Source organism: Curvibacter lanceolatus ATCC 14669 (assembly GCF_000381265.1).
Taxonomy (GTDB): Bacteria; Pseudomonadota; Gammaproteobacteria; order Burkholderiales; family Burkholderiaceae_C; genus Curvibacter; species Curvibacter lanceolatus.
Map to the genome: position 1 here is coordinate 115,344 of NZ_KB906256.1, position 55,220 is coordinate 170,563.

A 55,220-nucleotide genomic window follows, 5' to 3' on the forward strand; every position below is an offset into this window, starting at 1 on the left:
CGGGTCCAGCGGCTGGGGACGCAGAATGCCCACGGTGAGCTGGTCATCGCCGAAATAGCGCGCCGCCACCGACTGCACCTGGGCCGCGGTGACGCCGCGCAGGCGCTGGATCAGGCGCTCGCCCGCATCCAGGGGCTGGCCCTGCACCCAGTAACGGCCCAGTTCGTTGGCCTGGTTGAACACCGAGTCGAGCTTGTAGACCTCGCTGGCCACCCATTGGGCCTTGACGCGGCGCAGCTCGGCCTCGCTGACGCCCTGCTCGGCCACCAGGCGCACCTGGGCCCGCAAGGCGGCCTCCACGGCCTCGGGGGTCTGGCCGGCGGCTGGCACGCCATCAAGCACGAACATCTGCGGGCCCCGGCCCATGAGGCCGTTGTAGGCCCCTGCGCTGTCGGCCACGCGGCGTTCGCCCTGGGTCAGGCCGCGCTCCAGGCGGGCGCCGGGGTAACCGTCGAGCACGGCGGCCAGCACGGTCAGGGCCAGCACGTCGTCGTCAGTGGGAGAGGTTTGATCGGGGGATTCGAGCTTGGGCACCTTGAAGGCCAGGGTCACGTAGGCCTGCTCGGCCGGGGCCTTGAAGTCGAAACGGCGCAGGCCCAGTTGTTCGGGCTCGGTGCGTGGCTTGCGCAAGGGCAAGGCGTGGGCGGCCATCGGCTCGTAATGGCGCTTGGCCAACGCCAGCGCCTGCTCGGGCTCGATGTCGCCGGCAATCACCACCGCGGCATTGGTGGGGGTGTACCAGGTGCGCCAGAAGCTGCGGGCGTCGTCGGGCGTCATGGCGTCCAGATCGCTCATCCAGCCCACCACGGGCCGGTGGTAGGGCGAGGCCACAAAAGCCGCTGCGTTCAAGGCTTCGTAGAGGCGGGCCCGAGGGTTGTCGTCGGTGCGCATGCGGCGCTCTTCCTTGATGACCTCGATTTCGCGCTTGAACTCGTCGTCGACCCACTGGTTGTGGGCAAAGCGGTCGGCTTCGAGCTTCATCACGTCTTCCAGGCGGGCGGCCGGAATCTGCTGGTAGTAGCCCGTGTAGTCGCGCGTGGTGAAGGCGTTCTCACGCCCGCCCAAGGCAGCCACACGCCGTGAGAACTCACCCGGGGGCAGGCTGGGCGTGCCCTTGAACATCATGTGCTCGAGGGCATGGGCCACGCCGCTGGTGCCGTCGACCTCGTCCATGGACCCCACCCGCACCCACACCATGTGGGCCACCGTGGGGGCACGGTGATCGGGCTTGACGATCAGCGTCATGCCGTTGGCCAGGGTGTATTGGTGCACCCCGTTGGCCCATCGTGCCGGTGCTTGGGCCGGTGCTGGTGCCGATGCTGGGGCAGACGCGGAAAGCGGCGTCTGAGACGGGGCAGAGGGCTGTGTGGACTGCGCCAGAACAGGGGCCGCCAAGGCGCAGATCAATGCGGCCAGAAGGGTGGGTGTGCGTTTCATAGAATGATGGGATTCTAAGAACCCTGCAATGTTCAGCTTTTTCAAGAAAAAATCCCCTGCTCCTGCCCCGGCAGAACCTGCCAGCGCACCTGCCGCTTCGGTGCCTGCGCCCGCAGCCGCCCCTGAAACCCCTGCGCCGGCGGCTTCAGCCTCCCCGGCCCCGGCCAACACGGGCGGCGGTGGCCTGAGCTGGCTGCGCAACGCTTTTGGCGGCAAGCCGGCCGCACCGGCCGAACCCTCTGCCGAGCCACCGGCCGTCGCTGCGCCCGCTGCACCTGCCGCATCCGCTCCCATCACAGCGCCCGTCTCTACTCCCGTCACAGCGCCAGCCCCTGCCGCCCCAGCCCCGATCGCGGCAGCACCGCAGGTCGAAGCACCTGCACCCGTTCTTGCACCTGCACCTGCACCTGCACCTGCACCGACGCCGGTACCCGTTCCAGCCCCGGCACCGATCCCGGCTGTGAAGACGCCGGCACCCGCCCCTGCTCCCGTCGCGGTGGCCCCTGAGCCCGTACCAGCCCCGGTACCAGCGCCAGCGCCTGCGCGCCAAGGCTGGCTGGACAAGCTGAAGGCCGGCCTGCGCAAGACCGGCTCGACCCTGGCCACGGTGTTCACCGGCACCCAGATCGACGATGCGCTCTACGAAGAGCTCGAAACCGCCCTGCTGATGGCCGACACCGGGGTGAAAGCCACCGAGCACCTGCTGAACGACCTCAAGCGCCGCGTGAAGGAAAGCAAGACCACCGACCCGGCGGCGGTGAAGGCCTTGCTGGCCGATGCGATCACCGATCTGCTGCGTCCGCTCGAAAAGCAACTGGTGATCGGCGAATTCACGCCCACCGTGATCATGGTGGCCGGCGTCAACGGCGCGGGCAAGACCACCTCGATCGGCAAGCTGACCAAGCACCTGGCCAACGAAGGCGCGGCCGTGCTGCTGGCCGCGGCCGACACCTTCCGCGCCGCCGCCCGCGAGCAACTGGGCGTGTGGGCCGACCGCAACACGGTCGAGATCGTCAGCCAGGAAGGCGGCGACCCGGCGGCCGTGAGCTTCGACGCGGTGACCGCCGGCAAGGCCCGTGGCAAGGACGTGGTGCTGGTGGACACGGCCGGGCGCCTGCCCACCCAGTTGCACCTCATGGAAGAGCTCAAGAAGATCCGCCGCGTGGTGAACAAGGCCGACGCCACGGCGCCGCACGAGGTGCTGCTGGTGATCGACGGCAACACCGGCCAGAACGCCCTGGCCCAGGTGCGCTCGTTTGACGACGCGCTGAAACTGACCGGCCTGATCGTGACCAAGCTCGACGGCACCGCCAAGGGCGGGGTGCTGGCCGCCATCGCCCAGGAGCGCCCGGTGCCGGTGTACTTCATCGGCGTGGGCGAGAAGCTGGAAGACCTCGAGACCTTCAACGCCCGCGAGTTTGCCCAGGCCCTGTTGTCCTGAAGCCCAGGCACCGCCGCCAAGCCCCAAGGCCCGCCCGTCAGCGGGCCTTTTGCATTTCAGGTGGGCTTGCAGGGCGAGCCGCCCTGTTCTCTCAGGGGTTCACGTTCTCATGCACCCATTGGGCGTAATCGGCCGAAGCCTGCCAGGGGGACCAGCACAGCTGGGGCAATTCATAGGGATGGTGCTGCTTCAGCCAGGCCAGCAAGGCCGGCCCGGCCGCGGCGGACGTCTTGAGGGTGAGGCGCCATTCCGGCTCGGCCAGGGTCTGGCCCTGCCAGCGGTAGTGCGACTGCACGGCCTCGACCTGCACGCAGGCAGCCAGGCGCTGGTCCAGCACCTGGCTGGCCAGTTGACCTGCGTCCAATTGGTGGGACACCGTGGTGGTCACACACCACAAAGGCTCAGAAAACGCTGGGACGACGGAAGACGGGGGGTTCGGAAGGAGGGTGGACATCGGCAGACTCCGGGACAGCCCTGGGATTGTGGCTCGGCAGAGTCGTGCAGACACACACATCCCCACGACATCAAAGAGGGCCTTGTCATGTCACCATGCGGCTTCTTTCAGTAGACTGGCGGGCATGTTTTTGTCCAAACGCCTACATCGTCATGCTGTCCGTCTGATTGCCGTTGCGGCCATCGCCTTCGTTGCCGGTTGCGGCGGTGGAGGTGGCGGGGGCTCGTCCAGCACCAGCAGCGGGTCGGGTAGCTCGGGCAGTTCAGGTAGTTCAGGCAGCGGGAGCAGCAGCGGATCGGGCAGCTCGACCCCCACCGATGGTCACACCCTGATCCAGCAAGCCACCCTGGCTCAACGGCCTGGGGTGCTGGCCAAGGCCCTGGGGCGCAGCCAGCGTTTGCTGGTGGGGCTGGGATCGACCGACGTCGCGCCCATCCAGGCCCAGAGCCTCACCCCCGACATCTACGACCAATACCTGGTGGGGGCAGGCGCCAGCGCCTGGCCGAGCTGGAACAGCCCCTCGGGCGCCTACGTGCAACTGGTCGCGCAGCGCGCCGACCAATTGGGGGCCGTGCCCATGTTCACGCTCTACCAGATGGCCACCCGCGGTGACGGGGTGCTGACCGGACTGACCGACACCAGCTTCATGAAGGACTACTGGGACAACACCCGCCTGCTGTTTCAGCAACTGGCCACCTATGGCAAGCCCGCGCTGGTCAATTTCGAGCCCGACTTCTGGGGTTACACGCACCGAGTGAACGCCGACCCGACGCAGATGTTCGTCTACGTCAACACCAACCCCGACTGCGCCACGCTGCCCAATACCGTGGCCGGGATGGCCGCCTGCCTGATGCAGACCGCCCGGTTATATGCACCCCAAGCTTACGTGGGCTTCCCACCCTCGTTGTTCGGCGACCTGTTGTCCACCGAAGTGAGTTACATGCAGAAGCTCGGGGCCGGCCAAGCCGACTTCGTGGTCATGCAGACATTGGACCGCGACGCCGGCTGTTTCGAGGCTCAGTCGAGCCTGGGCAGCTGCGTGCGCAGCGGCAACAATTGGTATTGGGACGAGAGCAACACCACCTCCCCCACCTTCACCGAACATTTCGCCATCGCCAATGGCTTCTTTCAGGGCCTGGGTCGGCCCCTGCTGTGGTGGCAAACCCCGATGGGGGTGCCGGCTGCGACGGCCAGCAAGCAAAGCCCTTGGCGCGACAACAGGGTGCGTTACTTTCTGAGCCATCCCAATGAACTGGTGGCAGCCGGGGGGGTTGGCGTGGTGTTCAGCCCAGGCGAGTCCACTCAGACCAACATCACCACCGATGGTGGCCAGTTCAAGACCTACTCCAAGGCCTACTTCGCCAATCCTTCAGCGCTGCCCTGAGCCTCCACGCCATGACCATGCCTAAGCCCCGCGCATGCCTGAATGCACCGGTTGGACTGTCGGTGGCGCTGTTTCTGAGCCTGGGGGTGCATGGGGCCCATGCGGAATCGGGCAAGCTGCTGCTGACCGGCGGGGTCTCGACCGTGGAGGGTGCGGCCGGTGGCGGCATCGTGCCCTGGGCCGTGATCGGCACCCAGGCCACCGACGGTGAAATCGGGCTGAGCGCCAACTTCAACCACCTGGCCACCCACGACTATGGCCTGAAGACCTATGCCCTGACGTTGAACCTGCGCAACCAGCTGGAGTTGTCGGTGGGGCAGCAAGACCTGTCGGCCGGGCCGGCCACCGCCCTCAATGCGCTGGGCTTTGACGTGCAGCCCGGCCCGCACCTCAAGATGGACGTGCTGGGCGCCAAGCTGCGGCTGGCCGGTGATGCCATCCTGGACAGCGACACCCTGATGCCCCAGGTGGCGGTGGGCCTGCAGCACAAACACACCCAGGCTGCCTCGCTGCAGCCGGTGTTCAACTTCCTGGGCGTGCGCAATTCGGGCACCGATGTGTATGTCTCGGCCACCAAGCTGTGGCTGGCCCAGGGCCTGCTGCTCAACGCCACGCTGCGCTACACCCAGGCCAACCAGGGCGGGCTGCTGGGCTTCGGCTCGGCCGCCCCGGGGCGCCACAGCGCCAGCCTGAACCCCGAACTGAGCGTGGCCTACCTGCTGCGCAAGGACCTGGCCGTGGGCGCGGAATACCGCTTCATGCCCAACAACCTGGAAGCCGTGGGGCGCGCTGCCGGCCTGGGCAATGCCTTGCGCCAGGACGACTGGAAAGACCTGTTTGTGGCCTGGGCACCGCAACGCAACGTCTCGCTGACCGCCGCCTATGTGGACCTGGGCCGCATCGTGCCCGGCGTGACCGAGCAACGCCGGCAACGGGGCTGGTACCTGTCGGGCCAGGTCAGTTTCTGAGCGCCTCCAGCAGCCTCCTCCAGCACACCCCCATGCCAACCCGATTTCTGCACCTTGCCCTGGCCAGCTTGATGCTGCTGGCCGCCTCCGCCACCAGCGCCGAACCCGACCGCTACGTGCCCGCCCGGCCCGCCGATGCCGGGCTGTACCAGGCCTTGGGGGAGCGCGCCGGCATCGACGCCGTGGTGGCCGGCATGCTCAAGCGCTCGGCAGCCAACCCGCGCATCGCCGACAAGTTCAAGGGCATCAAACTCAAGGGTCTGCAGGGCCAGATCACGGATCAGCTGTGTGAACTCACGGGTGGGCCCTGCCACTACGAAGGCAACTCCATGAAAGATGCCCACGAGGACCTGGCCCTCACCATGGCGCACTTCAACGCCCTGGTCGAAGACCTGCAACAGGCCCTGGACGAGCAAGGCGTGCCTTTTCGCACCCAGAACCGCCTGCTGGCCCTGCTGGCGCCCATGTACCGCGACGTGCTGAAATCACCGCGCTGAAGCCCGTCTCTCTCGCGCTGCCCAAAAAACAGGCAGCGCAAGGACATCTCTTTCAAATCAAGCACTTAGGCACTGATTCAACGCACAGGGCACGGCTTGTCCACAAGCTTGTCCAAGCCTGACGGGGACAGAACCGGGGGTGGCCAACGCAGTAATCCAGCAGGCTGCAGGCCACCAAGCGGCCTGCCTCGCGCCTTGAAGCTGCCTTTTTTCACCCCATTTACCTCGGATGCCCTGGCGCAAAAAAGGGCGGGAACTTTCGATTTAGCACTCGGTCACAGAGAGTGCTAATATTCCGCCATGGAAAGGATTTCTGGTATGAAAATCCAAACTTCAATGACCGCTGCAGCCACTGCCATCACCCCGGCCAACCCGTGGTCCATGGTGCCTGCCCTGGGCAACCTTGACGCCTACATCTCGGCCGTCAACCGCCTGCCCATGCTCACCCTCGAAGAAGAACAAAAGTACGCCCGCCAGCTGCGCGACGACAACAACGTCGAGGCCGCCGGCCGGCTGGTGTTGTCGCACCTGCGCCTGGTGGTGTCGGTGTCGCGCCAGTACCTGGGCTATGGCCTGCCGCAAGGCGACCTGATCCAGGAAGGCAACGTGGGCCTGATGAAGGCCGTCAAGCGCTTCGACCCGGATCAGGGCGTGCGCCTGGTCAGCTACGCGCTGCACTGGATCAAGGCCGAAATCCACGAGTACATCCTGAAAAACTGGCGCATGGTCAAGGTGGCCACCACCAAGGCCCAGCGCAAGCTGTTCTTCAACCTGCGCTCCATGAAGCAAGGCTTCAAGGCCGACGCCATGGACGAAGGCAGCACGCACCGCGACACGCTGAGCGAGCACGAGATTGACGTGGTGGCCCAACAGCTCAACGTGAAGCGCGAAGAGGTCATGGAGATGGAAACCCGCATGGCGGGTGGCGACGTGCTGCTGGACCCGAGCCCGTCCGAAGACTCCGACCAGGCCTTTGGCCCGATCGCCTACCTGGCCGACGCGGCCCATGAGCCCACCGCCATGATCGAATCGCGCCAGCGCGACGTGCTGGCCAGCGACGGCATTGCCAGCGCACTCAATGGCCTGGACGAACGCAGCCGCCGCATCGTGGAAGAGCGCTGGCTCAAGGTCAATGACGACGGCTCGGGCGGCATGACCCTGCACGAGCTGGCTGCCGAGTACAAGGTGAGCGCCGAGCGCATCCGCCAGATCGAAGTGGCGGCGATGAAGAAAATGAAGAAGACGCTGGCCGAATTCGCCTGACGCGCCTCTGCTGCCCATCCCACAAGAGCCGGATCCGTCCGGCTTTTTGCTGTCTGGTCTTTTCTGAGGTGGGCGACGCCCCGTCATGGGGCACACTGTTGGCCCTTGTACTGATTTGCAATGCGCGGAGCCGCTGCCATGCCAACTTCCATTTCACGCCGCCAGGCCCTGGGCCTGACTTTGGGCGGCCTGACCCTGCCCGCCCTGGCCCAGACACCCGCCAACTGGCCCAACAAGACGCTGCGCATCGTGGTGGGCTTTCCTGGCGGATCGTCGCCCGACCTGATGGCCCGCACCCTGGCCGAGCCCCTGTCCAAGGCGCTGGGGCAGCCGGTGATCGTGGAGAACCGGGTGGGGGCCGGTGGCAACATTGCCGCCGAGACCGTGGCCCATGCCACCGACAACCACACCCTGGGCCTGATGATCAACGGCAATATGACGATTGCCCGTCTACTCAACCCGAAGATCCATTACGACCCGCTCAAGGACTTGGCCCCGGTGAGCCTGATCGCCACGGCCCCGCTGATCCTGGCCGGCCCCGCCAGCCTGCCCGGCACCACCCCACAAGCGGTGTTGGAGGCCGCACGCAAAGCCGGTGAGCAATGGAGCTATGGCTCACCCGGGGTGGGCACGGTGGCCCATCTGGGCATGGAAATGTTGAAGGCACGCGCCCACCTGGGGGCGGTGCACGTGCCCTACCCGGGCAACCCGCAGGTGATCACGGCCATGCTGGGCGCCCAGGTTCAGCTCGCGCTGTTGCCACCGGGCCTGGCGCTGGCCCAGGTGAAGGCGGGCAAACTGCGCGCCATCGGCGTGACGTCGTCCACCCGCAGCTCGCTGGCCCCCGAGGTGCCCAGCCTGGCCGAGTCGGGTGTGACAGGCTTCAACCTGGAGATCTGGAACGCCGTGGCTGCCCCGGCCAGCCTGCCGGCGCCGATCGTGGCCCGGCTTTCAGACCTGCTGAGCGGGATTGCGCGAACCCCCGAGGTGCGCGACAAGCTGTTCCAGATGGGCTGGCAGGTGGCCGGCACCTCGGCCGAAGGCCTGGCCAACCGGGTCAAGGCGGACACCCGCAGCATGGGCGAGGTGATCCAGAAGCAGCGCATCCAGGCCGATTGAGGCCCGCGCCGCGGCATCAAACCGCCTGATCCAGCCGATCAGGAGGCGCGCAACAAGGCCTGCAGATCGGACAACAGGGCCTGCGGGCCCGATCCATAGCGCGCAAACAGGCGCAGCCGCCCTTGCGGGTCGTAGATGTAGCTGCCGGCCGAGTGGTCCATGGTGTAGCTGGACTCGGTCTTGCCCTCGACCTTCTTGTAGTAGATCTTGAAGTCTTTGGCGAGCGCGGCCAGTTGCTCTGGCGTTTCGGGCCGCAGCGCGATGAAGGTGGGGTCGAAATTGCCCATGTAGGCCTTGAGCAGTTCGGCGGTGTCGCGTGCCGGGTCCACCGTCACGAAGATGGCCTGCAGGCGCTCCCCATCGGCGCCCAGTTGACGCTTGACCTCGGCCATCTCCGACATGGTGGTCGGGCAGACATCCGGGCATTGGGTGTAGCCAAAAAAGACCACCACCGCCTTGCCCTTGAAGTCGGCCAGGGTGCGCACCTGCCCGTTCTGGTCGGGCAGCTTGAAGTCGCGCGCGTATTCAGCGCCGGTGATGTCCACCGACTTGAACTCGGTCTTGGCCGGGGCACAGGCCGTCATCAGGCTGGCGGCCAGGGCCGCCCCCAGCACAGTGAAGCCCCATTGGAGCGCTTGTCGTTTCTTCATGGCATCAGAACAGGTAGTGGTCGATCAACAGGGCTGCAAACAGCAGGCTCAGGTGGATCAGCGAAAAACGGAAGGTGCGGCGCGCCAGATCATCCGAATAGGAGCGCCACAGGCGGAAGGCATAGGCGATGAAGCCGCCACTGAGCAGCACGGCCGCGACCAGGTAGAACCAGGAACTCATGCCGTAGACAAAAGGCATCAGACAACCCGCAAACAGCACAAAGGTGTACAGCAGCACCTGCAGGCGGGTGAACTCATTGCCATGGGTGACGGGCAGCATGGGCAGGCCGGCCTTGCGGTAGTCCTCGACCCGGTAGAGGGCCAGGGCCCAGAAGTGGGGCGGCGTCCAGAGGAAGATGATCAGGAACAGGATCAGCGCCTCGGGGCTCACATCGCCCGTCATGGCGGCCCAGCCGAGCACCGGGGGCATGGCGCCCGAGGCCCCGCCGATGACGATGTTCTGCGGCGTCAACGGCTTCAGGATCACGGTGTAGACCACCGCATAGCCCACAAACGTGGCAAAGGTCAGCCACATGGTGATCGGGTTGACCCACACATACAGCACCACCGAGCCGGCCGTGCACAGCAGGGCCGAGAACACCAGCGACTGGCGGTCGCTCAACTCCCCCTTGGCGGTGGGGCGCCAGGCGGTGCGCTTCATCTTGGCGTCGATGCCTTTTTCAACCAGGCAATTGAAAGCCGCCGCCGCGCCCGCCACCAGCCAGATGCCCAGCGAGGCCACCGCGGCCAGGCCCACATCCGACAGACTGGGCACACCCGGCACGGCCAGGACCATGCCGATCAAGGCACAGAACACGATCAGTTGAACCACCCGGGGTTTGGTCAGCGCATAGAACTGCCGCGCCAGGGAGGGGTAGGAAACAGAAGGGGCGACACTCATGCAGACAGTCTCGATGCGCTCAGGGATACAGAAGAGGAATAGGCACCACGGGGGCTGCTGAGGGTCAGCACCCGCGTCAACACCAGGGCCAGGGCGGCGGCACCGCCGGTGTGGGCCACGGCAGCCACCAACGGCCAGCCCAGCACCACGTTGCTCAAACCCGTCAGGGCCTGCAACAGCAACAGCGCGGCCAACCAGCGTGCCTGCCCCCGCAAGGCGGGAACCTGCCACAGACGCCAGCTCAGTGCACCCAGGCAGAGCAGCACCACGCCCGCGGCCAGCCGGTGGGCAACATGGATCGCCGTGAGGGCCGCAAAGGTGAGTTGCTCGCCATTGGCCAACTGCCCCAGCGGGCGCCATAGTTCAAAGCCGCCCGTCCAGTCCATCTCGGGCCACCATTGGCCCTGGCACTGGGGGAAACTGCTGCAGGCCAGCACCGCGTAATTGGTGCTGACCCAGCCGCCCAACAGCACCTGGGCCGTCAGCAGCAGGGCCGCAGCCGCTGTGAGCAGGTACAGACCTGACGACACCGACACGGGCCGCAGAGTGCCTTCGGCCAGGCCGTTGCGCGCCACCTGCACGGCCAGCAGCACCAACAAGATCAGACCACCCGCCAGGTGCAGGGTGACGATGGCCGGGAACAGCTTCATGGTCACGGTCAGGGCCCCGAAAGCGCCTTGCAGACAGACCCAGAGCAGGGTCAGCACAGGCCAACCCAGACCCGGGCCACGCCGCCCCTGGCGGCGCATCTCGCGCCGGCGGCGCCAGGCCAGGGCCAACTGGACCACGATCAAGGCGCCCACGCCAGTGGCGAGGTAGCGGTGCACCATCTCCACCCAGGCCTTGCCGTGGGTGACGGGGCCGGTAGGCATGGCCTGCTGGGCCTGGGCAATCGGCGCCTGCGCCCCCAGGGGGCTGGCGTGCCCATAGCAGCCCGGCCAATCGGGGCAGCCCAGGCCTGAATCGGTGAGGCGGGTGAAGGCGCCAAACAAGACCAGATCGAAGGTGAGAAACAGGGTGACCAGGGTCAGGGCCTGCAAACGCCCCTGCGGGTTGCTGCCGCGGTGGCGCAGCCACCACCACAGCAAGGGGCCGGACGCGACCAGCGCGCCCATCAGCATCACCTGCAGCAGGGGCGACAGGTCGTAAGCGGGCTGAAGCGTGTTCATGGTCTCAGCGCCCTGCCTCATCCCAGCCGGCCGAGGCGCGCATCAGGCGCTCCAGATCACGCTTGGCCTTGCCGGCACCGGCCAGGTCGAGCCGGGCCGGGAACCGCATCATCCAGTGGCCCATCGGGTCGACCAGGTACAGGTGGTCGGCCAGGGCCTGGCCGGCCGCGGGGCTGAGCCAAGCGTTCAGGCCCTCGGGGGGCACGCGCAACACGGTGGCCTGGCCCAAGGCGGGCAACAGCGCCGGGCGCACCGGGGCCTGGTCAGGCACCAGCCAGACCCAGTCCAGCCGGTCCTTGTCCTTGCCCAGGCTTTCGCGCAACTGGCGCTGCAGGTACAGGTGCTTTTCGCAGGCCTCGTCACAGGCACCGCCCGCCACGCTGATCAACAGCCACTGCCCCTTGAGCGATGGCAGAGCCACCGGCTGAGCATCGAGGGCCTGAGCCGTGAAGGCGGGCAGCTCACGCTGGGGCTCGATCAACTCGCCATAGCTCTTGTGGGCGCTGGGGCGGATCACGTAGTAAGTGAGGTAGGAGGCCAGCACGGGCGCCGCACAGACCAGCAGCACGGCCAGCATCTTCAGGCGGCCCAGGCGCGTGCGCGCACCGTCGGTGCCCACCATCTGCTCGGGCGTGGGCATCGAATGCACCGTCATGCCCAGCGGCGAGTCGGGCAGGTGCTGCAGGTGCGACTGAGGCGGCAGATCAGGACGAGCGGGATTTGCGTCGGACAATTTGAAACCAGACATAAAGAGTGGCCATCAGCGCGCTGAGGCCGAACCATTGGAATGCATAACCGTAATGTTTCTCGGTGCCGGCACCGGGTTCAAACCAGTCGCGCTGCAAGCCGTCCGAACTGGCATCGATCTGAACCATGGAGCCCGCCTGCAAGCGCAGCCCGATCTCTTCGCTGAAAGCATTCAGGTCGAGATTTTGCCGGATGCGGGAAGACCCCTCGGTGGCAGCGGCCGTCCCCAGCTCCAGCAGGCGGGCCGGGGGGGGCGCCACACGCCCCAGCAGGCTGACCTCGCCCGAAGGCGTTTGCACCTCGGGGACGCGGGCCCGGTCCTGGAAGTTGCGCGGCACCCAGCCCCGCTGAACCAGCACCACGCCGGCCTTGCCAGGCAAGGCCAGGGGCGTCACCACAAAAAAGCCGGGGTGTCCGTTCATCTGGCGGTTGTCGAGGTAGAGGGTGTGCTGCGCCAGCCACTGACCGCGCAGCATCACGCGACGGTAGTTCAGGTCTTGCCCGGCACGACTGGCCTGCAGCCAGTCCTGCCAGCTCAGGGGTGCCAAGGCCGCCTGGCTCACCATGGCCTGGTGCAGCTGTTCTTTTTCTGCGGCGCGGCCCAGTTGCCAGCGGCCCAGGGCCAGCGTCAGCAGCACGCCCAACAGCGCCGCGGCCGTGATCAGGACGAAGCGCTTGTCGAGCTGGGTTTTGCCGAAACTGTGGGGCCACGCGCCGGAACGCTTCACGGGATAATCGCCTTCATGAAATACCTCGTCATTCTGGCTTTTGCCGCCATTTTGCTCAGCCTGGGAACGGCCTTGTTCTTCATGCTCAAAGGCAAGCGCCAGCCGGGCGAGAAACCGAACATGGCACGGGCGCTGGCGTTTCGCGTCGGCTTTTCCGTGCTGCTGTTCGCATGCATTCTGATCAGTTGGAAACTGGGCTGGATTCAGCCGACCGGCATCCCTGCCGGCCGTTGAGCATCATAGGCGCAGCGCGCCCTGCGCCTGGCCGGGCCAGCCCGGTCACCCCCCCCAGCACGTGCCCGGTGCTCATTGCCCAAACGGCGACAAAAAAGCGCCTTGCGGCGCTTCTTTGTCAGCTTGACGGCTTGTCACATCCAGTAGACCAGCACATACAGGCCCAGCCAGACCACGTCCACAAAGTGCCAGTACCAGGCAGCGCCCTCAAAGCCGAAGTGGCGCTCGGGCGTGAAGTGGCCTTTTTGCAGGCGCAGGGTGATGAAGAACAGCATCAAGGCACCCACGAACACGTGGAAACCGTGGAAACCGGTCAGCATGTAGAAGGTGGAGCCGTAGACGCCCGAGCTGAGCTTGAGGTTCATCTCGCTGTAGGCGTGCATGTATTCATAGCCCTGAACGAACAGGAAGACCACGCCCAGCAGCACGGTGGCCCACATGAACAGAATCGTCTTGCTGCGCTGGCCGGCCTGCATGGCGTGGTGAGCGATGGTCAGCGTGACACCCGAGGTGAGCAGCAGCGCGGTGTTGATCGTGGGCAGCCAGAACGGGGTCATGGTCTGGAAGGCATCGATGGTGCCGGCCGGCGACGCAGTGGCCCCGGGCACGGTGCCCGGCCAGGCGGCCTGGAAACCGGGCCACAGCAGAGCGTTCTCGAGGTTGCCCAGCGCCGGCACCGAGTGGGCGCGCGCCCACCACAGGGCCGAGAAGAAAGCGCCGAACAGCATCACCTCGGAGAAGATGAACCAGGTCATGCTCCAGCGGTAGGACAGGTCGATCTTGTGACCGTACTGGCCGCCCTCGCTCTCGGCAATGGCGTCACGGAACCACTGATACAGCACCACAAACCACCACAACAAGCCAAAGGCCAGAGAGTATTGACCCCAATCGCCGCCATTGATCCAGTTGGACGCGCCAAGGATCACAAAGAACAGGCCGATCGCCCCCAGCACGGGATGCCGTGACTCGTGAGGAACGAAGTAATAAGGGGCTCCACCATGCGTTGTCGAACTCATTTTTGCTCCTGTCTCTCTCTAACTCTGATTGAATTTCTGGAACAAGCCATGTCGGTCACTGAACCACCCAGTGCACCAGGGCAATCAAGCCCAGCACAAACAGGACAGCCCCAGCCAGACCGACGGCAAGGATGTGGAAGATGTTGAGCTTGGCGGTGTCTTCCTGGTAGTCGCTGTTCTTGCGAATGCCCACGAAAGACCACGCCACCGCCTTGACGGTGCGCAGCCAGGACCCTTTGCGTTGCCGCGGTGACGGTGTACCGAGGGGCTGGTTCATGACCCGGCCCCCACAGCAGGAACAGCCGCTACAGGCATCAAAGAAACCTGGGCCGCCTGGCCCTCGGGTGCCGGCGGCGTCTTGCCCCCCACCTCGAAGAAGGTGTAGGACAAGGTGATGGTGTTCACGTCCTTGGACAGCTTGGGATCGATCACGAAAGCCACCGGCCACTGCTTCTTTTCACCGGGCTCCAGGGTGTACTGGTTGAAGCAGAAACACTCCACCTTGTTGAAGTAGGGTGCCGCCTGCCGCGGTGCATAGCTGGGGATGGCCTGGGCCGACATGCGGCGGTCCTGTACGTTCTGAAACTCGTACATGACCGTGGTCAACTCACCCGGGTGAACCTGCAGCGAACTCTGGGCCGGCTTGAACTGCCAGGGCCCGCGCGAGTTGGCATCGAACTCGACCGTGATGGTGCGGCTGGTATCGATCTGGGTATTGGCCGGCAGCTTGACGTTGCGCCCGGTGGGCCCGCCACCCGGCACCTCGCGCTCGACCAGGGCCAGGATGTTGATGCCCGTGGCCTCGCAGATGGCCTTGTACATGGGCACCAGGGCATAGCCGAAGGCGAACATGCCTGCCACCACGACGGCCAGCTTGCCAACCATGCGGGTGTTTTCAAGGCGGCTCATGCGAGTCCGTTCAGTGCGAGAGCAAGACCATCTTGGCCATGAACCCGATGAAGAACACCGCGGCCACAGAGGCCAGGATCAGGCCCAGGCGCAGGTTGCTCTTCTTTTGTTCGGGGGTCATGGTGCGGATCAGGTCAATGGATGGGCTCAACCGATCACGCGCGATGCGGTGGCATCGAGCTTGGGCGGGTTCTCAAAGGTGTGGAAAGGTGCCGGCGAGGGCACTTCCCACTCCAGGCCTTCTGCGGCTTCCCAGGGTTTTTGCGAGGCCTTGTCGCCCTTGCCCATCATCACCGGCAGCACGATGAACACAAAGAAGTACACCTGGGCCAGACCGAAGGCAAAGGCACCGACCGAGGCCACGGCATTGAAGTCGGCGAACTGCATCGGGTAGTCGGCGTAGCGACGGGGCATGCCGGCCAAGCCCAGGAAGTGCATCGGGAAGAAGGTGACGTTGAACGCGATCAGCGACCACCAGAAGTGGATCTTGCCGCGGGTTTCGTTGTACATGAAGCCGGTCCACTTGGGCGACCAGTAGTAAAAGCCTGCAAACAGCGCGAACAGCGAACCGGCCACCAGCACGTAGTGGAAGTGGGCCACCACGTAGTAGGTGTCTTGCAGCTGGATGTCGATCGGCGCCATGGCCAGCATCAGGCCCGTGAAACCGCCCATGGTGAACACGAAGATGAAGCCCACCGAGAACAGCATCGGGGTTTCGAAGGTCATCGAACCCTGCCACATCGTCGCGATCCAGTTGAAGATCTTCACAGCGGTGGGCACGGCGATCAGCATGGTGGCGTACATGAAGAACAGCTGGCCGGTCACCGGCATGCCGGTGGTGAACATGTGGTGGGCCCACACGATGAAGGACAGGATGGCAATCGACGAGGTGGCATACACCATCGAGGCGTAGCCGAACAGCTTCTTGCGGGCGAAGGCCGGCACGATCTGGCTGATGATGCCGAAGGCCGGCAAGATCATGATGTACACCTCGGGGTGGCCGAAGAACCAGAAGATGTGCTGGTACATCACCGGGTCACCACCACCAGCGGGGTTGAAGAAGCTGGTGCCGAAGTGGCGGTCGGTCAGGGTCATGGTGATGGCGCCGGCCAGCACGGGCATCACGGCGATCAGCAGGTAGGCGGTGATCAGCCAGGTCCAGGCGAACATCGGCATCTTCATCAGGGTCATGCCGGGGGCGCGCATGTTCAGCACCGTCACGATGATGTTGATCGAGCCCATGATCGACGACGCACCCAGGATGTGCATGGCAAAGATGCCGGCGTCCATCGAGGGGCCCATCTGCAGGGTGAGCGGGGCGTACAGCGTCCAGCCGGCAGCAGGCGCACCGCCGGGCATGAAGAACGAGCCGGCCAGCATCAAGGCGGCCGGGATCATCAGCCAGAAGCTGAAGTTGTTCATGCGGGCAAAGGCCATGTCGGAGGCGCCGATCTGCAACGGCAGCATCCAGTTGGCGAAGCCCACGAAGGCCGGCATGATCGCGCCGAACACCATGATCAGACCGTGCATGGTGGTGAGCTGGTTGAACAGCTCGGGGTTCATCAACTGCAAGCCGGGCTGGAACAGCTCAGCGCGGATGCCCAGGGCCAGCACACCGCCGATCATCAGCATGGTGAAGCTGAACAGCAGGTACAGCGTGCCGATGTCCTTGTGGTTGGTCGCAAAAACCCAGCGCCGCCAGCCGGCCGGGGCGCCATGGCTGTGATCGTCGTGCGCATGATCGTGGTGGTCGAGAACTGCACTCATGATGTTTCCTTGTCTTAATCTGGAGGGGCGACGTCGGATTACTTGCCGCGCAGTGCGAGCACTTCAGCAGGCTGCACCAGCTGACCCGTCTTGTTGGACCAATTGTTCTTGGTGTAGGTCACCACAGCGGCGATGTCGGTGTCCGACAGCTGCTTCCAGGAAGGCATGGCACCGTTGTTCTGGCCATTCAGAAGGACTGCGATCTGGCGTGCGTGGTCGGCATCCAGCACCACGGCCGCGCCGTCCAGCGGCTTGATCGGGCCTGCACCCTTGCCGTTGGGCTGGTGGCAGGCCGCGCAATTGGAGGCATAGACCTTTTCGCCCCGCTTGAGGATGTCGTCCAGCGCCCAGACCTTGCTCGGGTCATCGGCCTTGGCCGCGGCCTTTTTCTTTTCAGCCTCCACCCACTGGGAGTACTCGGCGGCGGCCAGCACCTTCACATGGATGGGCATGTAGGCGTGCTCCTTGCCGCACAGTTCGGCGCACTGGCCGTAGTAGTCGCCGGCCTTCTCGGCACGGAACCAGGTGTCGCGCACGAAACCAGGAATGGCATCTTGCTTGATGCCGAAGGCGGGCACCATGAAGGCGTGGATCACGTCGTTGGCCGTGGTAATGATGCGCACCTTCTTGCCGACCGGCACCACCAGCGGGTTGTCGACCTTGAGCAGGTAGTTGTCGGGGATGTCACCCTTGGCGCCGTTGTTGGACATGGCGCGCTGCGTGGCGTCCAGGGTGGAGATGTAGGACAGGCCTTCGCCTTCGCCCTTGAGGTAGTCGTAACCCCATTTCCACTGGTAGCCGGTGGCCTTGATGGTCAGGTCGGCATTGGAGGTGTCTTTCATGGCCACCACCACCTTGGTGGCGGGCAGGGCCATGCCGATCACGATCAGGAAGGGAACGATGGTCCAGATGATTTCCACCGTGGTCGACTCGTGGAAGGTGGCGGGCTTGTAGCCGACCGATTTGCGGTGCTTCCAGATCGAATAGAACATCACGCTGAACACGGCCACGAAGATGACCACGCAGATGATCAACATCATCCAGTGCAGGAAATGCTGCTCTTCAGCGATCCGGGTCACGGGGGGCGCCAGATTGAGCTGTCGAACGGCCGGGCCGCCGGGCAGGTCATTGACCGCATGAGCGGCGGTGCCGATCAGGGCGCCAGCGGTCAGCAGCAGCGAAGCCAACTTGTTGGAAATGCTCTTCATCGTGTTCACTTCTTCATTGCCTCTATGTAATTGACGCCACCGTGCCAGCGAACCGCGGCGCCGAAGGTCACAAGGTTCGCAAAGCCCTTCGAATCTCACTGGCCAGCACCGGACGCAATTCGGGGCGCACAAAGCGCCCCACTTCGACCGTCCGCCCCTGGCCGGACACCTCAATCAGGGAAAGGTGCCCCCCCTTGGGCTCCACCCTCACCCAGTCGGACTGGAACTCCGTCCGAACCAGGCGCCCTGCCTGCTCCAACTCCACCAGCAAACGCCCCTCTTTGAGAAGGATGCGCTCGCCGTCGGTGGCATGACGTGCGAACACCATGAACGCTACACCAACCACCAGCAGTTCGATGCCCGTGAAAACCATCACCAGCTTCGCTCCCAGGTGCCAGCACAGCCCTGCAATCACCGTCGATACCAGACAGATCGAGCCGTAGAACCAGGCCAGTTGCGCCGGTGTCACCGAGCAATTGCGGCGCAGTCGCCAGTCGACCTCCCCACCCGAGGTGCAAGCAAAACGAAATGCCAGATCTGACATGCGTCAAGCCCCCGATGAAACGGTTGCACGGGAAAATGCCCTGAGAAAACCCGGGCCAAGTTTACCCGAGAGACCAGCGGGGTTTGATAATTCTCAAACAGGCGGCAAATTCTTTTTGCCCTGGCGCAACACTGTCTTCATTTGCTCCAATGAGACCGCACTTTCGGGCGCCAATCGGATGCGGGGCGCCGGCTTGAAAGCATGGCCGTAGATGATTTCAAAGGTCAGGCTCAGGCGGCCCGGCGCGGGCTCGGTGAGGGCCGCATGGGTCTGCAAGCGGCGCTTCAATTCGGCCAGCCAGCCTCGGCCACGAACGGCCGGAAAACGCCCCGGGTTCAGGTTGCGCCCCAGCTCGCGCAACTCCTGCAACAGTCGCTCAGGTGACTCATAACTGAGCACGATGCGCTCCATGTCCATGACCGGTTCGGCAAATCCGGCCTCGACCAGCATGTCGCCCCAGTCGTGCATGTCGGTGAATGCCGGCCCGGGCTCCGGCCAGCCCGCATCGGCGTACAGGGCGCGCAGCTCTTTCAAGGTGTCGGGGCCGAGACAGGAGAACATCAGAAAGCCCCCCACCTCCAGCGACTCATGCCAGGCATCCATCAAGGCCCGGGGTTGGTCACTGAGGTGCAGGGCCATGTTGGACCAGACCATCTGCACCCCACCCGGCGCCGGCAAGCCCAGATGCGACGCCGGCCCCACCCAGCGGGCCGGCTGCCACCAGGCGGGCTCATGCCGTTGTCGGGCCTGGGCCAGGTCGACGGCGAAGGGTTCGTGCACGTGGCAGGTGGCCTTGGGGTAGCGCGCCAGCAGGCGCTGGTGCGCCTCCAGCCCGCCACGGGCAGGCGCCCAGTCCAGCCAGGCCTTGGGCTGCAGCACGATCCACTGCAGGCGCTCTTCCATCCGCCGGGCCACCTCCTCATGCAACCAGGGCGAGGCCTGGCTGGCGACACGTCCCCAGCGTTGCACGGCTGAGGGGGCGATGGTGGGGGGTGACGGGTGGTTCATGCGGGCTCTCGACAATGCGCCCGCGAGTATATTGAGTCCATGCTTGGGCGGCTTTTCGAGGCGGTGATGACCCGCATTCCCAGTCAGTGCGCGGTGTGCCGGGCCTGGCCTGCACAACGGGTGTGCGAAGAATGCGTGCGGCGCTTTGCGCGACCAGTGCCGCGCTGCCGCCGCTGCGCCATCCACGTGCTGTCGGGCCAGCCCATTTGCGGGCCCTGCCTGCTGCACCCGCCCACCCTGTCCAGCTGCCACGCGGCGCTGGACTATGCCTTTCCGTGGTCGGCCTGCATCGCCGATTTCAAGTTCCATGACGACCCCTCCTGGGCAGGTATGCTGGGCCAGTTGATGATGCAGGCCCCCGGCGTGGCCGATGCGGTGCAGCAGGCCGATTGGGTGCTCCCCATTCCGCTGTCCCGCCACCGGCTGCGCGAGCGCGGCTACAACCAGGCGGCCTTGTTGGCGCAGCAGTTGACTCGGGATCGGCTGCAGCCCGATCTGCTCTGGCGGCTGCAGGACACCCCGGCACAGGCCAGCCTCACGCGCGCCCAGCGCCTGCGCAACCTGCGCCACAGCTTTGCGCTCAACCCAGGCCAGACGCCCCTGCTGAAAGACCGCCGCGTGCTGCTGATCGACGATGTGATGACCACCGGTGCCACGCTGCACAGCGCGGCCCGGGTGCTGCGGCAGGCCGGCGGGGCCCGTGAGGTGCATGCCTGCGTGCTGGCCCGCACGCCCGCGCCGTGCTGAAGGCCCCGACCTCCGCCACAGCGCACCGGGGGCGCGACAATGGCGGCATGTTTCACATTGTTCTTGTCGAACCCGAAATCCCGCCCAACACGGGCAACGTCATCCGGCTGGCGGCCAACACAGGCTGCACCCTGCACCTGATCGAGCCGCTGGGCTTTTCGATGGAAGACCGCTACATGCGACGCGCCGGGCTGGATTACCACGAGTACGCCGAGCTGCGCCGGCATGCCAGCTGGGAGGCTTTTCTGGCCCAGGAGCAACCCGCCCGGGACCGCATGTTTGCCCTGACCACACGCGGCTCACGCCCGGCCTTCGAGCTGAGCTTTCAACCGGGCGACTGGCTGGTGTTCGGCGCCGAGACCCGTGGCCTGGCCCCGGAGTTGCGCGAGCAGTTTCCGCTGGCGCAGCGCCTGCGTCTGCCGATGCGGCCTGATCAACGCAGCCTGAATCTGTCGAATGCGGTGGCTGTGACCGTGTTCGAGGCCTGGCGGCAAAACGGCTTCGGGGGTGCCCAGGCGGCGCCCAGCGCATCCGCCTGAGCGCAGCCCCGAGGGATCAGGGGTACTGGCGCGCCAGCGACTCGGCCACGCACACCGGCTTGCTGCCGCCTTCGCGTTCGACCGTCACCTCCCAGGCAAACTGGTAGCCCTGGTTGTCGATGGGCGAGGCCTCCAGCAGGCGCAGCCGGGCCCGCAGGCGGCTGCCCACCGGCACGGGTGCCGGGAAGCGAACCTTGTTGAGCCCGTAGTTGACGCCCATGCGGGCCTCGGTCACGGCCAGCGTCTCGCCAAAGAAGCGGGGCAGCAAGGACAGGGTCAGAAAACCGTGGGCAATCGGGCCACCGAAGGGCCCCTGCTTGGCGCGCTCGACATCGATGTGAATCCACTGATGGTCGCCTGTGGCTTCTGCAAACTGATTGACCTGCTCCTGGGTGATGGTCACCCAATCGCTGATGGCTACTTCCTGGCCTACGCAAGCGGCCAGGTCGGAAAGGGTCTGGAAGGTTTTCATGCGAGCACTTTAGCGGCGGCCCGGGACCGCCCTTGTCGGCCAGGCGACAACCCACCGCAGAGGGGTCAAGCCTCGCGGTTCAACCATTCGCACAGGGTCTGCCACTGGTCCAGGTCCTTGGCCACACGGCCGGGCGCCACATCAAACACGCCCAGCCCATTGGCGGCCAGGTGGATGTAGTTCTGGGTGTCGCGCAGGGTGGCCAGCACGGGCAGGCCCAGGCGGTCCACGAACTCATGCAGGCGCTCGGCGGCAATGGTGCGTTCATCCACCCGCATGCCCACGATGCCGATCTCCACCCGTTGCGCCCGCTTCATGTCGGCCAGTTGGTTCAGGAAATCCTGCGTGGCGTACATGTCGAAAATGCTGGGCTGCAAGGGCACGATCACCTTGTCGGCCAGGCGGATGACCTCTTTGAGGCGCCCGCCATGCAGGCCGGCCGGCGTGTCGAGCACCGCATGCTGCACGCCCTTCGGGGGGCGGGAGAGTTCCTTGTCCTCATCTTTGACATCCCAAACCGAGATCGAAGCGGCCGTGGGCGGCCTGAGGCTGAGCCACAGGCGTGACGACTGCTGGCGATCAATGTCCCCCAGGGCCACCGACTGGCCCCGGCTGGCCAGGAAAGCAGCCACCTGGGTGCTGAGAGTGGACTTGCCCACTCCTCCTTTGGGATTGGCGACGACAACCACCGTCATTTCGGTCTCCAAGTCTTGGGTATGCGGCGCATGTTAGCCGCTGGCGATGACAGCGGCCAGCCCCAGCCACCCCTGATGGGCCGGTGCACAATGCCCGGCCATGAACACCGTCTCATTTTGGGAGCCCTGGCTGCGGCATGTGCTGGAGCTGGCGGCCACCTTGGCCTTTGCCCTGTCCGGCGTGCTGGAGGGCGCCCGCAAGAAGCTCGACCCGGTGGGGGTGTGCGTGGTGGCCTTTCTGGCCGCATTCGGCGGCGGCACGCTGCGCGACCTGCTGCTGGACCAGCGCCCGTTCTTCTGGGTGCGGCACGTGGGCTATGTGTGGGGCATCCTGGGCCTGAGCCTGGCGGCACTGCTGCTGTTGCGGCAACGCCATTTCGAGCCCACCGAGCGGGCCATCCAGTGGCCCGACGCCATCGGCCTGGGGCTGTTCACCAGCGTGGGGGTGGACATGGCCAACGACCTGGGCATGCCGGGGCTGGTCTCGGTGATGATGGGCGTGATCACGGGCGTCTTCGGCGGGGTGCTGCGCGACATCGTGTGCAACGAGATCCCCAAGGCCTTTCATGACCACCGCCCCTACGCGGTGTGCGCCTTTGCCGGCGGCTGGCTTTACCTGGGGCTGGTGCAGGCCCAGGTGCCTGAGTCACCGGCCCTGATGCTGTGCGCGCTTTGCACGGCCGGCTTCAGGGGCCTGGCGCTTTGGCGCGACTGGCAGTTGCCGGGCTGGCGGCGGCTCTGAGCCTGCTGGCCCACCCCCGCGCCACCCCGCCCCGAAATGACCTGAGCGCGCCTTACACGCGTTCCAGGATCACGGCGATGCCCTGCCCCACGCCGATGCACATGGTGCACAACGCATAGCGGCCACCGCTGCGGTGCAACTGGTTGATCGCCGTGGTGGCCAGCCGCGCCCCGCTGGCGCCCAGCGGGTGACCCAGCGCAATCGCGCCACCGTTCGGGTTAACGCGGGGATCGTCGTCTTGCAGGCCCAATTGGCGCAGCACCGCCAGGCCTTGCGCCGCAAAGGCTTCGTTCAGCTCGATGACATCGAGCTGGGCCAGACTCAGGCCCGTGAGGGCCAACACCTTCTGGGTGGCCGGCGCCGGGCCGATGCCCATGATGCGCGGCGCCACACCGGCCGTGGCCATGCCCACCACGCGGGCGCGTGGGGTCAGTCCATATTGCGCGGCGCTGCGCTCATCGGCCAGCAGCAGCGCACACGAGCCATCGTTGACGCCGCTGGCGTTGCCAGCGGTCACGGTGCCGTCGGGGCGCACCACGCCCTTGAGCTTGGCCAGGGTTTCCAGGCTGGTGGCACGGGGGTGTTCATCCTGGCTCACCACCACCGCATCGCCCTTCTTCTGGGGAATGGTCACCGGCACGATCTCGGCGTCGAACACGCCGGCCTTCTGCGCCGCCACCGCCTTCATCTGGCTGGCCAGGGCCATGCGGTCCTGGGCCTCGCGCTCGATGCCGAAATCGGTGGCCACGTTCTCGGCCGTCTCGGGCATCGAATCGACCCCGTACTGGGCTTTCATGAGCTTGTTGATGAAGCGCCAGCCGATGGTGGTGTCGTACACCGCATTGGCGCGGCTGAAGGCGCTTTCGGCCTTGGGCATCACAAACGGTGCCCGGCTCATGCTTTCCACCCCACCGGCGATCATCAGCCGCGCTTCACCCGACTTGATGGCGCGCGCTGCCGTGCCGATGGCATCCAGCCCCGATCCGCACAGGCGGTTGACGGTGGCGCCCGGCAACTCGATGGGCAGGCCGGCCAGCAGGCTGGCCATGCGGGCCACGTTGCGGTTGTCTTCTCCGGCCTGGTTGGCGCAGCCATAGATCACGTCGGTCACGGCCGCCCAGTCGACGCCGGGGTTGCGCTCCATCAAGGCCCTGAGCGGGATGGCGCCCAGGTCGTCGGTGCGCACACTGGACAGCGCGCCGCCGTAGCGGCCGAAGGGCGTGCGGATGGCGTCGCAGATAAAGGCTTGTGTCATGGTTTTCTGGTCTCCGGGGTTGAAATTCTTCGGGGTTCGGTGCCGTTGGGCGGCGGGCTCAATCGAGCAAGGGCAGGCCGATCAGCTCTTGCAGGGCCTCGCGGCCCAGGCCATCGACGGCATCGATCAGACGCAGGCCCTGGGGGCTGCATTCGAGCGTGGCCAGGTCGGTGTAGATGCGCTTCACGCAGGCCAGGCCGGTCAGGGGGTAGGTGCACTGCGCCACCACCTTGCTCTGGCCCGATTTGCTGAGCAGATCCATCATCACCCAGGTCTGCTTGGCACCGATGGCCAGGTCCATGGCGCCGCCCACGGCGGGGATGGCCCCGGGCTCGCCGGTGCTCCAGTTGGCCAGGTCGCCGGTGGCCGAGACCTGGAAGGCGCCGAGCACGCAGATGTCGAGGTGGCCGCCGCGCATCATGGCAAAGCTGTCAGCATGGTGGAAGAAGGCACCACCGGGCAGCAGCGTGACCGGCTGTTTGCCGGCGTTGATGAGGTCGTAGTCCTCCTGCCCTGCCGCCGGCGCCGGGCCCATGCCCAGGATGCCGTTCTCGCTTTGCAGGATCACCTCGCGCCCCGGGGGGATGTGGTTGGCCACCCGGGTGGGCATGCCGATGCCCAGGTTGACGTAGGCGCCGTCGTGGATGTCGGCGGCCACACGGCGCGCCAGTTCGTCTTTGCTGCGGGGCTGGTAAGTGGGGGTCATGGCTGGTTCTCCGCTCAGGCCGCTGTTTTGAATCCGCCGGCCGTGGTGGCACGGCGGGGCACAGGCACCACATGGCTGACATGGATGCCGGGGGTCACGATGGCCTCGGGGTCGAGTTGGCCCAACTCGACCACCTCATGCACTGTGGCAACCGTACAACGGGCGGCCGTGGCCATCACGGGGCCGAAATTGCGCGCCGCCTGCCGGTAGGTGAGGTTGCCCCAGCGATCGCCGCGCTCGGCCTGGATCAGCGCCACATCGCCATGGATGGGGTATTCCAGCACGTGACCACGGCCGTTGATGACCCGGGTCTCCTTGGGGCTGCCATCGGGGTTCAAGGCCAGCTCGGTACCAAAGCCGGTCGGGGTGTAGAAGGCCCCGATGCCCGCCCCTGCTGCGCGCAGGCGCTCGGCCAGATTGCCCTGGGGCACCAGCTCCAGCTCGATGCGGCCCTGGCGGTACAGGCCATCGAACACCTGGGAGTCGGCCTGGCGTGGAAAGCTGCAGATGATCTTGCGCACCCGTCCGGCCTGCAGCAAGGCCGCCAGACCGGTGTCGCCATTGCCCGCGTTGTTGTTGACCACGGTGAGATCACGCGCCCCCTGGTCGATCAGGCCTTCGATCAATTCAAGTGGAATACCAGCGGTGCCAAAGCCGCCGATCAGCACGGTGGCACCGTCCTGCACCCCCTGCAAAGCCTCTGCCACTGACGAGGCGATCTTGTCAATCATGATTTAAATATCTCCAAACGGTAGTGGCATAGACAGGCCCAAACGGCATACCCTAGCGGCCAGACGGACAAAATCATCAGATGTGAGCACCCATGACCGAAAATTTTCATACCAAGCGGCTCATGGATGACAACACAGATGTAAATTGTTCACCATAAGAACATTGGTTCGCACAATGAATTTTAGGAGATTGACCCAACCATGGCAATGACAGCTGACAACGAGAAAGCCGCCCCACGCCCTGGCGACAGCTACGTGCAGTCTTTTGCGCGAGGGCTGGAAGTCATCCGGACCTTCAGTTCGGCGGCCCCCCAACAGACCCTGACCGAAGTCGCCGGCCGCAGCGGGCTCACCCGAGCCGGCGCCCGGCGCATCCTGCTGACGCTGCAAACCCTGGGCTATGTCGAGACGGACGGGCGCCAGTTCCGCCTCACGCCTCGCATCCTGGACCTGGGCTTCGCCTACCTGTCGTCCATGCCCATCTGGAACCTGGCCGAACCCGTGATGGAGGGGCTGGTCGACCGGGTGAAAGAATCCTGCTCGGCCGCCGTGCTCGAGGGCACCGACATCATGTATGTGCTGCGGGTGCCCACGCACAAGATCATGCGCATCAACCTGGGCGTGGGCAGCCGCCTGCCGGCCTACTGCACCTCGATGGGCCGCATTCTGCTGGGCAGCCTGCCCGACGAGGAGGTGGAGCGCCGCCTGGCGAGCGCGACGCTCGAAGCCCGCACACAACACACCTTGACGCGAGTTGAAGACGTACTGACCAGGGTTCGCCAGGCGCGTGACCAGGGCTGGTGCCTGGTCGACCAGGAGCTGGAAGAAGGCCTGATCTCGATGGCGGCCCCGGTGGTGAACCGCAATGGCCGGGTGATCGCCGCCCTCAACATCAGCGGCCAGGCCAACCGCAGCAATGCCTTCGACATGCAGAACCGCATGCTGCCCCACCTGCTGCAGGCTGCCCAGTCGATCTCGCGCATGGTGGGCACGCCGCGCGCCTGACACCTGGAGAGGGCCCACGGGCACCAGCGGGCGTGGGGGCATCGCCCGGGGTGATACGCTTGGGCGTATGTTCAACCCCTCTCAAGACGACGTTCGTCGCTTCTTCTGCTCGGTCTATGCCAAGTCCCGCCAAGGCTTGGCCATGGAAGCCATCGAAACCCTGACCGGTCAGTGGATCGATGAGCACCCCGAATACCACGCCGATCTGGCCGATGCCGACGCGGCCGTGGCCCGCGTGTACGACAGCCAGAAAGGCGAGACCAATCCCTTTCTGCACCTGTCGATGCACCTGTCGATCAGCGAGCAATGCAGCATCGACCAGCCGCGCGGCATCCGCCAGGCGGTCGAGTTGCTGACCGCACGCCGCGACTCCCTGCACGGCGCCCACCACGAAACCATGGAGTTCCTGGGCCGCATGCTGTGGGAAAGCCAGCGCAGCGGCCGTCCCCCCGATGGGCATGCCTACATCGACAGCGTGCAACGCGCCGCCACACGCGACTGAGCGCCCCAACAAACCTGCTTCGGCAGAAAACAAAAAGCCGCTGAATCATCAGCGGCTTTTTTCATGTCCAGGGCGCCTGCAGCGCCCAAGGCTTGATCAGCGGAAGCGCGACTCAGGCACGGTCTTCAGGTCGCCGTCGAGCGTGCTCACATACGAGGCCAGGGCCTTGAGTTCTGCGTGCGAGAACTGCTTGGCCACGCCCCCCATCACGGCGTTGTTGCGGCCCATCACCGGGCTGTTGCTCATCTGGTAGGACTTGAGCGCCACATACAGGTAGTCGCTGTATTGGCCGGCGATCTTGGGGTACGAGGGGTCAATGGGCTTGGCGAAGTTGGCGCCGTGGCAGGACACGCAAGCGCCCTTGTTCAGCAAGGCGGCCACCTGGGCGTTGGGCTCGCGGCTGGGCTTGTCGGGCAGCGTGGCGCCTTCGACACGGCCCAGTTGGGCGTAATAGGCCGAGATCTCGGCGATGTCTTGCTCGCTCAGCGAATCGGCGATGCCACGCATGGTGGGGTGCTTGCGGTCGCCCTTCTTGTAGGCGGTCAAGGCAGCGGCGATGTACTTCTCGCCCTGGCCGGCAATGCGCGGCACCTTGTAGACCTCGGGGAAGGTCGCCTGGTAGCGATCAATCCCATGGCAACCGATGCACATCGCCACCTTGGCGTTGACATCTGCTTTGACCTCCTGAGCGTGGACGGTCGACGAAAAAGCGGTCACGGAAGCGACAGCAAGGGCAAATACCGTTGTCAACATCTTGTTCATTTTGCGAGCACAATCAAATGGATGATTGGGTACCGAGGGGATTGAGAAAAATCAACGATTGATTATATCGAGCCCCGCTTCTGCAACACATCTGTTAAGCGAACACTTGTCCATGAAATTCCAAGGCTCACAAAATTACGTCGCCACTCAAGACCTGATGCTCGCCGTGAATGCGGCCATCACCCTCAAACGGCCCTTGCTGGTCAAGGGCGAGCCCGGTACCGGCAAGACCATGCTGGCCGAGGAAGTGGCCGAAGCGCTGGGCCTGCCACTGTTGCAATGGCACATCAAATCAACCACCAAGGCCCAGCAGGGCCTGTACGAATATGACGCGGTCAGTCGCCTGCGTGACTCGCAACTCGGCGACGAGCGCGTCAAGGACATCGAGAACTACATCGTCAAGGGCGTGCTGTGGCAAGCCTTCACGGCCGAGCAGCCGGTGGCCCTGCTGATCGACGAAATCGACAAGGCCGACATCGAGTTTCCCAACGACCTGTTGCGCGAACTCGACCGCATGGAGTTCTACTGCTACGAGACCCGTGAACTGATCAAGGCCAAGAACCGCCCGCTGGTGTTCATCACCTCGAACAACGAGAAGGAACTGCCCGACGCCTTCCTGCGCCGCTGCTTCTTCCACTACATCAAGTTCCCCGACGCCGACACGATGAAGAAGATCGTCGACGTGCACTTCCCCACGCTCAAGGCCGAGCTGCTGGCAGCGGCCATGAAGACCTTCTACGACGTGCGCAACCTGCCCGGCCTCAAGAAGAAGCCCAGCACCTCCGAGCTGCTCGACTGGCTCAAGCTGCTGGTGGCCGAAGACATCCCGCTCGAGGCCCTGCAAAGCGCCGACGCCAAGGTCAGCGTGCCGCCGCTGGTGGGCGCCCTGCTGAAGAACGAGCAGGACGTGACCCTGTTCGAAAAGCTGGTCTTCATGAACCAGCGCAACCGCTGAACCCTCCCGAGCTGCCCGCCCTGCCCCCCGCAGTGCGGCGCCCGCATGGCCCCGGAGAAACCATGTCTTTTGTCGAACCCGTCACCCTCAGCCTGAACGGTGTGCGCCTCGAGCCCCTGAGCCTGGCCCATGAGGCCGGCCTGGCCGCTGCCGCCGCCGATGGCGAGCTGTGGAACATCCGCGTCACCTCGGTGCCCGAGCCCGGCCAGACCCGCGCCTACATCGAGACCGCGCTGCAGATGCGCGAAGCCGGCAACCGCTTCGCCTTGGCCGTGATCGAAGAGGCCAGCGGCCAGTTGATCGGCACCAGCAGCTACCACGACATCGTGCCGGCCATCCGCCGCGTCGAGATCGGCTACACCTGGTACGCCCAGCGGGTGCAGCGCACCCACGTCAACACCACGGCCAAGTACCTGCTGATGAGCCATGCCTTCGACACCCTGGGCTGTGCCCTGGTGGGCTGGCGCACCGACAATTTCAACCACGCCTCGCAAAAGGCCATCGAGCGCCTGGGTGCGCGCAAGGACGGCGTGCTGCGCCACCATGCGCTGCGCCGCGACGGCACGGTGCGCGACACCGTGATGTACAGCATGAGCGCCGGCGAATGGCCCGAGGCCAAGGCCCAGCTGCTGTACCTGCTGAAGCAGCGCTACCCGCAAACACCCCCACCGCCTGCGGTGGTCCACGGCGGCAAGTGAGCTGCCGTGCCCTGACCTGGAGCCGTCCATGCTGATCGACTTCTTCTACACGCTGCGCAGCGCCAAACTTCCTGTTTCGGTGAAAGAGTTCCTCACCCTGCTGGAGGCCTTGCAGGCCCACGTGGTGGGCCCCGAATCGGACGACGCCTGGAAAATCGACGACTTCTACTACCTGTCGCGCCTCACCCTGGTGAAGGACGAAAAGCATTACGACAAGTTCGACCGCGCCTTTGCCGCCTACTTCAAAGGCGTCGAGATGCTGACCGACTTCACCAAAGACGTTCCCCTCGAGTGGCTGCGCAAGAACCTGGAGCTGGAGCTCAGCCCCGAAGACAAGGCCAAGATCGAAAAGATGGGCTGGGACGAGCTCATGGAAACGCTCAAAAAGCGCTTCGAAGAGCAGAAGGAACGCCACGAAGGTGGCAGCAAGTGGATCGGCACCGGCGGCACCAGCCCCTTTGGCGCCAATGGCTACAACCCCCAGGGCATCCGCATCGGCCAGGAGAAAAGCCGCAACAAGAGCGCCGTCAAGGTGTGGGACCAGCGCGCCTACAAAGACTACGACGACACCCAGGAGCTGGGCACACGCAACATCAAGGTGGCCCTGCGCCGCCTGCGCAAGTTTGCGCGCGAAGGCTCGGCCGAAGAGCTCGACCTGCCCGACACCATCCGCTCCACCGCCGCCAACGCGGGCTGGCTCGACATCAAAATGGTGCCAGAACGTCACAACAACGTGAAAGTGTTGCTGCTGATGGACGTCGGCGGCACCATGGACGAGCACATATCCCGGGTCGAGGAGATGTTCTCGGCGGCCAAGGCCGAGTTCAAACACCTTGAGTTCTACTACTTCCACAACTGCGTGTACGACTACATGTGGAAGAACAACAAGCGCCGCTTCTCCGAGAAGTTCGCCACCTGGGACATCCTGCGCAAGTACAACAAGGACTACAAGCTGATCTTCATTGGCGACGCCACCATGAGCCCGTATGAAATCCTGCAGCCGGGCGGCAGCGTCGAGTACAACAACGAAGAGCCCGGCGCCGAGTGGCTGCAGCGGCTGACCAACACCTTCCCGCGCTTTGCCTGGATCAACCCAGAGCCCCAGGGCGTGTGGCAATACCGCCAGAGCATCGCGGTGATCCAGCAGTTGATGAACCAGCGCATGTACCCCTTGACACTCAAAGGCCTCGAAGACGCGATGCGCATGCTGTCAAAATAGACGCATGTTCTGGTTCAGGCGAGGCAGGCCGGCTTTCAAGCCGGCCTTTTTGATGGGGATGGCGTGCTCGGTGCTGGTGTTGCTGCTGGCCACCCTGGGCCGACCCGCGCGCGCCGAAGGCGAAGGCCAGTCGCCAGCCACCTCAAAGGCAGCCTCCACCCCAGCCACCGCGCCCGCCAGCGCCGCAGCGCCCCCGGCCTTCCACCTCGAAGTGCACGCCCCCGAGCCCCTGCGCGACACCCTGCTGCGCCACCTGGAGTTGCAACAGTACCGCGGCCTGCAAGACCTGGACCGCGACGAACTCGACCGCCTGCTGGTCAGCGCCCAGGACAACGCCCGCAACCTGCTGGCCACCCAGGGCTATTTCGCGGCCGAGGTGAGCATCTCGGTCAAAGAGCCGGCGGCCACCCCGGCCTCTGACCCGCCCTCGCCCGAGCCTTCGACTGCGCTCTCTACAGCCCAGCACGCCCCCTGGGAGGTGCTGATCGAAGTCACCCCTGGCGAGCCGGTGCGCGTGAGCGCCTTCCAGCTGCACCTCAGCGGCGACGTGGCCCACAACCCCGAGCTGGAGGCCGTGCAGCGCAGCCTCACCGAGACCTGGGGCCTGCGCCCCGGCAGCATCTTCACCCAGGCCGGCTGGGACAGCGCCAAGACCGAAGCCCTGCGCCGCCTCACCGCCACCCGCTACCCCACCGGCCACCTGGTCGACAGCCAGGCCCGCATCGACCCCGACACGCAGCAGGCCGAGCTCAGCCTCACCCTCGACTCGGGCCCCGACTTCCGCTTTGGCCAGGTGCTGGTCGAAGGCACCCAGCACCACAGCGCCGAGCTGGTGCGCCGCCTGGCCCAGATCCCCACCGGCAGCACCTACACCCAGGCCGACCTGCTCAAGGCCCAGCAGCGCGTGGCCGACAGCGGCTACTTCGACTCCGTATTCATGTCGCTCGACACCGGCGGCGACCCGCAGGCCGCGCCGGTGCGCGTGCAGGTGCGCGAAGCCAAGCTGCACAAGCTGGTGCTGGGCGTGGGCGCCAGCACCGACAGCGGCGGGCGCCTGTCGGCCGAATTCACCGAGCGCAAGCTGCCCTGGCTGGACTGGAAGGCCCTGTCCAAGCTCTCGCTGGATCGCGACACCAAAACCCTGAGCAGCGAACTCACCAGCCAGCCTGACAAAGACAACTGGCGCTGGGTCACCTCGGGCCAAGTGCAACGCCAGACCGGCAGCACCGCCCCCGTCAACAGCCTGACCCTGCGCACCGGGCGCGCCAAGACCGACGAGCACTACGACCGCAACTTCTACCTGCAGTACGACCACACCCTGACCCAGAGCAGCCCGGCCGAGAGCGCCTCCAGCGTGTCGGCCAACTACGCGTGGACGCAGCGCAACTTCAACAACATCCCCTTTCCCACCCGAGGCTACGGTCTGGCCGTTGAAGTGGGCCCGGGCCTGACCCTGGGCAGCCAGCGCTCGCCTTTCCTGCGCAGCCGCGCGCGGGTGCTGGGCTTCATCCCCTTCAACGAAAGCGCCTACCCGAGCGCGGCCCAGGCGCCGCGCCTGGCCTGGCGTGCTGAAGGCGGCGCCGTGGGGGCCCGCAGCAGCGTGGTGCTGCCCAGCACCCAGCTGTTCCTGACCGGGGGCGACACCACGGTGCGCGGCTATGGCTACCGCGAGATCGGCGTGGTGCAAGCCGACGGCAGCCTGGAGCCTGGCCGCTACCTGGCCGTGGGCAGCCTGGAGTGGCAAAAGCCCATCGTGCGCAATGGCCGCGCCAGCGAATTCGAAAGCACCGTGTTCATCGACGCCGGCGCCGTGGCCGACCAGGCCAGCAAGCTGCGCGCCAAGGTGGGCGTGGGGGTGGGCGCACGCTGGCGCAGCCCGGTGGGCCCGCTGGAGGTCGACCTGGCCTGGGGCGCCGCCACCCGCCGCCTGCGCCTGCACCTAGCCGTGGGCTTCACCTTCTGAAGGTCAGCATGAGCGCCCAGCCCCCGAATGGCCCCCCCCCACCCCAAGATCCAGGCCACACAGCCCCGGGCCCACGGCCCTGGGCGCGCCGCCTGCGCGTGGCCGCCCTGTGCGCGGCCGGCCTGCTGGGGCTGCCCCTGGCCGGGGGCGTCGCCGCCTGGGTCTGGAGCGGCAGCGAAGGCTCGCTGGCCACCACGCTGAACCTGCTGCCGCGCTGGCTGCCCGCCGACCGGCAACTGCAGCTCAGCGGCATCAGCGGCACCTTGCGCGAAGGGGGGCAGATCGCCGAACTCCAATGGGCCCAGCCCGGCACCCGGGCCACCCTCACCGGCCTGCACATCCGCTGGGACTGGCGTGCCCTGCTGAGCCGCCACCTGGCCCTGAGCGAACTCAGCGCCGAACGCCTGGAGCTGCGCGACAACGGCAAGGCCCCACCCAGCCCGCCGCTCACCGAGCTGACCCTGCCCCTCACCATCGACACCCCGCTGCAACTGGGCCAGATCCAGCTGCCCGACCAGGGTGGCCTGGTGCTGAGCCACATCGACGGCCACTACCACTACGACGGCGAACAGCACCACCTGCAGTGGTCCGAGCTGGCCGTGGCCGCCGGCAATTACAGCGGCCAGATCAGCCTGCAAGGCGCCGCCCCCATGGCCCTGCAGGCCCAGTTGGAGGGCGAGATCCCCACCGGCCTGGGCGCCCCGGCCCCGGCGCAACTGCTGGCCCGCGCCGGCCTGCAAGGCACGCTGTCGGGCCCCGCCGCAGAAATCGCCCTGGAAGCCGTTCTGGACCCCGATGAGGCCACCCTGCCCAGCGCCAAAACGGCACCCACCGGCAAGGGCCGCTCGACACCGCCGGGCAAGGTGCCGGGCCAGGTGCAGGGTCGGACGCAGGGTCGGACGCAGGGTCTGATGCAGGCCCAGGTGCAGGCCCGCCTGCGCCCCTGGGCCGAGCAGGTGCTGCCCGAGGCCCAGGCCCACCTGCAGGGCATCGACCTCAGCCTGCTGTGGCCCCAGGCCCCGAGCACCGCCCTGTCGGGCACGGTCGACATCCACCCGGGCGAGGGCAAGGCCCCGGCCTGGCAGGCCCGGCTGGCGCTGAGCAACGCCCAACCCGGCCCCTGGGACCAGCAACGCCTGCCGCTGGAGCAGATCAGCGCCCGCCTGCAGCAGCAAGGCCGCGCCTGGGTGATCGACCCCGTGGAAGCCCGCGTGGGCGGCGGCACCCTGCGCCTGAAAGGCCGCTGGGAGGCCAACAGCGCCACCCCGTGGCTGGCCGAGGCCACGCTGCAAGGCGTCTCGCCCCAGCGCCTGCACAGCGCCGCCCCACCCGCCCCGCTCAACGGCCGCCTGGCCCTACGCGCCCTGGGCGGCCAGAACGACGCCCTGGGCTTTGAGGTGGACCTCAGCCCCCAGGCCGGCAGCACGGCCCCCCGCAGCACCCCAAGCTCCAGCCTGCCCCCCACGCCAGCCGTGGCCCAGGCCCCAGCTCAAACCGTACGCCCCGGCAAGACGGCCAAGATCCGCCCCGGCGCCCCAGCAGCCCATGGCGGCGCACCCAGCCCGCAGGCGCAAGCCCAGGCCCTGTGGAGCGCCCTGCAACTGCGCCTGGCGCATGCCCAGGGGCGCTGGCAAGGCGGCGAACTGCAGCTGGAGCAACTGCGGCTTGAACTGGCCGAAGCCCGGCTGGACGGCTCTTTGCAATGGCACACCCACCAGCACCAGGGCCGGGCCGACCTGAAACTGCAAACCCCGGGCCTGAGCGCCTCGCTGCAAGGCCACCTGGGCGCCGACCAGGGCCAGGGCCAATGGCAGGCCCAACTGGCCGATGCCGGGGCCCTGGGCCGCTGGCTGGCCCGCCTGCCCGGCCTGGGGGCGCAAGCCGCCCTGCTGCCCCAGCAAGGGCAGGGCCAGTTCGACGGCCAATGGCAAGGCGGCTGGGGCGCCATGCTGGCCGCCTGGCAAGGCCAGGCCGCCCCCCGCCGCGGCCAGGCCCTGAGCCTGAGCACCCGGCTCGACCTGCCCCGCCTCGACTGGGCCGCCACCGCCCAACGCCCCGCCCTGGCCCTGCGCCAGCTGAAACTGCGCCTGAACGGCAGCCTGCCCAGCAGCCTGTCCGGCAACGGCAGCCCACCCGGCACGCCCCCAATCGAACTGAACCTCAGCGGCGAGGCCCGCCAAGGCGCCCGACAGGCCCAGTTGCGGCTCGGCGCCCATGCCGGCCCCGGCGCGGCCAACGCACCGGGCCGCTTCAACTGGACGGCCAGTCTGGACGACCTCAGCCTGAACCTGCAAGACAGCCCCACCGCCACGCCCTGGGGCCTGCGCCTGAGCGCCCCCGCCACCCTGAGCCTGAGCCACCAGGCCAAAGCCGACCTGACCGAACTGATGCTGGCCCCGGGCGAAGCCCGGCTGGCCCATGCCGGCGTGCCCGACCTCAGCCTGCGCTGGCAGAACAGCCGCTGGGCCCAGCAAAAAGGCCAGGCCCGCTGGCAGACCAGCGGCCAGGTGCAAGACCTGTCGCTGCCCTGGATCGAGCAACTCATGGCCCTGGCCCAGGGCGCCAGCAGCGCCAGCCTGGGCATCTCGGGCGACCTGCTGCTGAACGCTGACTGGAGCGCCAGCGCCGACCCCGGCCTGAAAGCCCAGCTGCGCCTGAGCCGCCAACGCGGCGATCTGCGCCTGCAGGCCGACGACCTGCCCCAGGGTGTGCAGGCCACCGAAGCCCAGCGCAGCGCCGGCGCCCGCGTGGCCGAGGCCACGCTGAGCCTGGACGACGGCGCCCTGAGCGCCGCCGTGCAATGGGACAGCGAACGCGCCGGCCAGTTGCAGGCCCGCTTTGGCACCCGCCTCAGCAACGGCCCCCAAGGCCTGAGCTGGCCCCCCGACACCGCCGTGACCGGCTCGCTGAACGCCCAGTTGCCCAAGCTGGGCGTGTGGTCGGTGCTGGCCCCGCCGGGCTGGCGCATGCGCGGCACGCTCGACGCCCGGGCCACCCTCCAGGGCACGCTGCAAAAGCCCGAATGGCAAGGCGAGATCCGCGCCAGCGACCTGGCCCTGCGCTCGGTGGTCGAAGGCGTGGAGCTGCGCGACGGCAAGCTGCGCGCCGTGCTCAGCGGCCACCAGATCGACATCGCCGAATTCACCCTGCGCGGCGCCCCGGGCGCCGGGGGCGACGGCGGCAGCCTGAGTGCCCAGGGCAGTGCCCAATGGAACGGCCAGCAACTGCTGCTGCAGCTGCAGACCCGCGCCAACCGCCTGCGCGTGTCCAGCCGCGCCGACCGCCGCCTGGCCCTGTCGGGCGAGCTGAACACCCGCCTGGAGCAAGGCCAGCTCAAGGTGAGCGGCGACCTCAAGGCCGACCAGGCCCTGTTCATCCTGCCCGACGAAACCGCCCCCAGCCTGGGCGCCGACGTGCTGGTGCAGCCTGGCAGCCATGGTGCCGGCCAGGCCGCCAGCAAGAACTCGGCAGCGGCGCCCCAGCCCCCCAGCGCCCTGCCTGCCGCCGACGTGCAGGTCAGCCTCGACCTGGGCAACGACTTCCGTGTGCAGGGCCGCGGCCTCAAGACCCGGCTGCGCGGCACCTTGAAGCTGCGCCTGACCCCGGGCAGCACCGAGCCCCAGATCAACGGCGAACTGCGCACCGACCAGGGCACCTACAAGGCCTACGGCCAGCAGCTCAACATCGAAACCGGCGTGCTGCGCTTCAGCGGCGCCTACGACAACCCCTCGCTCGACATCCTGGCCATCCGCCCCAACCTCTCCACCCGCGTGGGCGTGCAGATCAGCGGCACCGTGCTGTCCCCCCGCGTGCGCCTGTTCTCCGAGCCCGAAATGGCCGACGCCGACAAACTGGCCTGGCTGGTGCTGGGCCGCGCCGCCGCCAACGGCGCCGCCGAATCGGCCCTGCTGCAACAGGCTGCCCTGGCCCTGCTGGGCGGCGGCCGAGGCCTGTCAGACGGCCTGGCCCAATCCCTGGGCCTGGACGAAGTCTCGTTCAGCGGCGTGAAAAACACCGACACCGGCGTCACGAGCGCCGCCCTCACCCTGGGCAAACGCCTGTCCAAAGACTTCTACGTGTCGTACGAACGCAGTCTGGCCGGCACCATGGGCACCTTCTACATCTTCTACGACCTCACCCGCCGCTTCACCCTGCGCGCCCAGACCGGCGAAAAAAGCGCCGTCGACCTGATCTTCACGCTGAGCTACGACTGAGCCCCAAGCGCCCGTTGCCCGAATCCGCCCCCCGCAGGCCCTACAATCCCCGGCGGTCCACTCCTCGTAGTTCAATGGATAGAACGAGTGCCTCCTAAGCGCTAGATACAGGTTCGATTCCTGTCGAGGGGACCATCTGAACATTTCAGGCGGCGTCTCTCCGCTGCCATAGAACCCGCCCAGCCCTTGGCTTGGCGGGTTTTTCATTGCCCAGCAGCGCCCGCGCTGCGGCCCCGTCCGACACGAACGGGCTCCCTGCGGAACGCAAGCAATGAGAAGCTGACACCCAGACCCAGGAAGTGAAGAACGCCCTGTTCATCAACAAGAGCGGCGCGGCCACGATGGCCGAGGAATTGCGCCTGGCTCTGGCCGAGTGCGCGGCCAACACTTTTGAGCCCCAGGTGCAGGCCTCCAACGAGGCCAAGAGCTACCTCATTGCGCACCGCGCCGCCTTCGAGGCGTATGCCCACCTGCAGGTCTATCAGGCCTTGGCCGAGGTGGGTGAGCCTCTGGCCCGTGCGCTGGCTCTGGTGCGCCATTGCGAACGGCCCCGGCAGTTGACCATCACGGACGACCCGGAGGCCCGCCGCGAGGCCTTTGTGTGGGACTGCATCAAGGACATGGCCAGCGCTCACCCGGTACCGGCTAGATCCATCGTGAATACCAACCTGTTGCCAAATGGGTCGAGCACTTGCATGTCTCGGCTGCCCCATGGCGTCACGTTCACCGCTGGAAAAAAGTTGCCACAAGGGCGCGTCAGCAACTCTGCGTGCAGGGCATCCACGTCGGCCGTGGGAATGCGCAATGCGGCCCCCGGGCAAGCATCGCCATGGTGTTCAGACAAATGCAAGATGCAGGCGCCACGCGACAGTTGCAGGTACAGAGGCAGGTTGTCGGCAAAGCGGTGCTGCCAATCGATGCGAAAGCCAAGCCATTCCACATAGAACGACAAGGCCTTGGACTCGTCGAAGCTTCTCAAGATTGGAATCGGGGGTTTCAGGGTGTCAGGCATGGGTGAGATTGTGCGAGACCCTCCTCAGCCACTGGCAGAACTGCAGCACCTACAGGCCAACGATCTCATGGACCTTCCAGTGCCGATGGCCCCCCCGTATCGGCATGCGCCGTCGGTGTCAGTTGGCCCAGCTTCTCGCAAACCACCCGGGCCTCATCGATGTCATCCTGCAGCCCTTGTAGATCAATGTATTTCCGAGGGACACCGGCCACAATGGCCGAAATTGCCATCTGCAATGCGCCCACTGCCTTCGCCCAATTGGCCAGCGGGGCAGGCAAAGACTCTGTTGAGAGTTTTATTGAAAATTCCATCCCTGTGATGGTGCCAAGCCCTCAAAAAAATTCTGTTCGCTGGCGAACATTAGGGCGGTGCACACGGTACGCCGCCACGTGGATAAGGTCAGGTCTTGCCTATTGCCTCTCGACCTCTGCAACTTTCTTAAACCGTCACAGTTCGTCCTACAGAGCTGCCCTCCTCCGAAAGCCACCCCACCTGCCCATGAGCCGGTGGGCCCAGTTGGCACATGGCCGGGCAATGGCCCGTGCCCTTGGCCGGCCGCCAGGTCAATACCTTTTGGCTAGCCGACCCAATGGGCGAACAGGGGCGCGAGCAACACCATCGAGACCCCGGTGAAGACCATGACCAGGCTGGCGACAGCACCTTCCTGGTCGCCGATCTCGTAGGCCTTGGAGGTGCCGAACCCGTGTGCTGAAGCGCCCAGCGCAGCCCCCTTGGAGACGCTTGAGCGCAGACCAAGCCAGCCCAGAAAGGCGTCGCCGATGAGGAGACCGAAGATGCCCGTGACCATGACACAGATCACGGTGAGGTTCTTGTCGCCGCCGAACGCGCCCGCAGCCGCCAAGGCAAACGGGGTTGAGACCGAACGCGGCAGAAGGCTGTGGGCCAGATCAGGCGGCAGCCCGAACAAGCGCGCCAGCAGCCAGGAACTGAACAACCCCAGGCACAGGCCGGCGCTCACCCCGACGAACAGGGTGACCGGGTAGCGGCGCAGCAACGCGCGCTGCGTGTAGATGGGGTATGCGAAAGCGATGGTGGCGGGCCCCAACAGCCAGGACAGCCAGCGTGTGTCCTCGAAATAGACGGCAAACGGCGTGTGCGTGAGCTTGACCAGGATGATCAGCGCGATCGGCGTCACGACGACGGGGGAGAGCCAGAGCCGAGGGCGGCGCTGGTAAAGCCCTTTGGAAACGCCGTAGATCACGACCGTGGCGGCGAAGAACAGCAGGGCGATCAGGTGGGTGTTCATACCAACCTCAACACGACGACTTCGCCGGCCCCTGCCGACGGGATTCAAGATGAAAGACCCAGTCGACGATCAGGCCGGTGCAGGACATCACCACGAGGCTGCCGAGCAGCACGGCGGCGAGCAGGGCGAGGCCGTAGCGGGCAAACACCTGGCCGAAGTCCATGACCGAGAGCAGTGGCGGGATGAAGAACAAAGGCATCTCCGCCAACAGCCGGCGGGCGCCCGATTCGATGTGGCGATGCGCCATGAGACCGGTCATGAGCAGTGCCGTGACCACGACCAGGCCAATCACGCCCGCCGGCATCGGCCAATGTTCGAAATCAGCCAGCCGATCACCGATCAGCCACAGGCCGACAAAGAAGAGGATCTGGACCGATTGCAGGGTGATGCGAGCGAGGAGCTTCATGGGCAGGAAATCAATCGAACGTCGAGGCTGCCTAGATTAGTCCGCTCAAAAATTCCATGCATGAATTGTTATCATGATACGCATTCCAAAACAGAATGCTTCAACCATGGAACTGCGAGCCTTGCGGGCCTTTGTCGAAGTGGCCAGAAGTGGCAGCTTTACCCTGGCGGCCGAGCACCTGGCGGTCACCCAGCCGACCATCAGCAAGCTGATCGCGAGGCTGGAGGATGAGCTGGGACAGCCGCTGTTTCAGCGCCATCGGCGGCAGGCCGAGCTGACCGACGGTGGTCGGGTCGTCCTGAGCTACGCCGAGAACATGTTGGCGAATGCGGCGAACATCCGTCGTGCGCTGGATGAACTGGCCGGGCTCCAAAAAGGCGATTTGCGCATTGGCATCCCCCCGCTCGGACCTCGCCTGTTCGTTCCCCTGCTCGGCGATTTCAAACTGCGTCATCCCGACATCGAGTTGAAGCTCTTCGAGGATGGTTCGCATGCGATCGTGACGGCACTGATTGATGGGCAGCTTGAGTTGGGCGGCCTCCTGGCGCCGGTCGATGAAGCCCGTTTTGAATACCGAGGGCTGGTGGATGACCGGCTGGCTTTGCTGGCACCGGCCAGCTCATGCTGGGCCAAGCGCGACGAGGTGCGCCTGGGGGAATTGGCCGAGGAGCCCTTCATCCTGTTTCCGCCCGCCTATGCCATCAATGAACGGATCGAGCAGGCCTGCCAGCAATGCGGCTTTGCGCCCGAGGTCGTGGGCCGCAGTGGCCAGATCGGCCTCATCCTCGAAATGGTGCGCTACGGCGTGGGCATCTGCCTGCTGCCGAGCTCGCAACTGGGTCCGTTGGACTTGAGCGAGTTTTCGGTTTCCACCCTGACCGACCCGGTGATTCCTTGGCGGATCGAGCTGGCCTGGTTGCGTGGGAGCTATTTGTCTGCAGCAGCGAAGGCTTGGCTGGCGATGCTCGACAGCGCTGGGTGAACCCGGTTCGCGTGGTGGGGCAGCGCCGCAAAGCGGGTGCGCTCAAGGGCTTGTCGAGGCACCCGATGGGGGCCTGATCCAGATCCGGCAGGGGTTGCGGCTGCATGGCCAGCGCAGGCCAGGGCGGCCGGGAACGGGTGGATTGAATGGCAGTCGACGGGGCCGCTTGGCCCCGGGTTTCAATCCCGCTACCCTTGCCTTGCTGCCGCCGCGATGGAGCGCCACCAGGGCCGCCATCGGCCGCGCTGCACGACCCACCCAAAGGAGTTTGCCGTGTCTTCACAATGCCTGGCCGGGCTTCGGGTGCTGATCACCCAGGCCAATGAGTTCATGGGCCCCACCTTGTGTGAGGTGTTTGCCGAGCAGGGGGCCGTGGTGCTGGCCGATGACGGGCCCCTGACCGACCCGCAGGCACCGGCCCGGCTGGTGGCCGGGCACGGGCCCATCGATGTGCTGGTGGCCAACCTGGCGGTGCCGGCGCCCAGCACCCCGGCGCATCAGGTCAGCGAGCAGGAGTGGCGCGACACCTTTGCCGCCCTGGTCGACCCCCTGCCCCGGCTGTGCCAGGCCGTGTTGCCCGCGATGATGGCCCGGCGCAGCGGCCGGATTCTGGTGATGGGCAGCGCGGCCGCCTTGCGGGGCATGAAGCGCAGCTCGACCTACAGCGCCGCGCGGGGTGCGCAACTGGCCTATGTGCAGGCGCTGGGGGTGGAGGTGGCCAGCTACAACATCCAGGTGAATGCCATCGCCCAGAACCTGGTGGACAACCCGACCTACTTTCCACCCGAGGTGCAGGCCGACCCACGCTTTCAGGAGCGCCTGCGGCGCGAGGTGCCCCTGGGCCGCCTGGTCAGTGCGCGCGAAGACGCCGAGTTTGCCGCCTACCTGTGCAGCGCACCCGCGGCCTGCTTTGTGGGCCAGGTGTTCCCGGTGTGCGGCGGGTGGGTGGGGCGCTGAGGGTGACCAATGCCCGATCGAACATGACATGAAGCCAGCCCCCACATGCCCCCGCCTCATGCCACAATTTGAAACATGAACACGACACTCTCCTTTCGAGCCCTTGGGGTTCTTTTCGGCCTCCTGCTGGTTCGCACCGCCTGCTGTGCGAATGCCGTCAACACCCAGACCCAGTCCGTGCCCACGCTGGATGAGATCGGTCTCACGGGCCTGGTGACCCTGGTCGGGGTGGTGGCCGGCGTGGTGATCCGGCGGCGTGGAAAAAATAAGTGAGGCGACCGGCCCCTGAGAGCGCACCATGAGTCCGCAGACCCTTGTCTGGGTGCGCGTGCTGTATGCGGGCAGTCTGCTGGGCCTGCTGGCTTTCTTTCTGTTGTGGGAGGACGGCCAGCCGCGCCAGGCCTTTGGCACCGCCCGGGCCCGTTGGCGCCATGTGGGGCGCAACCTGGGTCTGTTTGTCTGGGTGGTGCTGGGGGCCGACTACCTCGCCGGCCAGTGGCTGGTGTCCTCTCAAAGCCTGCTGTTGCGCAGCACGGACTGGGGACTGAACCTGGCGCAACACCTGCCGCTGGCCGCGCAATGCGGGCTGGCCTGGTTGGCCTCTGACCTGCTGGATTACGGGGTGCACCGGCTGAGCCACCGGGTCGGCCTGCTGTGGCGCTTTCATGCCGTGCACCACAGCGATTCGCAGCTGGACGTCAGCACCGGCCTGCGCACCCACCCGGTGGACACCGCCGTGCATGTGCTGGCCACCCTGGGCCTTTACGCCGTGTTGGGCCTGCCGCTGTGGATCGAGGGGCTGCGCGCCATCGTCTGCAATGCGCTGAGTCTGGTGCAGCACGCCAATGTGCGCTTTCCAGACTGGGTGGAGAAGCTGAGCCCGGTGCTGGTGACCCCCGCCCAGCACCGCGACCACCACGATGCCGACGCCGACGGCCGAGCCTGTCACTTCGGTCTGTGTCTTTCGATCTGGGACCACCTGCTGGGCAGCACGCGCCAACCCAGCGCCGAGGGCCCCGCCCGCATCGGCCTGGACAGCCAGCGCGACGAGCGCTGGCAAAGCGTCTGGGGCATGCTGCGAGCGCCGTTCCGGCGGATGCCCGAAGCCTGAGCCCAGATCGCTTATCACAAGGCCTTCCATGCCCTCGACGCCCCTCCCCCAGCCAGGCGGAACACCGACGTCGAGACGCTCCCTTCGGACCAGCGGCGCCATCTCCTGGGCCCTGGGAATGGCCAGCTTGCTGAGCTGCAGCACCGCCCTGGCCGACCCCAGCTATTACCTGGTCACGGTCTACGACAACGAGGGCGAGACCACCCTCGACTTCCGCTACTGGACGGTCGAGTCCAAGCGCCGGCGCCAGATTGTCTGGCCCGAGGTGGGTGTGGGCTACGGCGTCACCAGCCGCTGGTACACCGAGGTGTTTGCCAGCGCGATCGGCTCGGACTTCTGGCAGACCCGGGTTGAGGCGCTTCATTGGCAGAACGACTACATGCTGACCCAGGGGCAATACCCGTTTGACCTGGCCCTGCACAGCAAGCTGATGTTCAACCACGATGCCGCCGATGGCACCATGCTGCAGTGGGGGCCCGTGCTGCAGACCGAGGTGGGCCGGCTCCAGCTCAATGGCAATGTGTTCTTTGAACGGACCGTCAGAGCCGCCTCAGCGGTTCCGTCCGACATGAAATACCAGTGGCAGGCCAAGTACCACTGGCGGCCCGGTCTGCATGTGGGGCTGCAGGGTTTTGGCGAGCTGGGCCCCTGGGACCAATGGCTGCCCGCCGCCCGCCAATCCCACCGCGTGGGCCCGGTGCTGACAGGCAGTCTGAGCCTGGGCCACAAAGAGTCGCTGCGCTACAGCGTGGCCTACCTGGTGGGCAAGTCGTATGGGCAGCAGGGGCAGATGCTGTCGGTGCGGCTGCAGTACGCGTTTTGAGGCGGTGCTTGGGCCCTCAGCATGGCGTCGCCTCACGCGGCAGCCTGTGGGCCGGGGGAAATGATCAAGCTCAGATATTCAGTCCAGCAATGCCATTTTGATTCAATGCATCGAATACGATACATCTTGTTTCAAATAGGGAGAGAGTCTGAAATGAAGAGCCGATTCGCCATTCTGGCGTCCATGGTCATGCTGAGCACCGGATGCTCGTCCATCACCGGCACCACGGGCCAAAGCGTGTCCTTGCAAACCCGTGACAAGATGGGTGCCGAAGTACCCGGTGCCGCCTGCGAGCTGACCAACAACAAGGGCAAGTGGTTTGTGACGACCCCGGGCTCGGTCCAGATCCGGCGCTCCAATGACGACATGCTGGTGCAATGCACCAAGACCGGCCACGAAACCGGCCAGGCTTCGGTGGTGTCAGACACCAAGGGTTCGATGTTCGGCAACATCATCTTCGGCGGCGGCATTGGCGCGGTGATCGACCACAACACGGGCTCGGCGTATGAATACCCCACCTTGATCCAGGTGGTCATGGGCTTGGTCACCAAGGTGGAAACCCCCAGAACCGGCACACCCGGCTCGGGCAGCATTCCGGCAGACCCTTCGCCCTCTCACCCGCAGGCCCTGCCCCAGGCCCAGCCTCAGGCCGCGGTGCAGCCGCAGGTCCAGGCTCAGCCCCAGGTGGCGGCCCCGGCCCCCGCTCAGGTCCAGGCCCCAGTCAGCGCAGCGACAGCGGCATCGGCACCAGCCCCGTTGCAGCAGGCGGCCCCGGCGGCCCCAGCCCAGCAGGCGTCTGCGATCGAATTGGCAGCCAAGGCCCCCACGCCCGCAGCCTACGCCCAGGTCACCGCCAACAACACCCGTGGCGTCGAGGCCCGCCTGCTGGAGCTCAAGCGCATGCGCGACGCCAACCTGATCAGCCCCGAAATCTATCTGGAACGCCAGCGCAGCATTCTGGACGGGCACTGACCGGATCGCCCCACCCGCTCGCGGCTGAAGGCCTGACCCGGCTCGACAGCCGATGAGCGGGTTGCCCTCAGCCGGGCGCGGAAGATCGGTGCTGCAGCCAGCCCGGCGGGCCCCTCAATCCAGCTTCACATTGGCCTTGACCACGATCTTGGCAAAGCGCTCCTGCTCGGCCTTCAGAAACTGACGCGCCGCCTCGGGGGTGCTGGGGTTGATCACGTTGTCCTGCTTGGCCATGGCGGCCTTGACCTCGGGGTCGGCAAAGGCGGCCAGCACGGCTTCATGGATGCGCTTGACCTGGGCGGCCGGCAGCCGGGCGGGGGCCACCACGGCGAACCAGCCCATCACGTCCACCTCCGGAAAGCCCTGCTCGGCAAAGGTGGGCAGATCGGGCAGCGAGGCCACGCGGCTCTTGCCCAGCACGCCGATGGCGCGCAGGGTGCCGCTCTTGAGCTGGCCCTGCACCGAGGGCACCGAGGCCACGCCCATCTCCAGCTGGCCGGCCATGATGTCGGTGATCATGGGCCCCATGCCTTTGTAGGGCACGTGGCGCACTTCCACGCCCAGGGCGTCGATGACCATCTCGCCGGCCAGGTGGATGACGGTGCCATTGCCTGAGGAGGCGTAGTTGTGCTCTTCGGGCTTGATCTTCAGAAAGGCCTGCAGCTCTTTGGCGTTGCGCGCACTCACCAGCTTGGGGTTGACCACCAGCAAAAAGGGCGAGCCGCCCACCACGCTGATCGGGGTGATGTCGTTCAGGCTGTCGTAGGGCAGCTTCTTGAACACGCTGGGGTTGACCGCGTGGTTGTTTGAGATCACGGCGATGGTGTTGCCATCGGGCGCGGCCTTGACCAGGGCCGAGGTGCCGGTGATGCCGCCGGCGCCGGGCAGGTTCTCGATCACCACGGGCTGGTTCAAGGCCTTGGCCAGGGCCACCTGGGCAGCCCGCACGATGGTGTCCACCCCCGAGCCCGGGCCCACAGGCAGGATCACCCGCATGGGGGGCGTGTCGGCCCAGGCGGGCGCAGCCAGCATCAGGGCGGCCCCCAGGGCCAGGGCCGCACGGCGTTTGTGATTGAAGTTCATGGCGTTTGTCTCTTTTTTGTCTCTGGTTTGTCTCTGTCTTGGTTTTGTGAAAAAGCAGGCCAGGGTTCAGCGTTTCAGGGTGGCCAGCACCTCCTCGGTGTGCTCGCCCACGCGGGGCAAGGGCCGGCGCACCCCCGGGCGGCGCCCGCCCATCAACAAGGGCAACAGCACCACCTGGGTGCTGTCGCCGTCGTCGGTCTGCATGGGCACCAGGCCGCCACTGGCCAGCAGGTGTTCGTCTTGCACCAGTTGATCGGGGCGCACCACCTTGGCATAGGGCAGGCCGGCGGCCTTGAGGCGGGCGCACAACTCTTCGATCTCGAAGCCGATGGTGCTCTCGGCCAGGCGCGCCAGCAAGTCGGGGCGCACCGCCACCCGCTGGGCATTGGTGGCCAGGGCCGGGTCGCTGGCCAGGTCAGGGCGGTTCAGCACCTCGCACAGCGTGGTGAACTGCTTGTCGCTGACGGCGCCAATGAACAGTTGCTCGCCATGGGCCACCTCAAAGGTGTCGTACACGCTCCAGGCCGACACGCGCGAGGGGAACGGTGGCGGCACCTCGCCCGTCATCTGGAACTGCTGCATGTGCTGCGAGGCCAGCAGGCAGCAGTTCTCGAACAAGGCGCTCTGGATCTCCTGGCCCTGGCCGGTGCGATCGCGTTCGCGCAGCGCAGCCAGCACGCCGATGGCCCCGAACATGCCGCCCATGATGTCGTTGACCGAGGTGCCGGCGCGCAGCGGGCGACCCTGGGGGCCGGTCATGTAGGTCAGGCCGGCCATGTTCTGCACCACCTCGTCCAGCGCCAGCCGGTCTTCATAGGGGCCGGGCAGAAAGCCCTTGTGCGACACATAGATCAGGCGCGGAAACTGGGCCTTCAGCGCCTCGGCGCCCAGGCCCAGCTTGTCCATCAGGCCGGGGCGGAAGTTCTCCAGCAGCACATCGCTCTGGCCGATCAACTCTTTGGCGGTGGCCAGGCCTTCGGGCGTCTGGATGTCGAGCACCACGCTTTTCTTGTTGCGGTTGAAGCTGCGGAAAAAGCCGATGCCCAGGCCAGGCAGCTGGCGTGTCTTGTCGCCGCCCGGGGGCTCGATCTTGATGACCTCGGCGCCCAGGTCGGCCAGGATCATGCCGCAGGTGGGCCCCATGACCATGTGGGTGAATTCGATGACGCGGATGCCTTCCAGGGGCAGGCCGGTGCTTTGTTCTGTGTTCATGCCAGGGGTGTTTCTGTGGAGGGGTTGGGGGGCTCAACGGGGCAAGGCGCCCGCAGGGTGAAAGGTCTTGGGCAGGCCGGCCCGGTGCAGGCTGCCATGTGTCGCCTCGCCGGCCAGCCAGCCCGTGACCTGGCCCCGCAGCGCCAGCAGTTGGGGCAGGTCGATGCCGGTGGCCACGCCGCCGGCCTCCAGCAAAAAGGCCAGGTCTTCGCTGGCGGCATTGCCGCTGGCGCCGGGCGCGTGCGGGCAGCCGCCGATGCCGGCCAGCGAGGCATCGAAGCGGTTCACGCCCAGCTGCAATGAGGCGTACACATTGGCCAGCGCCAGCCCGCGGGTGTCGTGGAAGTGGCCGCACCAGAAGCGCTCACCGGCCAGGCGCAAGGCCTGTTCGAACAGGCGGCTGACCGAGGCCGGGTCGGCATAGCCCACGGTGTCGGCCAGGCTCACGCGGTCGGCACCGGCATCCAGCAGGGCCTGCATCAGGCGCAGCACCTCGGCGGGCTTCACCTCGCCTTGCAGGGTGCAGCCAAAGGCCGTGCCCACACCACCTTCGATCAGGGTCTTGCGGCCCGAGGCATCGCGGGCGGCGCGGATGCGGCCCAGCTCGGCCACCACCTCGTCGGGGGTCTTGCGCAGGTTGGCCAGGCTGTGCGCATGGCTGGCCGACAGGGGCAGCAGCATCAGGTCGGCGTCGCCCGCCAGGGCGGCTTCGGCGCCCCGGAGGTTGGGCACCAGCACCGAGGCGCACAGCCCGGGCAGGGTCTTGGCATGGGCCAGCAGTTCGGCAGTATCGGCCAGTTGGGGCAGCAGGCGGGCCGGCACAAACGAGCCCACCTCGATCTCGCGCAGGCCGGCGGCGTGGGCCTGGTCGATCCAGGCGATCTTCTGCGCCGTGGGCAGGATGGTCTGGATGCTTTGCAGGCCGTCGCGCAGGCCGACCTCGCGGATCACCGCGCGGGGGGGAAGGGTGGTGAGGGGGGGCATGGGGCTGTCTCCGCGTCTCAAGGACGTGTCTTCAAAGTGCTCAGAGTTTCTAAAATTCCAAATAAAACATCAAATGAAACGTCGGAACCATTTGGATTCCAAAATGGAAACATCATGAGAGACCTGGACCTCAAAACCCTGCGCCTGCTGGTGGCCGTGTGCGACCTGGGCAACATCAAGGACGCGGCAGCCCAGGAGCTGATCGAGCCCTCGGCCATCAGCAAACGCATCACCCAGCTCGAAGACGCCCTGGGCCTGCAGGTGCTGGTGCGCGGGCGGCGCGGCACCGAGCCCACACCGGCCGGGCAGGTGCTGCTGGAGCACGCGCGCACGGTGCTGTTCACGATGGAGAAGATCGAGGCCGACATGGCCGGCTTCAAAGGGGGCATCCAGGGCCATGTGCGGGTGGTGGCCAGCGCCTCGGCAATTGCAGAATCGCTGCTGGACGATCTGGCCGCCTTCATGCGCGAGCCCCGGCACCAGAACATCCAGGTCGACATCGAAGAGCGGGTGTCCAAAGACATCGTGGGCCTGGTGCGCGACGGCGTGGTGTCGCTCGGTGTGTGCTGGAGCCAGATCGACCTGGGCGGGCTGGAAAGCCGGCCCTACCGCCACGACGAGCTGGTGCTGGCCGTGCCCCTGGGCCACCCGCTGGCCGGGCAGCCAGCCCTGCACTTTGAAGACACGCTGGATTTCGAGCACGTGGGTCTGCCGCCGTCCACCGCGGTCTACACCCTGCTGCACCGCTGCGCGCTCAAGGCAGGCAAGCCCCTGAGCTACCGGGCGGTGGTGTCCAACTTCGACGCGGCCTTCCGGGTGGTCGGCGCCGGCCTGGGGGTGAGCGTGGTGCCGCTGGAGATCAGCCGCCTGCACACCGCGGCCGGGCGCATCCAGACCGTGGCCCTGCTGGATGACTGGGCACACCGCACCTTTTCGATCTGTTTTCGGCGCCAGCAGGCGCTGACACCGGCCGCGCAGCGCCTGCTGGCCTATCTGGAAGAGCGGGCGGCAGCGGCACCCTCGCCCCAAGCCGCGGACTGAGCGCTCCGCTCAGCGCAGCAGCACCGACTTGCCCAGCAGGCTCTCGATCATGGCCACCAGGCACTCGGCGGTCTGGTTGCGCACATCGCAGGCGGGGTTGAGCTCGACCACATCGAGCGAGCCCAGCCGGCCGGTGTCGGCCACCATCTCCATGCACAGCTGGGCCTCGCGGTAGCCCGGGCCGCCGGGCACGGCGGTGCCCACGCCCGGGGCGATGTCGGGGTCCAGAAAGTCGGCGTCCAGGCTCACGTGCAGGTGGGTGTGTTCGTCCAGCCCGGCCAGGGCCCGGCGCAGGGTCTCGGCCATGCCGTGTTCATCGATGAAGCGCATGTCGTAGGCCTCGATGCCCAGCTGGCGCAATTCGAGCTTTTCGGCCGGGTCCACGCTGCGCAGGCCGATCTGGCGCAGTTCGGCGGGCTGCAGGGCGGGCGGCGGGCCGCCCAGGGTGGTCAAGGCCTCGGGGCCCAGGCCGCACAGGCAGGACACGGGCATGCCATGCAGATTGCCGCTGGGCGTGGTTTCGCCCACGTTGACGTCGGCATGGGCGTCCAGCCACAGCACGCGCAAGCGCTGGCCCTGCTCGCGGCAGTGCCGGGCCACGGCGCTGATCGAGCCGATGGCCACGCTGTGGTCGCCGCCCAGCAGCACCGGCAGCTGCCCGGCGCGCAGGCTGGCCAGGGTGGCTTCGTGCACGCTGCGGTTCCAGGCGATCACCTCGTCCAGATGCCGGTAGCCCGCCTGCACCGGGCCTTGCGGGTTGGCCGGCCCGCACAGGTCACCGGCATCCAGCACCGTCCGGCCCAGGCCTTGCAGCGCCGCCGCCAGGCCCGCCACCCGCAAGGCCTCGGGGCCCATCGAGGCGCCCCGACGGCTGGCCCCCACATCGGTGGGGGCGCCAATCAGGCAGACCGGCGCCAAAGGCGTGCGGGGTGCGGTGGGCTGGTTCATGCGGGGCTCCTTGGGGTGCCTGCCCACTATACAAAGCAATGCCACGGGCCGCAGACGCAGAAAGAGCGCCACCGGGGCGCTCTTGGGGTGACAAGCACCCAGAGGTGCTTTGTCAGGATCGCGGCAGGGCTCAGGCCTTGCGGGCGCGGCGGGCCTTGACGGCCTCAGACAACACGGCCAGCACGTCGGCCGAGTCGTCCCAGCCCAGGCAGGCGTCGGTGATGCTCTTGCCGTATTCCAGGTCAGCGACCTGGTCCTTGCCCGGGGTGAACTTCTGGGCGCCGGCATGCAGGTGGCTTTCCACCATCAGGCCGAACACCTGGTGCGAGCCGCCTTCGATCTGGGTGGCGATGTCGCGCGCCACGTCGATCTGACGCTGGTGCTGCTTGCTGCTGTTGGCGTGGCTGCAGTCCACCATCAGGGTGGCGGGCAGCTTGGAGGCTTCCAGCTCCTTGCAGGCAGCGGCCACGCTGTCGGCGTCGTAGTTGGGGGTCTTGCCGCCGCGCAGGATCACGTGGCAGTCCTTGTTGCCCTGGGTCTGCACGATGGCGACCTGGCCGTTCTTGTGCACCGACAGGAAGTGGTGGCCACGGGCCGCCGCCTGGATGGCGTCGGTGGCGATGCGGATATTGCCGTCGGTGCCGTTCTTGAAGCCGATCGGGGCCGAGATGCCCGAGGCCAGCTCGCGGTGCACCTGGCTTTCGGTGGTGCGGGCCCCGATGGCGCCCCAGCTGATCAGGTCGCCGATGTACTGGGGCGAGATCACGTCGAGGAACTCGCTGCCGGCCGGCAGGCCCAGGCGGTTGATCTCGATCAGCAGCTGGCGGGCGATGCGCAGGCCTTCGTCGATGCGGTAGCTCTCATCGAGGTAGGGGTCGTTGATCAGGCCCTTCCAGCCGACGGTGGTGCGGGGCTTCTCGAAGTAGACGCGCATCACGATCTCGAGCGTGTCGGCGTATTTTTCACGCTCCACCTTGAGGCGGCGGGCGTATTCCACCGCGGCGGCCGGGTCGTGGATGGAGCAGGGGCCGATCACCACCAGCAGGCGGTCGTCCTTGCCGGCCATGATGTTGTGGATGTTGTGGCGGGTTTCGGTGATCAGCGACTCGACCTGCGTGCCGTGGATGGGGAAGAAGCGGATCAGATGTTCGGGAGGCGGAAGCACGGTGATGTCCTTGATGCGTTTGTCGTCGGTCTGGCTGGTCTTGTCGACATTCGCGTACCAGGCATCGGCCTTGGTGCTGGGCTTGTTCATGGTGGGGCTCCTTTGGATTTGAAACAGGTTGGAATCAGTTTTCGGTCGGGCAGAAAAAAACCGCCGGGCTTTTCAGCTTCGGCGGTTCCTGGGAGGGTGTTCGGGTGCTTACGCGCTCGCCTCTCGTCCGCCGGGGACAGAGAACCAAAAGTAAAAATAAAAGGCTGCGCGAACTTGCATGGCAGGCAATTTAGCACAGCGGCGGGCGAAGTTGCCGTCTGTCGCTCACACACCACATCGGTTTTTTTGCGCGCCATGCGCTCCGGCGTGCGCATTGCGCGCAATTGGCGCGCTTGAAATGATTTTTTGCCTCAAAAACACGCAAAAACGCCCTTGGAACCGGTATTGGCAACAGCGCAAAAAAAATTGCTTTTTTATGTAGCCAGGGGGGTCAGCGGTAGAGGAAACCGTTCGTCCCCCCCGCACGAAAGCCCCGGGCAGAGCAGGCCTGGGGCCTTGCCCGCCCTTGCGCAGCCCATCCCGACCGCCTGGCCGGGCAGCCGCACAATGCCCTCCCCTTGGCCGGATGTGCTCCAAAAAATGGGGTTTCACCTTGCTGAAGGAGCACAACATGAGGCTGATCGCACGCACCTGGGCCTGGCTCATGGCCTTGATGGGGCTGGGTTTGAGCGTGGGGGGCGGGTATCTGCTCTGGCTGGGCGGCTCACCCTATTACCTGGCAGCCGGCCTCGTGCTGGTGGGCGCGGCCGGCCTGATGGCGCGCCAGCGGGCCAGCGGGGCCTGGTGGGTGGCGGCCCTGGCACTGCTGAGCGTGCCCTGGGCGCTGTGGGAGAGCGGCTTCGACTTCTGGGCCCTGTTCCCGCGGCTGATGGCACCGCTGGCCCTGGCCACCGTGTCGCTGCTGCTGTCGCCCCGCCCGGCCGACGGGTCCGGTGGCCGAGGAACGGTGCGGGCCGGCCTGATTTTCGGGCTGGCTTTTGTGCTGGGGCTGGCGCTGGCCTTTGTACCGCATGGCGTGGTGCAGCCCGATGCGACCCTGGCCTACGAGGCACCGCACGGCGACAACCGGCCGGCTGATTGGCACGCCTACGGTCGCACACCCGAGGGGCGTCGCGATGCCCCCTTCGACCAGATCAACCGTGACACCGTGCACCGCCTGCAAGCCGCCTGGACCTACCGCAGCGGCGACACCCAGCCCGGGGTGGACCAGAACACCCCGCTGCAGATCGGCGGGCTGCTCTACAGCTGCACCCGCCGCGACCGGGTGATCGCGCTGGACGCCGACACCGGCCAGCAGCGCTGGGTGTTCGACCCCCAGGCCAGCGCCCCTTTCTGGCAACGCTGTCGCGGCCTGGGCTACTGGCACGACACTGAGCCCAGCCCTGAAGGCACCGCCAGCGGCTGCCGTGAGCGCATCGTGCAGACCACCATGGACGCCCGCCTGATCGCGCTGGACGCCCACAGCGGCCAGCCTTGCGAAGGCTTCGGGCAACACGGCACCGTGTCGCTGGCGCAAGGCATGGGCCCGGTGCGGCCGGGCTTCTACTTCCAGACCTCGGCCCCGCTGGTGGCACGCGACCTGATCGTGGTGGGCGGCTGGGTGGTGGACAACCAGATGCGCGGCGAGCCCTCGGGCGTGATCCGCGCCTTCAGCGCCCGCACCGGGGAGCTGGTGTGGGCCTGGGACCTGGGCCACCCGGCCACCACCCGCGAGCCCCCCGAGGGCCAGACCTACACCCCGGGCACGCCCAACATGTGGAGCACCGCGGCCTACGACGACGAGTTGGGCCTGGTCTATGCGCCCCTGGGCAATGCCACGCCCGACTACTTCGGGCGCGACCGCCCGCCCCACTCGGACGAGTACAACTCGTCGCTGGTGGCCCTGGACATCCGCACCGGGCGGCCGCGCTGGAACTTTCAAACCGTGCACCACGACATCTGGGACTACGACCTGCCCTCGCAGCCGGCCCTGATCGATCTGCCCGACGGCCAGGGCGGCCGCGTGCCCGCGGTGCTGCAGACCACCAAGCGGGGGCAGGTGTTTTTGCTGAATCGCGCCACCGGCCAGCCCCTGGCCGAGGTGGCCGAAAAACCCGTGCCGCAGAACGGCGCCGTGCCCGAAGAGGCGCTGTCGGCCACGCAACCCTACTCGGTGGGCATGCCCACCATCGGGGCCGAACACCTCAGCGAAAGCCGGATGTGGGGCATGACGATGTTCGACCAGTTGCTGTGCCGGATCGAGTACCGCCAGATGCGCTATGACGGCGACTTCACGCCACCCGGCCTGCAGCGCGCGATCCAGCAGCCGGGCAATGTGGGCGGCATGAACTGGGGCAGCGTGTCGGTGGACCCGCACAACCAGCGGGTGTTCCTCAATGACATCCGGGTGCCCAGCGTGTTCCAGCTGGTGCCGCGCGCCGACTATGCCGAGTTCTCAAAAACCCACCCACCGGTGAGCGACGGCCATGGGCCCTCGGCCCAACTGGGCACGCCCTACGGCATCTACACCACGATCTGGTTGTCCAAGCTGGGGGTGCCGTGCGTGCAACCGCCCTTCGGCACCCTGACGGCCATCGACTTGAAGACCCGCCGCATGGCCTGGCAGGTGCCCGTCGGTACCGCCCAGGAAACGGGCCCCCTGGGGTTGCGGTTGGGCCTGCCCATGCCGATCGGCATGCCCAGCTATGCGGGCACGCTGAGCACGGCGGGGGGGGCTGGTGTTCTTCTCGGGCAGCCAGGATTTCTACCTGCGCGCCTACGACGCCCAGACGGGGGCCGAGGTCTGGAAGCACCCGCTGCCCGTGGGCAGCAGCGCCACGCCCATGAGCTATGTGTCGCCCAAGACCGGCAAGCAGTACATCGTGGTGACGGCCGGCGGAGCCGCCTATTCCAAGCGCCTGGGGGACTACGTGATGGCCTTTGCCCTGCCCTGAGGGGCTTCCTGGGCCGGGCTTGGGCCCCGGCCCGGTTCAGAAACGCCCGCTCAGGCGGTGCCGCCCACCGTCATGCCGTCGATGCGCAGGGTGGGCTGGCCCACGCCCACAGGCACGCTCTGGCCCTCTTTGCCACAGGTGCCCACGCCGCTGTCCAGGCGCATGTCGTTGCCGATCATGGTGACGCGCTTCAGGGCCTCTGGGCCGCTGCCGACCAGGGTGGCGCCCTTGACGGGGTATTGGATCTTGCCGTTTTCCACCCAGTAGGCTTCGCTGGCCGAGAACACGAACTTGCCCGAGGTGATGTCCACCTGGCCGCCGCCGAAGTTGGTGGCGTACAGGCCTTTCTTGATGCTGGCCACGATTTCCTCGGGGCTCTTGTCGCCGCCCAGCATGTAGGTGTTGGTCATGCGCGGCATGGGCACGTGGGCGTAGCTTTCGCGGCGGCCGTTGCCCGTGGGCTTCACGCCCATCAGGCGGGCGTTCATCGAGTCCTGGATGTAGCCCTTCAAGATGCCGTCCTCGATCAGCACATTGCGCTGGGTGGCGTGGCCCTCGTCGTCCACGTTGAGCGAGCCGCGGCGGTCGGCAATGGTGCCGTCGTCCAGCACCGTGACGCCCTTGGCGGCCACGCGCTGGCCGATGCGGCCGGTGAAGGCGCTCGAACCCTTGCGGTTGAAGTCGCCCTCCAGGCCGTGGCCGATGGCTTCGTGCAGCAGCACGCCGGGCCAGCCCGGGCCCAGCACCACGGTCAGTTCGCCGGCCGGGGCCGGACGCGCTTCAAGGTTGGTGAGGGCGGCATTCACTGCGTCGTTCACATAGGTGTCGATCACGGCGTCGTCGAAATACGCCATGCCGAAGCGGCCACCGCCGCCACCCGAGCCCACCTCGCGGCGGCCGTTGTGTTCGGCGATCACGGTGACCGACAGGCGCACCAGCGGGCGCACATCGGCCGCCAGGGTGCCGTCGGCACGGGCGATCAGCACCACGTCGTACTCACCGGCCAGGCCGGCCATCACCTGCACCACGCGCGGATCGCGGGCACGGGCACGCTGCTCGACCTTTTCCAGCAGGCGCACCTTGGCGGTGCTGTCCAGCGTGGCGATCGGGTCCAGCCCGGGGTACAGCGAGCGGCTGGGCGCCACCTTGCGCGTCACGGCCCGCACGCGGGCGTTGCCGCCCTGGCCCGAGATGGTGCGCACCGTGTGCGCCGCATCCAGCAGCGAGGCCAGCGAAATGTCGTCGGAATAGGCAAAGGCGGTTTTCTCGCCGCTCACGGCCCGCACGCCCACGCCCTGGTCGATGCTGAAGGAACCCGTCTTGACGATGCCCTCTTCCAGGCTCCAGCCCTCGGCCCGGGTGTATTGGAAGTAAAGATCCGCGTCATCCACCCGGTGCGCCCGGATCTCGTTGAGCGCCTTCGTCAGGTGGGTCTCGTCCAGACCAAAGGGTTCAAGCAGCAATTGCCGGGCAATGGCCAGGCGCTCGAGAGTGGGTTCGCGTGAAATCATGCGGCCATTTTAGGGCGCGCCCGGCGCCCCATCCGAGTGGGGGGCCAGAGCCCCCGGATTCAAGTGGGCACCAGCCGCTTGGCCCGGGCCACCGACATCAGAATCCCCAGCCC

At 66.5% G+C, this 55,220-nt stretch carries 56 protein-coding genes, 1 tRNA gene and 1 pseudogene (2 of these 58 cut by a window edge); 27 read left to right on the top strand and 31 right to left on the bottom strand.

The features are described 5' to 3' along the window. A protein-coding gene (locus F624_RS0109310) for a M16 family metallopeptidase (protein ID WP_043425808.1) crosses the window boundary here: on the bottom strand, positions 1-1,437 show its 5' portion. The gene continues 45 nt to the left of window position 1, outside the view; only the first 1,437 of its 1,482 coding nucleotides appear in the window; the start codon lies at positions 1,435-1,437; its stop codon lies beyond the left edge, outside the window. A gap of 28 nt (positions 1,438-1,465) precedes the next feature. Here F624_RS0109310 and ftsY point away from each other — a divergent pair, with 28 nt between their 5' ends. After that, complete coding sequence (gene ftsY, locus F624_RS32390) at positions 1,466-2,878, top strand: signal recognition particle-docking protein FtsY (protein WP_031254582.1); 1,413 nt, start codon at positions 1,466-1,468, stop codon at positions 2,876-2,878. Between the two features lie 91 nt (positions 2,879-2,969). Here ftsY and cutA read toward each other — a convergent pair whose 3' ends face one another. Then, a complete protein-coding gene (cutA, locus tag F624_RS0109320; RefSeq protein ID WP_084679467.1) occupies positions 2,970-3,332 on the bottom strand; it encodes a divalent-cation tolerance protein CutA in 363 nt (120 codons plus the stop codon). Positions 3,333-3,456: 124 nt separating this feature from the next. Here cutA and F624_RS0109325 point away from each other — a divergent pair, with 124 nt between their 5' ends. From F624_RS0109325 to F624_RS0109345, 5 genes are all read left to right on the top strand, one after another. Continuing rightward, positions 3,457-4,716: a hypothetical protein gene (locus F624_RS0109325; RefSeq protein WP_157443399.1), complete on the top strand. Its 1,260-nt coding sequence runs from the start codon at positions 3,457-3,459 to the stop codon at positions 4,714-4,716. Between the two features lie 11 nt (positions 4,717-4,727). Next, positions 4,728-5,684 (top strand): DUF3034 family protein, encoded by a 957-nt coding sequence (locus F624_RS0109330; protein ID WP_019574027.1) that lies wholly within the window; start codon positions 4,728-4,730, stop codon positions 5,682-5,684. A gap of 32 nt (positions 5,685-5,716) precedes the next feature. After that, complete coding sequence (locus F624_RS0109335; RefSeq protein ID WP_019574028.1) at positions 5,717-6,181, top strand: group I truncated hemoglobin; 465 nt, start codon at positions 5,717-5,719, stop codon at positions 6,179-6,181. 318 nt (positions 6,182-6,499) lie between these two features. Beyond that, the gene (gene rpoH, locus F624_RS0109340) at positions 6,500-7,444 is read left to right on the top strand and encodes an RNA polymerase sigma factor RpoH (protein ID WP_031254585.1); all 945 of its coding nucleotides are present in this window, start codon (positions 6,500-6,502) and stop codon (positions 7,442-7,444) included. A gap of 138 nt (positions 7,445-7,582) precedes the next feature. Then, a complete protein-coding gene (locus F624_RS0109345) occupies positions 7,583-8,563 on the top strand; it encodes a Bug family tripartite tricarboxylate transporter substrate binding protein (RefSeq protein ID WP_019574030.1) in 981 nt (326 codons plus the stop codon). 38 nt (positions 8,564-8,601) lie between these two features. Here the strand turns inward: F624_RS0109345 and F624_RS0109350 are convergent, their stop codons facing one another. The 5 genes from F624_RS0109350 to F624_RS0109370 are packed head-to-tail and all read right to left on the bottom strand — an operon-like array spanning position 8,602 to position 12,758. After that, positions 8,602-9,213 carry an SCO family protein gene (locus tag F624_RS0109350; protein WP_019574031.1) on the bottom strand — a complete coding sequence of 204 codons (612 nt, stop codon included), beginning with the start codon at positions 9,211-9,213 and terminating at the stop codon, positions 8,602-8,604. A gap of 4 nt (positions 9,214-9,217) precedes the next feature. Further along, positions 9,218-10,114, bottom strand: coding sequence for a heme o synthase (gene cyoE, locus F624_RS0109355; RefSeq protein ID WP_019574032.1), 897 nt, complete (start codon positions 10,112-10,114; stop codon positions 9,218-9,220). Further along, positions 10,111-11,283, bottom strand: coding sequence for a COX15/CtaA family protein (locus F624_RS0109360; protein ID WP_031254587.1), 1,173 nt, complete (start codon positions 11,281-11,283; stop codon positions 10,111-10,113). The genes cyoE and F624_RS0109360 overlap by 4 nt, the downstream gene beginning before the upstream one ends. Before the next feature lie 4 nt (positions 11,284-11,287). After that, positions 11,288-12,031: a hypothetical protein gene (locus tag F624_RS0109365; protein ID WP_031254588.1), complete on the bottom strand. Its 744-nt coding sequence runs from the start codon at positions 12,029-12,031 to the stop codon at positions 11,288-11,290. Continuing rightward, the gene (locus F624_RS0109370) at positions 11,988-12,758 is read right to left on the bottom strand and encodes an SURF1 family protein (RefSeq protein ID WP_019574035.1); all 771 of its coding nucleotides are present in this window, start codon (positions 12,756-12,758) and stop codon (positions 11,988-11,990) included. Before F624_RS0109370 ends, F624_RS0109365 begins: the two co-directional genes overlap by 44 nt. 15 nt (positions 12,759-12,773) lie before the next feature. Between F624_RS0109370 and F624_RS0109375 the strand changes: the two genes are divergently transcribed. Further along, positions 12,774-12,992 carry a twin transmembrane helix small protein gene (locus tag F624_RS0109375; RefSeq protein ID WP_019574036.1) on the top strand — a complete coding sequence of 73 codons (219 nt, stop codon included), beginning with the start codon at positions 12,774-12,776 and terminating at the stop codon, positions 12,990-12,992. 134 nt (positions 12,993-13,126) lie between these two features. Here F624_RS0109375 and F624_RS0109380 read toward each other — a convergent pair whose 3' ends face one another. The 8 genes from F624_RS0109380 to F624_RS0109415 form a co-directional block, all read right to left on the bottom strand. Continuing rightward, positions 13,127-14,008 (bottom strand): cytochrome c oxidase subunit 3, encoded by an 882-nt coding sequence (locus tag F624_RS0109380; protein WP_031254591.1) that lies wholly within the window; start codon positions 14,006-14,008, stop codon positions 13,127-13,129. 55 nt (positions 14,009-14,063) lie between these two features. Beyond that, positions 14,064-14,285 (bottom strand): DUF2970 domain-containing protein, encoded by a 222-nt coding sequence (locus tag F624_RS0109385; protein WP_019574038.1) that lies wholly within the window; start codon positions 14,283-14,285, stop codon positions 14,064-14,066. Further along, positions 14,282-14,917, bottom strand: coding sequence for a cytochrome c oxidase assembly protein (locus F624_RS0109390; RefSeq protein WP_019574039.1), 636 nt, complete (start codon positions 14,915-14,917; stop codon positions 14,282-14,284). The genes F624_RS0109385 and F624_RS0109390 overlap by 4 nt, the downstream gene beginning before the upstream one ends. A gap of 10 nt (positions 14,918-14,927) precedes the next feature. Then, entirely contained in the window at positions 14,928-15,038 is a 111-nt protein-coding gene (locus F624_RS35520) for a cytochrome oxidase small assembly protein (RefSeq protein WP_019574040.1), read from the bottom strand. A 26-nt stretch (positions 15,039-15,064) separates the two neighbouring features. After that, positions 15,065-16,684: a cytochrome c oxidase subunit I gene (gene ctaD, locus F624_RS0109400; RefSeq protein ID WP_019574041.1), complete on the bottom strand. Its 1,620-nt coding sequence runs from the start codon at positions 16,682-16,684 to the stop codon at positions 15,065-15,067. A 38-nt stretch (positions 16,685-16,722) separates the two neighbouring features. Next, complete coding sequence (gene coxB / locus F624_RS0109405) at positions 16,723-17,892, bottom strand: cytochrome c oxidase subunit II (RefSeq protein ID WP_019574042.1); 1,170 nt, start codon at positions 17,890-17,892, stop codon at positions 16,723-16,725. 67 nt (positions 17,893-17,959) lie between these two features. Beyond that, positions 17,960-18,436, bottom strand: a complete 477-nt coding sequence (locus tag F624_RS0109410; protein ID WP_019574043.1) for a DUF2244 domain-containing protein — start codon at positions 18,434-18,436, stop codon at positions 17,960-17,962. Positions 18,437-18,529: 93 nt separating this feature from the next. Next, entirely contained in the window at positions 18,530-19,444 is a 915-nt protein-coding gene (locus F624_RS0109415) for a methyltransferase domain-containing protein (protein ID WP_019574044.1), read from the bottom strand. 66 nt (positions 19,445-19,510) lie between these two features. Here F624_RS0109415 and F624_RS0109420 point away from each other — a divergent pair, with 66 nt between their 5' ends. Continuing rightward, complete coding sequence (locus F624_RS0109420; RefSeq protein ID WP_245573600.1) at positions 19,511-20,191, top strand: ComF family protein; 681 nt, start codon at positions 19,511-19,513, stop codon at positions 20,189-20,191. A 47-nt stretch (positions 20,192-20,238) separates the two neighbouring features. Continuing rightward, positions 20,239-20,730 (top strand): tRNA (uridine(34)/cytosine(34)/5-carboxymethylaminomethyluridine(34)-2'-O)-methyltransferase TrmL, encoded by a 492-nt coding sequence (gene trmL, locus F624_RS0109425; protein ID WP_031254595.1) that lies wholly within the window; start codon positions 20,239-20,241, stop codon positions 20,728-20,730. Positions 20,731-20,746: 16 nt separating this feature from the next. Here trmL and F624_RS0109430 read toward each other — a convergent pair whose 3' ends face one another. Together F624_RS0109430 and F624_RS0109435 are read right to left on the bottom strand one after the other, a co-directional pair. Beyond that, entirely contained in the window at positions 20,747-21,202 is a 456-nt protein-coding gene (locus tag F624_RS0109430; RefSeq protein WP_019574047.1) for a MaoC family dehydratase, read from the bottom strand. A 65-nt stretch (positions 21,203-21,267) separates the two neighbouring features. Continuing rightward, the gene (locus tag F624_RS0109435) at positions 21,268-21,897 is read right to left on the bottom strand and encodes a ParA family protein (RefSeq protein WP_031254597.1); all 630 of its coding nucleotides are present in this window, start codon (positions 21,895-21,897) and stop codon (positions 21,268-21,270) included. Positions 21,898-21,997: 100 nt separating this feature from the next. Here F624_RS0109435 and F624_RS0109440 point away from each other — a divergent pair, with 100 nt between their 5' ends. Then, on the top strand, positions 21,998-22,639 hold the full coding sequence (locus tag F624_RS0109440; RefSeq protein ID WP_019574049.1) for a trimeric intracellular cation channel family protein: 642 nt from the start codon (positions 21,998-22,000) through the stop codon (positions 22,637-22,639). Positions 22,640-22,691: 52 nt separating this feature from the next. Here F624_RS0109440 and pcaF read toward each other — a convergent pair whose 3' ends face one another. From pcaF to F624_RS0109455, 3 genes are read right to left on the bottom strand one after another with little or no spacing between them, the layout of a single operon-like run. After that, positions 22,692-23,894, bottom strand: coding sequence for a 3-oxoadipyl-CoA thiolase (pcaF, locus tag F624_RS0109445; RefSeq protein ID WP_019574050.1), 1,203 nt, complete (start codon positions 23,892-23,894; stop codon positions 22,692-22,694). Positions 23,895-23,952: 58 nt separating this feature from the next. After that, positions 23,953-24,600 carry a 3-oxoacid CoA-transferase subunit B gene (locus tag F624_RS0109450; RefSeq protein WP_019574051.1) on the bottom strand — a complete coding sequence of 216 codons (648 nt, stop codon included), beginning with the start codon at positions 24,598-24,600 and terminating at the stop codon, positions 23,953-23,955. Positions 24,601-24,614: 14 nt separating this feature from the next. After that, entirely contained in the window at positions 24,615-25,331 is a 717-nt protein-coding gene (locus F624_RS0109455) for a 3-oxoacid CoA-transferase subunit A (protein WP_019574052.1), read from the bottom strand. 207 nt (positions 25,332-25,538) lie between these two features. Between F624_RS0109455 and F624_RS0109460 the strand changes: the two genes are divergently transcribed. Both F624_RS0109460 and F624_RS0109465 read left to right on the top strand, forming a co-directional pair. Continuing rightward, positions 25,539-26,336 (top strand): IclR family transcriptional regulator domain-containing protein, encoded by a 798-nt coding sequence (locus tag F624_RS0109460; protein ID WP_019574053.1) that lies wholly within the window; start codon positions 25,539-25,541, stop codon positions 26,334-26,336. Between the two features lie 67 nt (positions 26,337-26,403). Then, positions 26,404-26,838, top strand: coding sequence for a DUF1841 family protein (locus F624_RS0109465; RefSeq protein ID WP_019574054.1), 435 nt, complete (start codon positions 26,404-26,406; stop codon positions 26,836-26,838). A 96-nt stretch (positions 26,839-26,934) separates the two neighbouring features. Here F624_RS0109465 and F624_RS0109470 read toward each other — a convergent pair whose 3' ends face one another. Next, entirely contained in the window at positions 26,935-27,600 is a 666-nt protein-coding gene (locus F624_RS0109470; protein WP_019574055.1) for a c-type cytochrome, read from the bottom strand. Between the two features lie 112 nt (positions 27,601-27,712). Here F624_RS0109470 and F624_RS0109475 point away from each other — a divergent pair, with 112 nt between their 5' ends. The 6 genes from F624_RS0109475 (at position 27,713) to F624_RS0109500 (ending at position 36,784) form a co-directional block, all read left to right on the top strand. Then, entirely contained in the window at positions 27,713-28,555 is an 843-nt protein-coding gene (locus F624_RS0109475) for an AAA family ATPase (protein WP_019574056.1), read from the top strand. A gap of 62 nt (positions 28,556-28,617) precedes the next feature. Then, entirely contained in the window at positions 28,618-29,253 is a 636-nt protein-coding gene (locus F624_RS0109480; RefSeq protein ID WP_019574057.1) for a GNAT family N-acetyltransferase, read from the top strand. Positions 29,254-29,281: 28 nt separating this feature from the next. Next, positions 29,282-30,472 (top strand): vWA domain-containing protein, encoded by a 1,191-nt coding sequence (locus F624_RS0109485; protein ID WP_019574058.1) that lies wholly within the window; start codon positions 29,282-29,284, stop codon positions 30,470-30,472. A 4-nt stretch (positions 30,473-30,476) separates the two neighbouring features. Beyond that, complete coding sequence (locus tag F624_RS0109490) at positions 30,477-32,435, top strand: autotransporter assembly complex protein TamA (RefSeq protein ID WP_245573601.1); 1,959 nt, start codon at positions 30,477-30,479, stop codon at positions 32,433-32,435. 8 nt (positions 32,436-32,443) lie between these two features. Further along, positions 32,444-36,649, top strand: a complete 4,206-nt coding sequence (locus F624_RS32395) for a translocation/assembly module TamB domain-containing protein (RefSeq protein WP_019574060.1) — start codon at positions 32,444-32,446, stop codon at positions 36,647-36,649. Between the two features lie 60 nt (positions 36,650-36,709). Beyond that, positions 36,710-36,784 (top strand) — tRNA-Arg (locus F624_RS0109500). A gap of 496 nt (positions 36,785-37,280) precedes the next feature. Here the strand turns inward: F624_RS0109500 and F624_RS0109510 are convergent. The 3 genes from F624_RS0109510 to F624_RS0109520 all read right to left on the bottom strand — a co-directional run bounded on the left by F624_RS0109510 (position 37,281) and on the right by F624_RS0109520 (position 39,334). Beyond that, positions 37,281-37,661: a glyoxalase superfamily protein gene (locus F624_RS0109510; protein ID WP_031254599.1), complete on the bottom strand. Its 381-nt coding sequence runs from the start codon at positions 37,659-37,661 to the stop codon at positions 37,281-37,283. A gap of 577 nt (positions 37,662-38,238) precedes the next feature. Then, positions 38,239-38,928 carry an LrgB family protein gene (locus tag F624_RS0109515; protein ID WP_019574063.1) on the bottom strand — a complete coding sequence of 230 codons (690 nt, stop codon included), beginning with the start codon at positions 38,926-38,928 and terminating at the stop codon, positions 38,239-38,241. A 7-nt stretch (positions 38,929-38,935) separates the two neighbouring features. Continuing rightward, the gene (locus tag F624_RS0109520) at positions 38,936-39,334 is read right to left on the bottom strand and encodes a CidA/LrgA family protein (RefSeq protein WP_019574064.1); all 399 of its coding nucleotides are present in this window, start codon (positions 39,332-39,334) and stop codon (positions 38,936-38,938) included. A gap of 106 nt (positions 39,335-39,440) precedes the next feature. Here F624_RS0109520 and F624_RS0109525 point away from each other — a divergent pair, with 106 nt between their 5' ends. The 6 genes from F624_RS0109525 (at position 39,441) to F624_RS33360 (ending at position 44,179) form a co-directional block, all read left to right on the top strand. Beyond that, positions 39,441-40,316 carry a LysR substrate-binding domain-containing protein gene (locus F624_RS0109525; protein WP_019574065.1) on the top strand — a complete coding sequence of 292 codons (876 nt, stop codon included), beginning with the start codon at positions 39,441-39,443 and terminating at the stop codon, positions 40,314-40,316. A gap of 273 nt (positions 40,317-40,589) precedes the next feature. Beyond that, complete coding sequence (locus F624_RS0109530) at positions 40,590-41,273, top strand: SDR family oxidoreductase (RefSeq protein WP_031254602.1); 684 nt, start codon at positions 40,590-40,592, stop codon at positions 41,271-41,273. Between the two features lie 75 nt (positions 41,274-41,348). Then, on the top strand, positions 41,349-41,546 hold the full coding sequence (locus F624_RS0109535) for an IPTL-CTERM sorting domain-containing protein (protein WP_019574067.1): 198 nt from the start codon (positions 41,349-41,351) through the stop codon (positions 41,544-41,546). A 25-nt stretch (positions 41,547-41,571) separates the two neighbouring features. Beyond that, a complete protein-coding gene (locus F624_RS0109540; RefSeq protein ID WP_019574068.1) occupies positions 41,572-42,384 on the top strand; it encodes a sterol desaturase family protein in 813 nt (270 codons plus the stop codon). A 118-nt stretch (positions 42,385-42,502) separates the two neighbouring features. Then, positions 42,503-43,207, top strand: coding sequence for a hypothetical protein (locus tag F624_RS0109545; RefSeq protein ID WP_019574069.1), 705 nt, complete (start codon positions 42,503-42,505; stop codon positions 43,205-43,207). Between the two features lie 153 nt (positions 43,208-43,360). Then, positions 43,361-44,179 (top strand): hypothetical protein, encoded by an 819-nt coding sequence (locus tag F624_RS33360; RefSeq protein WP_019574070.1) that lies wholly within the window; start codon positions 43,361-43,363, stop codon positions 44,177-44,179. A gap of 114 nt (positions 44,180-44,293) precedes the next feature. On the opposite strand, the gene F624_RS0109555 is transcribed toward F624_RS33360, so the two are convergent. The 3 genes from F624_RS0109555 to F624_RS0109565 form a co-directional block, all read right to left on the bottom strand. Next, positions 44,294-45,262: a tripartite tricarboxylate transporter substrate binding protein gene (locus F624_RS0109555; protein WP_019574071.1), complete on the bottom strand. Its 969-nt coding sequence runs from the start codon at positions 45,260-45,262 to the stop codon at positions 44,294-44,296. Between the two features lie 66 nt (positions 45,263-45,328). Next, positions 45,329-46,474, bottom strand: coding sequence for a CaiB/BaiF CoA transferase family protein (locus F624_RS0109560; RefSeq protein WP_019574072.1), 1,146 nt, complete (start codon positions 46,472-46,474; stop codon positions 45,329-45,331). Between the two features lie 33 nt (positions 46,475-46,507). Continuing rightward, on the bottom strand, positions 46,508-47,458 hold the full coding sequence (locus tag F624_RS0109565; protein ID WP_019574073.1) for a hydroxymethylglutaryl-CoA lyase: 951 nt from the start codon (positions 47,456-47,458) through the stop codon (positions 46,508-46,510). Between the two features lie 114 nt (positions 47,459-47,572). Between F624_RS0109565 and F624_RS0109570 the strand changes: the two genes are divergently transcribed. Continuing rightward, complete coding sequence (locus tag F624_RS0109570) at positions 47,573-48,499, top strand: LysR substrate-binding domain-containing protein (protein ID WP_019574074.1); 927 nt, start codon at positions 47,573-47,575, stop codon at positions 48,497-48,499. Positions 48,500-48,508: 9 nt separating this feature from the next. Here the strand turns inward: F624_RS0109570 and rocF are convergent, their stop codons facing one another. Both rocF and F624_RS0109580 read right to left on the bottom strand, forming a co-directional pair. Then, positions 48,509-49,447: an arginase gene (gene rocF / locus F624_RS0109575; RefSeq protein ID WP_019574075.1), complete on the bottom strand. Its 939-nt coding sequence runs from the start codon at positions 49,445-49,447 to the stop codon at positions 48,509-48,511. Between the two features lie 130 nt (positions 49,448-49,577). Beyond that, positions 49,578-50,702 (bottom strand): 3-deoxy-7-phosphoheptulonate synthase, encoded by a 1,125-nt coding sequence (locus F624_RS0109580; RefSeq protein WP_019574076.1) that lies wholly within the window; start codon positions 50,700-50,702, stop codon positions 49,578-49,580. Positions 50,703-51,315: 613 nt separating this feature from the next. Here F624_RS0109580 and F624_RS32400 point away from each other — a divergent pair. After that, positions 51,316-53,319, top strand: a pseudogene (locus F624_RS32400) (outer membrane protein assembly factor BamB family protein); the annotation flags it as partial. Positions 53,320-53,380: 61 nt separating this feature from the next. Further along, positions 53,381-53,596: a PQQ-binding-like beta-propeller repeat protein gene (locus F624_RS35740; protein WP_019574079.1), complete on the top strand. Its 216-nt coding sequence runs from the start codon at positions 53,381-53,383 to the stop codon at positions 53,594-53,596. Positions 53,597-53,646: 50 nt separating this feature from the next. On the opposite strand, the gene tldD is transcribed toward F624_RS35740, so the two are convergent. Further along, entirely contained in the window at positions 53,647-55,107 is a 1,461-nt protein-coding gene (gene tldD / locus F624_RS0109590) for a metalloprotease TldD (RefSeq protein ID WP_019574080.1), read from the bottom strand. A gap of 59 nt (positions 55,108-55,166) precedes the next feature. After that, positions 55,167-55,220 carry the final stretch of a rod shape-determining protein RodA gene (gene rodA, locus F624_RS0109595; RefSeq protein ID WP_019574081.1) on the bottom strand. Its footprint extends 1,101 nt past the window's final position, so the window shows 54 of its 1,155 coding nt (coding positions 1,102-1,155); its start codon lies beyond the right edge, outside the window — the gene reads right to left on this strand; the stop codon is at positions 55,167-55,169.

Bases quoted from the DNA above. Each gene is read 5' to 3' on its own strand.
- F624_RS0109535 (WP_019574067.1), top strand. From the start codon at position 41,349: ATGAACACGACACTCTCCTTTCGAGCCCTTGGGGTTCTTTTCGGCCTC.
- ctaD (WP_019574041.1), bottom strand. From the start codon at position 16,684: ATGAGTGCAGTTCTCGACCACCACGATCATGCGCACGACGATCACAGC.
- F624_RS0109345 (WP_019574030.1), top strand. From the start codon at position 7,583: ATGCCAACTTCCATTTCACGCCGCCAGGCCCTGGGCCTGACTTTGGGC.
- F624_RS0109490 (WP_245573601.1), top strand. From the start codon at position 30,477: ATGTTCTGGTTCAGGCGAGGCAGGCCGGCTTTCAAGCCGGCCTTTTTG.
- F624_RS0109335 (WP_019574028.1), top strand. From the start codon at position 5,717: ATGCCAACCCGATTTCTGCACCTTGCCCTGGCCAGCTTGATGCTGCTG.
- F624_RS0109545 (WP_019574069.1), top strand. From the start codon at position 42,503: ATGGCCAGCTTGCTGAGCTGCAGCACCGCCCTGGCCGACCCCAGCTAT.
- F624_RS0109480 (WP_019574057.1), top strand. From the start codon at position 28,618: ATGTCTTTTGTCGAACCCGTCACCCTCAGCCTGAACGGTGTGCGCCTC.
- F624_RS0109415 (WP_019574044.1), bottom strand. From the start codon at position 19,444: ATGAACCACCCGTCACCCCCCACCATCGCCCCCTCAGCCGTGCAACGC.
- F624_RS0109555 (WP_019574071.1), bottom strand. From the start codon at position 45,262: ATGAACTTCAATCACAAACGCCGTGCGGCCCTGGCCCTGGGGGCCGCC.
- F624_RS0109330 (WP_019574027.1), top strand. From the start codon at position 4,728: ATGACCATGCCTAAGCCCCGCGCATGCCTGAATGCACCGGTTGGACTG.
- F624_RS0109525 (WP_019574065.1), top strand. From the start codon at position 39,441: ATGGAACTGCGAGCCTTGCGGGCCTTTGTCGAAGTGGCCAGAAGTGGC.
- F624_RS0109390 (WP_019574039.1), bottom strand. From the start codon at position 14,917: ATGAGCCGCCTTGAAAACACCCGCATGGTTGGCAAGCTGGCCGTCGTG.
- F624_RS33360 (WP_019574070.1), top strand. From the start codon at position 43,361: ATGAAGAGCCGATTCGCCATTCTGGCGTCCATGGTCATGCTGAGCACC.
- tldD (WP_019574080.1), bottom strand. From the start codon at position 55,107: ATGATTTCACGCGAACCCACTCTCGAGCGCCTGGCCATTGCCCGGCAA.
- F624_RS0109510 (WP_031254599.1), bottom strand. From the start codon at position 37,661: ATGCCTGACACCCTGAAACCCCCGATTCCAATCTTGAGAAGCTTCGAC.
- trmL (WP_031254595.1), top strand. From the start codon at position 20,239: ATGTTTCACATTGTTCTTGTCGAACCCGAAATCCCGCCCAACACGGGC.
- F624_RS0109455 (WP_019574052.1), bottom strand. From the start codon at position 25,331: ATGATTGACAAGATCGCCTCGTCAGTGGCAGAGGCTTTGCAGGGGGTG.
- F624_RS0109365 (WP_031254588.1), bottom strand. From the start codon at position 12,031: ATGTCTGGTTTCAAATTGTCCGACGCAAATCCCGCTCGTCCTGATCTG.
- F624_RS0109420 (WP_245573600.1), top strand. From the start codon at position 19,511: ATGACCCGCATTCCCAGTCAGTGCGCGGTGTGCCGGGCCTGGCCTGCA.
- F624_RS0109520 (WP_019574064.1), bottom strand. From the start codon at position 39,334: ATGAAGCTCCTCGCTCGCATCACCCTGCAATCGGTCCAGATCCTCTTC.
- F624_RS0109560 (WP_019574072.1), bottom strand. From the start codon at position 46,474: ATGAACACAGAACAAAGCACCGGCCTGCCCCTGGAAGGCATCCGCGTC.
- F624_RS0109435 (WP_031254597.1), bottom strand. From the start codon at position 21,897: ATGACGGTGGTTGTCGTCGCCAATCCCAAAGGAGGAGTGGGCAAGTCC.
- F624_RS0109465 (WP_019574054.1), top strand. From the start codon at position 26,404: ATGTTCAACCCCTCTCAAGACGACGTTCGTCGCTTCTTCTGCTCGGTC.
- F624_RS0109460 (WP_019574053.1), top strand. From the start codon at position 25,539: ATGACAGCTGACAACGAGAAAGCCGCCCCACGCCCTGGCGACAGCTAC.
- F624_RS0109430 (WP_019574047.1), bottom strand. From the start codon at position 21,202: ATGAAAACCTTCCAGACCCTTTCCGACCTGGCCGCTTGCGTAGGCCAG.
- F624_RS0109570 (WP_019574074.1), top strand. From the start codon at position 47,573: ATGAGAGACCTGGACCTCAAAACCCTGCGCCTGCTGGTGGCCGTGTGC.
- F624_RS0109440 (WP_019574049.1), top strand. From the start codon at position 21,998: ATGAACACCGTCTCATTTTGGGAGCCCTGGCTGCGGCATGTGCTGGAG.
- F624_RS0109350 (WP_019574031.1), bottom strand. From the start codon at position 9,213: ATGAAGAAACGACAAGCGCTCCAATGGGGCTTCACTGTGCTGGGGGCG.
- pcaF (WP_019574050.1), bottom strand. From the start codon at position 23,894: ATGACACAAGCCTTTATCTGCGACGCCATCCGCACGCCCTTCGGCCGC.
- ftsY (WP_031254582.1), top strand. From the start codon at position 1,466: ATGTTCAGCTTTTTCAAGAAAAAATCCCCTGCTCCTGCCCCGGCAGAA.
- F624_RS0109485 (WP_019574058.1), top strand. From the start codon at position 29,282: ATGCTGATCGACTTCTTCTACACGCTGCGCAGCGCCAAACTTCCTGTT.
- F624_RS0109410 (WP_019574043.1), bottom strand. From the start codon at position 18,436: ATGTCAGATCTGGCATTTCGTTTTGCTTGCACCTCGGGTGGGGAGGTC.
- F624_RS0109375 (WP_019574036.1), top strand. From the start codon at position 12,774: ATGAAATACCTCGTCATTCTGGCTTTTGCCGCCATTTTGCTCAGCCTG.
- F624_RS0109540 (WP_019574068.1), top strand. From the start codon at position 41,572: ATGAGTCCGCAGACCCTTGTCTGGGTGCGCGTGCTGTATGCGGGCAGT.
- F624_RS0109515 (WP_019574063.1), bottom strand. From the start codon at position 38,928: ATGAACACCCACCTGATCGCCCTGCTGTTCTTCGCCGCCACGGTCGTG.
- F624_RS0109565 (WP_019574073.1), bottom strand. From the start codon at position 47,458: ATGCCCCCCCTCACCACCCTTCCCCCCCGCGCGGTGATCCGCGAGGTC.
- F624_RS0109385 (WP_019574038.1), bottom strand. From the start codon at position 14,285: ATGAACCAGCCCCTCGGTACACCGTCACCGCGGCAACGCAAAGGGTCC.
- F624_RS0109470 (WP_019574055.1), bottom strand. From the start codon at position 27,600: ATGAACAAGATGTTGACAACGGTATTTGCCCTTGCTGTCGCTTCCGTG.
- coxB (WP_019574042.1), bottom strand. From the start codon at position 17,892: ATGAAGAGCATTTCCAACAAGTTGGCTTCGCTGCTGCTGACCGCTGGC.
- cutA (WP_084679467.1), bottom strand. From the start codon at position 3,332: ATGTCCACCCTCCTTCCGAACCCCCCGTCTTCCGTCGTCCCAGCGTTT.
- F624_RS32395 (WP_019574060.1), top strand. From the start codon at position 32,444: ATGAGCGCCCAGCCCCCGAATGGCCCCCCCCCACCCCAAGATCCAGGC.
- F624_RS0109580 (WP_019574076.1), bottom strand. From the start codon at position 50,702: ATGAACAAGCCCAGCACCAAGGCCGATGCCTGGTACGCGAATGTCGAC.
- rocF (WP_019574075.1), bottom strand. From the start codon at position 49,447: ATGAACCAGCCCACCGCACCCCGCACGCCTTTGGCGCCGGTCTGCCTG.
- F624_RS0109325 (WP_157443399.1), top strand. From the start codon at position 3,457: ATGTTTTTGTCCAAACGCCTACATCGTCATGCTGTCCGTCTGATTGCC.
- cyoE (WP_019574032.1), bottom strand. From the start codon at position 10,114: ATGAGTGTCGCCCCTTCTGTTTCCTACCCCTCCCTGGCGCGGCAGTTC.
- F624_RS0109360 (WP_031254587.1), bottom strand. From the start codon at position 11,283: ATGAACACGCTTCAGCCCGCTTACGACCTGTCGCCCCTGCTGCAGGTG.
- F624_RS0109475 (WP_019574056.1), top strand. From the start codon at position 27,713: ATGAAATTCCAAGGCTCACAAAATTACGTCGCCACTCAAGACCTGATG.
- F624_RS35520 (WP_019574040.1), bottom strand. From the start codon at position 15,038: ATGACCCCCGAACAAAAGAAGAGCAACCTGCGCCTGGGCCTGATCCTG.
- F624_RS0109380 (WP_031254591.1), bottom strand. From the start codon at position 14,008: ATGAGTTCGACAACGCATGGTGGAGCCCCTTATTACTTCGTTCCTCAC.
- F624_RS0109450 (WP_019574051.1), bottom strand. From the start codon at position 24,600: ATGACCCCCACTTACCAGCCCCGCAGCAAAGACGAACTGGCGCGCCGT.
- rpoH (WP_031254585.1), top strand. From the start codon at position 6,500: ATGAAAATCCAAACTTCAATGACCGCTGCAGCCACTGCCATCACCCCG.